Annotated in this window: 63 protein-coding genes and 1 tRNA gene (1 of these 64 only partly in view); 32 read left to right on the top strand and 32 right to left on the bottom strand. The window is 61.0% G+C overall.

The window, feature by feature from the left end; translation table 11 throughout:
- Together glpK and AC1DZP_RS15825 are read left to right on the top strand one after the other, a co-directional pair.
- Positions 1–182, top strand: partial view of a glycerol kinase GlpK gene (gene glpK, locus AC1DZP_RS15830; RefSeq protein ID WP_477303646.1) — the final stretch only. 1,312 nt of this gene lie to the left of the window's left edge; 182 of the gene's 1,494 nt are visible here — the last part of the coding sequence; its start codon lies beyond the left edge, outside the window; its stop codon occupies positions 180–182.
- Positions 183–211: 29 nt separating this feature from the next.
- On the top strand, positions 212–688 hold the full coding sequence (locus AC1DZP_RS15825) for a DUF6882 domain-containing protein (protein WP_457154335.1): 477 nt from the start codon (positions 212–214) through the stop codon (positions 686–688).
- Between the two features lie 89 nt (positions 689–777).
- Here AC1DZP_RS15825 and AC1DZP_RS15820 read toward each other — a convergent pair whose 3' ends face one another.
- Entirely contained in the window at positions 778–1,281 is a 504-nt protein-coding gene (locus AC1DZP_RS15820) for a BA14K family protein (protein ID WP_457154336.1), read from the bottom strand.
- Positions 1,282–1,584: 303 nt separating this feature from the next.
- Here AC1DZP_RS15820 and AC1DZP_RS15815 point away from each other — a divergent pair.
- Together AC1DZP_RS15815 and AC1DZP_RS15810 are read left to right on the top strand one after the other, a co-directional pair.
- Positions 1,585–1,660, top strand: a tRNA-Lys gene (locus tag AC1DZP_RS15815).
- A 233-nt stretch (positions 1,661–1,893) separates the two neighbouring features.
- Entirely contained in the window at positions 1,894–3,543 is a 1,650-nt protein-coding gene (locus AC1DZP_RS15810; protein ID WP_477303643.1) for an N-6 DNA methylase, read from the top strand.
- Here the strand turns inward: AC1DZP_RS15810 and AC1DZP_RS15805 are convergent.
- Positions 3,540–4,757 (bottom strand): phospholipase D family protein, encoded by a 1,218-nt coding sequence (locus AC1DZP_RS15805; RefSeq protein ID WP_477303641.1) that lies wholly within the window; start codon positions 4,755–4,757, stop codon positions 3,540–3,542. The two genes, AC1DZP_RS15810 and AC1DZP_RS15805, sit on opposite strands and share 4 nt — an antisense overlap.
- 245 nt (positions 4,758–5,002) lie before the next feature.
- On the opposite strand from AC1DZP_RS15805, the gene AC1DZP_RS15800 reads away from it, so the two are divergent.
- From AC1DZP_RS15800 to AC1DZP_RS15790, 3 genes are all read left to right on the top strand, one after another.
- Positions 5,003–5,299 carry a hypothetical protein gene (locus AC1DZP_RS15800; protein ID WP_477303639.1) on the top strand — a complete coding sequence of 99 codons (297 nt, stop codon included), beginning with the start codon at positions 5,003–5,005 and terminating at the stop codon, positions 5,297–5,299.
- Between the two features lie 16 nt (positions 5,300–5,315).
- Entirely contained in the window at positions 5,316–5,516 is a 201-nt protein-coding gene (locus tag AC1DZP_RS15795) for a hypothetical protein (protein WP_477303637.1), read from the top strand.
- Between the two features lie 167 nt (positions 5,517–5,683).
- Positions 5,684–5,926 (top strand): hypothetical protein, encoded by a 243-nt coding sequence (locus AC1DZP_RS15790; RefSeq protein ID WP_477303635.1) that lies wholly within the window; start codon positions 5,684–5,686, stop codon positions 5,924–5,926.
- Positions 5,927–5,968: 42 nt separating this feature from the next.
- On the opposite strand, the gene AC1DZP_RS15785 is transcribed toward AC1DZP_RS15790, so the two are convergent.
- From AC1DZP_RS15785 to AC1DZP_RS15770, 4 genes are read right to left on the bottom strand one after another with little or no spacing between them, the layout of a single operon-like run.
- Positions 5,969–6,472 (bottom strand): hypothetical protein, encoded by a 504-nt coding sequence (locus AC1DZP_RS15785; protein WP_477303633.1) that lies wholly within the window; start codon positions 6,470–6,472, stop codon positions 5,969–5,971.
- Positions 6,469–6,810: a hypothetical protein gene (locus AC1DZP_RS15780; protein ID WP_477303631.1), complete on the bottom strand. Its 342-nt coding sequence runs from the start codon at positions 6,808–6,810 to the stop codon at positions 6,469–6,471. The genes AC1DZP_RS15785 and AC1DZP_RS15780 overlap by 4 nt, the downstream gene beginning before the upstream one ends.
- A 12-nt stretch (positions 6,811–6,822) precedes the next feature.
- Positions 6,823–7,083, bottom strand: coding sequence for a hypothetical protein (locus AC1DZP_RS15775; protein ID WP_477303629.1), 261 nt, complete (start codon positions 7,081–7,083; stop codon positions 6,823–6,825).
- Positions 7,084–7,086: 3 nt separating this feature from the next.
- Positions 7,087–7,710: a hypothetical protein gene (locus AC1DZP_RS15770; RefSeq protein ID WP_477303627.1), complete on the bottom strand. Its 624-nt coding sequence runs from the start codon at positions 7,708–7,710 to the stop codon at positions 7,087–7,089.
- Between the two features lie 525 nt (positions 7,711–8,235).
- On the opposite strand from AC1DZP_RS15770, the gene AC1DZP_RS15765 reads away from it, so the two are divergent.
- From AC1DZP_RS15765 to AC1DZP_RS15755, 3 genes are all read left to right on the top strand, one after another.
- Entirely contained in the window at positions 8,236–8,382 is a 147-nt protein-coding gene (locus AC1DZP_RS15765) for a hypothetical protein (RefSeq protein WP_477303625.1), read from the top strand.
- 241 nt (positions 8,383–8,623) lie between these two features.
- On the top strand, positions 8,624–9,505 hold the full coding sequence (locus AC1DZP_RS15760) for an ArdC family protein (protein WP_477303623.1): 882 nt from the start codon (positions 8,624–8,626) through the stop codon (positions 9,503–9,505).
- 80 nt (positions 9,506–9,585) lie between these two features.
- The gene (locus AC1DZP_RS15755; RefSeq protein ID WP_477303621.1) at positions 9,586–10,269 is read left to right on the top strand and encodes a recombinase family protein; all 684 of its coding nucleotides are present in this window, start codon (positions 9,586–9,588) and stop codon (positions 10,267–10,269) included.
- A 413-nt stretch (positions 10,270–10,682) separates the two neighbouring features.
- On the opposite strand, the gene AC1DZP_RS15750 is transcribed toward AC1DZP_RS15755, so the two are convergent.
- From AC1DZP_RS15750 to AC1DZP_RS15735, 4 genes are all read right to left on the bottom strand, one after another.
- Entirely contained in the window at positions 10,683–12,920 is a 2,238-nt protein-coding gene (locus AC1DZP_RS15750) for an AAA family ATPase (RefSeq protein WP_477303619.1), read from the bottom strand.
- Between the two features lie 5 nt (positions 12,921–12,925).
- A complete protein-coding gene (locus AC1DZP_RS15745) occupies positions 12,926–13,399 on the bottom strand; it encodes a hypothetical protein (protein ID WP_477303617.1) in 474 nt (157 codons plus the stop codon).
- Complete coding sequence (locus AC1DZP_RS15740) at positions 13,396–13,755, bottom strand: hypothetical protein (RefSeq protein WP_477303615.1); 360 nt, start codon at positions 13,753–13,755, stop codon at positions 13,396–13,398. Before AC1DZP_RS15740 ends, AC1DZP_RS15745 begins: the two co-directional genes overlap by 4 nt.
- 565 nt (positions 13,756–14,320) lie before the next feature.
- The gene (locus AC1DZP_RS15735; RefSeq protein ID WP_477303613.1) at positions 14,321–15,655 is read right to left on the bottom strand and encodes a tyrosine-type recombinase/integrase; all 1,335 of its coding nucleotides are present in this window, start codon (positions 15,653–15,655) and stop codon (positions 14,321–14,323) included.
- A gap of 388 nt (positions 15,656–16,043) precedes the next feature.
- Here AC1DZP_RS15735 and AC1DZP_RS15730 point away from each other — a divergent pair, with 388 nt between their 5' ends.
- Both AC1DZP_RS15730 and AC1DZP_RS15725 read left to right on the top strand, forming a co-directional pair.
- A complete protein-coding gene (locus AC1DZP_RS15730) occupies positions 16,044–16,619 on the top strand; it encodes a hypothetical protein (protein ID WP_477303611.1) in 576 nt (191 codons plus the stop codon).
- A 104-nt stretch (positions 16,620–16,723) separates the two neighbouring features.
- Positions 16,724–17,278, top strand: coding sequence for a hypothetical protein (locus tag AC1DZP_RS15725; RefSeq protein WP_477303609.1), 555 nt, complete (start codon positions 16,724–16,726; stop codon positions 17,276–17,278).
- A gap of 42 nt (positions 17,279–17,320) precedes the next feature.
- Here AC1DZP_RS15725 and AC1DZP_RS15720 read toward each other — a convergent pair whose 3' ends face one another.
- Together AC1DZP_RS15720 and AC1DZP_RS15715 are read right to left on the bottom strand one after the other, a co-directional pair.
- Positions 17,321–17,641 carry a hypothetical protein gene (locus AC1DZP_RS15720; RefSeq protein ID WP_477303607.1) on the bottom strand — a complete coding sequence of 107 codons (321 nt, stop codon included), beginning with the start codon at positions 17,639–17,641 and terminating at the stop codon, positions 17,321–17,323.
- Entirely contained in the window at positions 17,638–18,354 is a 717-nt protein-coding gene (locus tag AC1DZP_RS15715) for a hypothetical protein (protein ID WP_477303605.1), read from the bottom strand. Before AC1DZP_RS15715 ends, AC1DZP_RS15720 begins: the two co-directional genes overlap by 4 nt.
- Positions 18,355–18,447: 93 nt before the next feature.
- On the opposite strand from AC1DZP_RS15715, the gene AC1DZP_RS15710 reads away from it, so the two are divergent.
- Together AC1DZP_RS15710 and AC1DZP_RS15705 are read left to right on the top strand one after the other, a co-directional pair.
- Positions 18,448–18,684, top strand: coding sequence for a helix-turn-helix domain-containing protein (locus AC1DZP_RS15710; RefSeq protein WP_477303603.1), 237 nt, complete (start codon positions 18,448–18,450; stop codon positions 18,682–18,684).
- A 16-nt stretch (positions 18,685–18,700) separates the two neighbouring features.
- On the top strand, positions 18,701–19,075 hold the full coding sequence (locus tag AC1DZP_RS15705) for a hypothetical protein (RefSeq protein WP_477303601.1): 375 nt from the start codon (positions 18,701–18,703) through the stop codon (positions 19,073–19,075).
- A gap of 1,530 nt (positions 19,076–20,605) precedes the next feature.
- On the opposite strand, the gene AC1DZP_RS15700 is transcribed toward AC1DZP_RS15705, so the two are convergent.
- From AC1DZP_RS15700 to AC1DZP_RS15640, 13 genes are all read right to left on the bottom strand, one after another.
- On the bottom strand, positions 20,606–21,091 hold the full coding sequence (locus AC1DZP_RS15700; RefSeq protein ID WP_477303599.1) for a hypothetical protein: 486 nt from the start codon (positions 21,089–21,091) through the stop codon (positions 20,606–20,608).
- Positions 21,091–21,438: a phage upper tail fiber protein gene (locus AC1DZP_RS15695; protein WP_477303598.1), complete on the bottom strand. Its 348-nt coding sequence runs from the start codon at positions 21,436–21,438 to the stop codon at positions 21,091–21,093. The genes AC1DZP_RS15700 and AC1DZP_RS15695 overlap by 1 nt, the downstream gene beginning before the upstream one ends.
- Before the next feature lie 21 nt (positions 21,439–21,459).
- Positions 21,460–24,012 carry a hypothetical protein gene (locus AC1DZP_RS15690; RefSeq protein ID WP_477303596.1) on the bottom strand — a complete coding sequence of 851 codons (2,553 nt, stop codon included), beginning with the start codon at positions 24,010–24,012 and terminating at the stop codon, positions 21,460–21,462.
- A gap of 102 nt (positions 24,013–24,114) precedes the next feature.
- Positions 24,115–24,978, bottom strand: coding sequence for a hypothetical protein (locus AC1DZP_RS15685; RefSeq protein WP_477303594.1), 864 nt, complete (start codon positions 24,976–24,978; stop codon positions 24,115–24,117).
- A gap of 11 nt (positions 24,979–24,989) precedes the next feature.
- A complete protein-coding gene (locus AC1DZP_RS15680) occupies positions 24,990–25,283 on the bottom strand; it encodes a hypothetical protein (RefSeq protein ID WP_477303592.1) in 294 nt (97 codons plus the stop codon).
- 34 nt (positions 25,284–25,317) lie between these two features.
- Positions 25,318–26,724, bottom strand: a complete 1,407-nt coding sequence (locus tag AC1DZP_RS15675; RefSeq protein ID WP_477303590.1) for a hypothetical protein — start codon at positions 26,722–26,724, stop codon at positions 25,318–25,320.
- Positions 26,721–27,116 carry a hypothetical protein gene (locus tag AC1DZP_RS15670; protein WP_477303588.1) on the bottom strand — a complete coding sequence of 132 codons (396 nt, stop codon included), beginning with the start codon at positions 27,114–27,116 and terminating at the stop codon, positions 26,721–26,723. The genes AC1DZP_RS15675 and AC1DZP_RS15670 overlap by 4 nt, the downstream gene beginning before the upstream one ends.
- A 337-nt stretch (positions 27,117–27,453) precedes the next feature.
- Positions 27,454–28,512, bottom strand: coding sequence for an AAA family ATPase (locus AC1DZP_RS15665; protein ID WP_477303586.1), 1,059 nt, complete (start codon positions 28,510–28,512; stop codon positions 27,454–27,456).
- Complete coding sequence (locus AC1DZP_RS15660; RefSeq protein WP_477303584.1) at positions 28,512–28,763, bottom strand: hypothetical protein; 252 nt, start codon at positions 28,761–28,763, stop codon at positions 28,512–28,514. Before AC1DZP_RS15660 ends, AC1DZP_RS15665 begins: the two co-directional genes overlap by 1 nt.
- A gap of 192 nt (positions 28,764–28,955) precedes the next feature.
- On the bottom strand, positions 28,956–29,153 hold the full coding sequence (locus AC1DZP_RS15655) for a hypothetical protein (RefSeq protein ID WP_477303582.1): 198 nt from the start codon (positions 29,151–29,153) through the stop codon (positions 28,956–28,958).
- A 309-nt stretch (positions 29,154–29,462) separates the two neighbouring features.
- Positions 29,463–30,188, bottom strand: a complete 726-nt coding sequence (locus AC1DZP_RS15650; RefSeq protein ID WP_477303580.1) for a hypothetical protein — start codon at positions 30,186–30,188, stop codon at positions 29,463–29,465.
- On the bottom strand, positions 30,189–31,415 hold the full coding sequence (locus tag AC1DZP_RS15645) for a tyrosine-type recombinase/integrase (RefSeq protein ID WP_477303578.1): 1,227 nt from the start codon (positions 31,413–31,415) through the stop codon (positions 30,189–30,191). It abuts the gene before it with no gap.
- Positions 31,416–31,671: 256 nt separating this feature from the next.
- Positions 31,672–32,517, bottom strand: coding sequence for a hypothetical protein (locus AC1DZP_RS15640; RefSeq protein ID WP_457154337.1), 846 nt, complete (start codon positions 32,515–32,517; stop codon positions 31,672–31,674).
- Between the two features lie 141 nt (positions 32,518–32,658).
- Here AC1DZP_RS15640 and AC1DZP_RS15635 point away from each other — a divergent pair, with 141 nt between their 5' ends.
- Together AC1DZP_RS15635 and AC1DZP_RS15630 are read left to right on the top strand one after the other, a co-directional pair.
- Positions 32,659–34,164 (top strand): glycosyltransferase, encoded by a 1,506-nt coding sequence (locus AC1DZP_RS15635; protein WP_477303576.1) that lies wholly within the window; start codon positions 32,659–32,661, stop codon positions 34,162–34,164.
- A 2-nt stretch (positions 34,165–34,166) separates the two neighbouring features.
- Complete coding sequence (locus tag AC1DZP_RS15630; RefSeq protein ID WP_477303574.1) at positions 34,167–34,865, top strand: Stf0 family sulfotransferase; 699 nt, start codon at positions 34,167–34,169, stop codon at positions 34,863–34,865.
- Positions 34,866–34,921: 56 nt separating this feature from the next.
- On the opposite strand, the gene dprA is transcribed toward AC1DZP_RS15630, so the two are convergent.
- From dprA to AC1DZP_RS15610, 4 genes are read right to left on the bottom strand one after another with little or no spacing between them, the layout of a single operon-like run.
- The gene (gene dprA / locus AC1DZP_RS15625; RefSeq protein WP_477303573.1) at positions 34,922–36,055 is read right to left on the bottom strand and encodes a DNA-processing protein DprA; all 1,134 of its coding nucleotides are present in this window, start codon (positions 36,053–36,055) and stop codon (positions 34,922–34,924) included.
- On the bottom strand, positions 36,052–36,639 hold the full coding sequence (plsY, locus tag AC1DZP_RS15620; RefSeq protein WP_477303571.1) for a glycerol-3-phosphate 1-O-acyltransferase PlsY: 588 nt from the start codon (positions 36,637–36,639) through the stop codon (positions 36,052–36,054). The genes dprA and plsY overlap by 4 nt, the downstream gene beginning before the upstream one ends.
- A 58-nt stretch (positions 36,640–36,697) precedes the next feature.
- On the bottom strand, positions 36,698–37,984 hold the full coding sequence (locus AC1DZP_RS15615) for a dihydroorotase (protein ID WP_477303569.1): 1,287 nt from the start codon (positions 37,982–37,984) through the stop codon (positions 36,698–36,700).
- Positions 37,981–38,961, bottom strand: coding sequence for an aspartate carbamoyltransferase catalytic subunit (locus tag AC1DZP_RS15610; protein ID WP_095091837.1), 981 nt, complete (start codon positions 38,959–38,961; stop codon positions 37,981–37,983). Before AC1DZP_RS15610 ends, AC1DZP_RS15615 begins: the two co-directional genes overlap by 4 nt.
- 178 nt (positions 38,962–39,139) lie before the next feature.
- Between AC1DZP_RS15610 and AC1DZP_RS15605 the strand changes: the two genes are divergently transcribed.
- The 3 genes from AC1DZP_RS15605 to AC1DZP_RS15595 all read left to right on the top strand — a co-directional run bounded on the left by AC1DZP_RS15605 (position 39,140) and on the right by AC1DZP_RS15595 (position 41,860).
- Complete coding sequence (locus AC1DZP_RS15605) at positions 39,140–40,768, top strand: DNA alkylation response protein (protein ID WP_477303567.1); 1,629 nt, start codon at positions 39,140–39,142, stop codon at positions 40,766–40,768.
- A 196-nt stretch (positions 40,769–40,964) separates the two neighbouring features.
- Positions 40,965–41,519 carry a hypothetical protein gene (locus tag AC1DZP_RS15600; RefSeq protein WP_477303565.1) on the top strand — a complete coding sequence of 185 codons (555 nt, stop codon included), beginning with the start codon at positions 40,965–40,967 and terminating at the stop codon, positions 41,517–41,519.
- A complete protein-coding gene (locus AC1DZP_RS15595) occupies positions 41,519–41,860 on the top strand; it encodes a DUF6105 family protein (protein ID WP_095091836.1) in 342 nt (113 codons plus the stop codon). The genes AC1DZP_RS15600 and AC1DZP_RS15595 overlap by 1 nt, the downstream gene beginning before the upstream one ends.
- On the opposite strand, the gene ruvX is transcribed toward AC1DZP_RS15595, so the two are convergent.
- Positions 41,778–42,284: a Holliday junction resolvase RuvX gene (ruvX, locus tag AC1DZP_RS15590; protein ID WP_477304175.1), complete on the bottom strand. Its 507-nt coding sequence runs from the start codon at positions 42,282–42,284 to the stop codon at positions 41,778–41,780. The two genes, AC1DZP_RS15595 and ruvX, sit on opposite strands and share 83 nt — an antisense overlap.
- 123 nt (positions 42,285–42,407) lie before the next feature.
- Between ruvX and AC1DZP_RS15585 the strand changes: the two genes are divergently transcribed.
- The 6 genes from AC1DZP_RS15585 to AC1DZP_RS15560 all read left to right on the top strand — a co-directional run bounded on the left by AC1DZP_RS15585 (position 42,408) and on the right by AC1DZP_RS15560 (position 46,824).
- Complete coding sequence (locus AC1DZP_RS15585) at positions 42,408–43,115, top strand: metal-dependent hydrolase (protein ID WP_095091835.1); 708 nt, start codon at positions 42,408–42,410, stop codon at positions 43,113–43,115.
- A 24-nt stretch (positions 43,116–43,139) separates the two neighbouring features.
- On the top strand, positions 43,140–43,556 hold the full coding sequence (locus tag AC1DZP_RS15580) for a hypothetical protein (protein ID WP_477303563.1): 417 nt from the start codon (positions 43,140–43,142) through the stop codon (positions 43,554–43,556).
- Between the two features lie 125 nt (positions 43,557–43,681).
- The gene (gene gatC / locus AC1DZP_RS15575) at positions 43,682–43,969 is read left to right on the top strand and encodes an Asp-tRNA(Asn)/Glu-tRNA(Gln) amidotransferase subunit GatC (protein ID WP_477303562.1); all 288 of its coding nucleotides are present in this window, start codon (positions 43,682–43,684) and stop codon (positions 43,967–43,969) included.
- 7 nt (positions 43,970–43,976) lie between these two features.
- Entirely contained in the window at positions 43,977–44,432 is a 456-nt protein-coding gene (locus tag AC1DZP_RS15570) for a GNAT family N-acetyltransferase (RefSeq protein WP_477303560.1), read from the top strand.
- Entirely contained in the window at positions 44,432–45,997 is a 1,566-nt protein-coding gene (locus AC1DZP_RS15565; protein WP_477303558.1) for an amidase, read from the top strand. The genes AC1DZP_RS15570 and AC1DZP_RS15565 overlap by 1 nt, the downstream gene beginning before the upstream one ends.
- A 29-nt stretch (positions 45,998–46,026) precedes the next feature.
- Positions 46,027–46,824: a YdcF family protein gene (locus AC1DZP_RS15560; protein ID WP_457150872.1), complete on the top strand. Its 798-nt coding sequence runs from the start codon at positions 46,027–46,029 to the stop codon at positions 46,822–46,824.
- On the opposite strand, the gene AC1DZP_RS15555 is transcribed toward AC1DZP_RS15560, so the two are convergent.
- Positions 46,797–47,516, bottom strand: a complete 720-nt coding sequence (locus AC1DZP_RS15555) for a DUF599 domain-containing protein (RefSeq protein WP_457150873.1) — start codon at positions 47,514–47,516, stop codon at positions 46,797–46,799. The two genes, AC1DZP_RS15560 and AC1DZP_RS15555, sit on opposite strands and share 28 nt — an antisense overlap.
- A 179-nt stretch (positions 47,517–47,695) precedes the next feature.
- On the opposite strand from AC1DZP_RS15555, the gene AC1DZP_RS15550 reads away from it, so the two are divergent.
- From AC1DZP_RS15550 to AC1DZP_RS15535, 4 genes are all read left to right on the top strand, one after another.
- Positions 47,696–49,099 (top strand): L-serine ammonia-lyase, encoded by a 1,404-nt coding sequence (locus AC1DZP_RS15550; RefSeq protein WP_095091828.1) that lies wholly within the window; start codon positions 47,696–47,698, stop codon positions 49,097–49,099.
- Positions 49,100–49,333: 234 nt separating this feature from the next.
- Positions 49,334–49,771 carry a DUF1489 family protein gene (locus tag AC1DZP_RS15545; protein WP_477303556.1) on the top strand — a complete coding sequence of 146 codons (438 nt, stop codon included), beginning with the start codon at positions 49,334–49,336 and terminating at the stop codon, positions 49,769–49,771.
- 111 nt (positions 49,772–49,882) lie between these two features.
- Entirely contained in the window at positions 49,883–50,614 is a 732-nt protein-coding gene (locus AC1DZP_RS15540) for a vWA domain-containing protein (RefSeq protein WP_477303554.1), read from the top strand.
- The gene (locus AC1DZP_RS15535; RefSeq protein ID WP_095091825.1) at positions 50,614–51,312 is read left to right on the top strand and encodes a DnaJ domain-containing protein; all 699 of its coding nucleotides are present in this window, start codon (positions 50,614–50,616) and stop codon (positions 51,310–51,312) included. Before AC1DZP_RS15540 ends, AC1DZP_RS15535 begins: the two co-directional genes overlap by 1 nt.
- A 47-nt stretch (positions 51,313–51,359) precedes the next feature.
- Here AC1DZP_RS15535 and AC1DZP_RS15530 read toward each other — a convergent pair whose 3' ends face one another.
- On the bottom strand, positions 51,360–52,820 hold the full coding sequence (locus AC1DZP_RS15530; protein WP_477303552.1) for an SPOR domain-containing protein: 1,461 nt from the start codon (positions 52,818–52,820) through the stop codon (positions 51,360–51,362).
- Positions 52,821–53,105: 285 nt separating this feature from the next.
- On the opposite strand from AC1DZP_RS15530, the gene AC1DZP_RS15525 reads away from it, so the two are divergent.
- The 3 genes from AC1DZP_RS15525 to AC1DZP_RS15515 form a co-directional block, all read left to right on the top strand.
- Positions 53,106–53,435 carry a phasin family protein gene (locus AC1DZP_RS15525; protein ID WP_184874143.1) on the top strand — a complete coding sequence of 110 codons (330 nt, stop codon included), beginning with the start codon at positions 53,106–53,108 and terminating at the stop codon, positions 53,433–53,435.
- A 277-nt stretch (positions 53,436–53,712) separates the two neighbouring features.
- Positions 53,713–54,042, top strand: coding sequence for an ATP-dependent Clp protease adapter ClpS (clpS, locus tag AC1DZP_RS15520; RefSeq protein WP_010909565.1), 330 nt, complete (start codon positions 53,713–53,715; stop codon positions 54,040–54,042).
- Between the two features lie 6 nt (positions 54,043–54,048).
- Positions 54,049–54,234 (top strand): Clp protease N-terminal domain-containing protein (locus tag AC1DZP_RS15515; RefSeq protein ID WP_133372816.1); only part of this gene is annotated, 186 nt, incomplete at its 3' end.

The following is a 54,234-nucleotide window of genomic DNA, read 5'->3' as shown; positions in this document are numbered from 1 at the left end:
CGACGGCACTCGGTGCCGCCTGGCTGGCCGGCTCGAGGGCCGGCGTCTGGCCGGATGCCAGGAAGTTTGCGAAAAGCTGGGCACTCGAACGGCGCTTCCAGCCGGACATGGACCCGCCGACGCGCTCCACCAAGCTGGCCGGTTGGCGCGATGCTGTGCACAGGACACTGAGTGTGCCATAAGCAAATCATCAGGGTCTTGGGGCGAGAGAATGAAGCCTGACTGGTATCCAGCTTGGCGCGACGAAGCCATCGAACAGCTGAAGGTCAAGAATGACCGTTTGGAGAAAGACTTCCGCATCGGCCACTGGTCTCGCTACGACTATGACATAGCAACCAGAAGGCTTCTGTTTTCCAAAGACGGGGACGTTAGAGTGACTGCGGAGGTCCAGATTGCCGGTCACACGACCGCTAAGTCACAGAGTTGGCTCTGGGCTTGGGCAGTTTCAAATTGGCCCGACGATGTCATGATCGACGCAAAGCTGGTTCGAACGTTCGGCGAGACGAACAGCATCGACGAACTGACCCAGCTTTACGTCACGGATGCGGATGGTGACCTGGAAGTGCTTGGGTGGGAACTTAGCGCTGTGGCGGTTCGAATTTGCGACGCCCTCGGAGCATATCGCTCACCGCATGGGGAACCAGATGCGCGTTATTACATAATCAAGAGCATCAGCTGGGCAGGCTGATGCTACTTCGATAGATCGAATTAAAAAGGCCCGCGCCATAGCACGGACCTTTCTACGCGACACTACCAGTTACTGGTAGTCACCTGTGATCAATAGGGCGAACTGCACTCCCGGCGAGGACCGTAGTTTGGCTGGAAGGTGTTGTCCGAAGCGCGGTAGCTGCGATAGTGGTCATAGCACCACTGCACATGCGAGTTGCCTTCATAGACGCGGTTGTTCTCGCTGTTGATGATCGCGCCGGTGATCAGGGCGCCGGTGGCGAAGGCAGCCAGCGGGAACCAGTTGTCGCCATGGCGACGATAGCCGCGATGGTATTCGCGGTAGCCGCGATGACCATTCCAATAGACGCCGCCGTCGTTGTTTCGGGCAAAGTTGCGACGGTTGCCGAAATCGCGGTTGCTGAAGTTGCGGTTGAAATGTCGGTTATGACGCCACTGCGAAGGGCCGTAGCGGGACTCTCCGACATTCAGAATATTCGACGACGAGTCCGATGCCTGTGGCACGAACATCTGAGCCGCATTAGCCGGCATGGCAGCCGCGGCAAACGAAACTGACAAAGTGGTCGCCAGTATACCCGATACGATCTTGTTCACTGTTCTTCTCCTTCGAAAGGGTGATTGACGTCCCTTGTGCTGGGAGAACGGGCGAGCCCGGCAATAGTTCCGCGTTAAAATATCAAGCTGCTGATTTATAATGTTTCTCTGGCTTGACGATGGCCTGGAGCCCATTCGTTCGGCTGCTCCGGACGGCCCTTGATGCCCTGCTCGAAGCGGCCAGGCAGACAACATCGCAGTGCCGGGAAAGCTTGGCTTGCCCATGCTCTTTTTCCGGTTGACCGGTCGAGGCACTCTCCCTATGTTCCGCGCAATTTCGAGGGCAGCGTTTCGAGCCCGCGGGAGCGCGTAGCTCAGCCGGTAGAGCAACTGACTTTTAATCAGTAGGTCATGGGTTCGAATCCCATCGCGCTCACCACAAATCTCGCAATAAAACCAATATCTTGCTGGAGGTGGAGCCTTCATGCGCTTTGCTCATGAATTTGGCGCGGGTAACAGGGCGGGTAACAAAATCCTCGACGGCGCCGCTGGACCTAACACTCGACTGGAGACTCATGCTACGGCTAAACTCCGGTTAGCAGACAGCCTCGGACAAGCCTTCGCCGCTATTCGATGGGCGATGCCTTAACGAACGCCGATTCGAGAGTGAGAATGAACTTTATCGAGAATGAGAGCGCGCAGAAGCTTCGTGGTGGCTACTATACGCCGGCCGACCTGGCTGCATTCATCGCTCGGTGGGTGAAGGAAATTAGCCCCAGGCGGGTGCTCGAACCCAGCTGCGGCGACGGCGCGTTTTTCGGTGCGATGGCTGCGGTTGAAGGCTTTGGTAAGGCCAAGGTAGTGGGTTTCGAGCTAGATGCTGATGAAGCTAGCAAGGCGCAGTCCCGCGCAAATGAACTTGGCCTCCAGGCGGAGGTCCGCGCCGAAGATTTCCTCGGCTGGGCGATAGAGCATGCCGACAAGCCGCGCTCCAAATTTGATGCGGTCGTTGGAAACCCGCCGTTTGTTCGCTACCAGTACCTTCCCCAGCCGTTTCAGGTTCGCTCGGAACAGATATTCGACGCGCTGGACCTTCCCTTCACCAAGCATACCAACGCATGGGTGCCGTTCGTCCTCGCCTCGATGACGCTGTTGCGGCCAGGGGGGCGCCTTGCGATGGTCGTCCCGGCCGAAATCATCCATGTCACCCATGCACAGTCGCTTCGGTCGTATCTCGGCCGTGAATGCAGGCGGCTTGTCATCGTCGACCCGGAAGAATTGTGGTTTGACGGCACACTGCAAGGCGCCGTCATTCTCATGGCTGAAAAGCGCAAGGACGAAGCCGAGAAGGCCGAAGGTTTGGGCATGTACCCGGTCAAGGGCCGCGAATTTCTCGACATGCGGCCATCCGACCTGTTCGAAGCACCAAAGGCCATCAATGGCAAGACCGTTCAAGGCAAGTGGACCCGAGCGCTGCTGCCGCTCGAAACCCGCGCGTTGTTCGATCAACTGGCCGAGCACGACGACGTGCACAGGCTCAAGGACATCGCCAAGGTCGATGTCGGCATCGTCACTGGCGCCAACAAGTTCTTCCTCGTTTCTGATGAAACCGTGCAGAGCTACAAGTTGGCCAAATGGGCTCACCCCATGTTCGGCCGCAGTGAGCATTGCCCCGGCGTCATCTACGACGAAAAGCAGCACCGCGCGAATTCGGCAAAGGGCAACCCAACTAACTTCCTCTGGTTTAACGACCGCAAGGAAGCCATGCACGCGACAGCACAGAAATACATCGCCAGCGGTGAAGCCCAAAAGCTCCACACTCGGTACAAGTGCCGCATTCGCTCGCCGTGGTTTAAGGTGCCCTCGGTGTATGCGACCGAGATAGGTATGTTGAAGCGGTCACACGACACACCCCGGCTGATCCTAAATACGATCGGCGCCTACACGACCGATACCGCCTACCGGCTTCGTGCCAGCAAGGTGGTCGCCGAGAAGCTGGTAGGCGCGTTCATCAATCCACTGACAGCCCTAAGCGCAGAGCTGGAAGGCCGCCACTATGGTGGCGGCGTGCTCGAACTCGTCCCGTCTGAAATCGAAAAGCTAATTATTCCAGTTTCGGAAGATGTCGAAATCGACCTTCAAGAACTGGATAGGGGCATCCGGTCAATGCCTACTGATATGGTCCTCGACAAGCAGGGTAGAACAATCCTCGGCGCGCTGGGCCTTACCCGTGCTGAACAACGCCGGGTTCTGGAAGGTTGGCGCGGCCTGCGCGACCGGCGCCACCGCACCTCCAGCGATTCCCTCGCCGATGACGCCTAGTCGATTTCGACCATAAATCGTGTGGGGTCGGCCAAGTCGCGGAACAGCGCAAGATTGCGGCCTATCAAGCTGGTATTGGCGATATAGGGCCTCATCGGTCCCCAGCTAAGGCGTGTCATCGCATTATTCTGTAGGTAGCTCGCGCTGGTCGTGCTCGTAGTGTGACCAATGCGTAGGTCATACTCGCCGCAAAACACCCCCTTTATGACCAGCCGGAATTTCGCATAGGTTTCATCGACGGTCGCAGAAGCTGCTGTCCAAGCCAATGCCGGGAATACGTTGGCCCGGAAATAAGAGCGGTGGTCCACAGTGTCCGGCAACAGACCTCTGTCCAGGTTGATCGAACCTGATGGATTGGTGTTCTTTCCAGCTATCGGAATCGTGAGGTCGCGCCGAGTAAGGGCTTTGCTCTCCCACACCAGTTCGTAGCTCACACCTGTCGATGCTGGTGGCAAAGCCGCCACGGCAGCTGCTGGGGCTGCTGGTGCAGCAGCTGCTGGTGCAGGTGCTGCGGCTGCTGGTGCTGGCTTAGCGGCGGCTTTGGCCTTGTTCAGCGCCCGCCTGATCTGTTTGACCATCAGCTTGATTCGTGGAACGAGATCCTTTGTGCTGGCGCCGGCACCTGCCGACGTAGATGGTTTCGGAGTCCTGGCTACAGCTTCGTCTGTCAGCCTTCCCTCGATCAGCATCTGTTCCAACGCGGCCTTGTCCGTGATGTGCAGGATGTTTTCGGGGTAGGCTTTCGGCAGCGCCAGCAACTCGGCTTCAACCGTATCAATCACCTTCTTGTCGGCGGCATTTGCGAGGTCGAAATGCAGGACAAGTCCCGCCTCGATGTTATTGTTGAGCCCTCCCAGCGTCAGGTTGGCACTGCCAATCATCATCCGGGCGTGCGTGTCGCCCCTCACCATGAAAAGCTTCGGATGGAAGAGAACGCCGCGCGCGCCGGTGTCCACGGCATAGAGGGTGGCTTTCAAGCCGAGCAACCGAAGCATGGCCTGGTGGGAGGTGATGTCGTTGCGGATGCCAGCGAAAACGGTCAGGACTTTAGCGACAGGCTTAAGCTTGTCCTCGATATGCTCGACGCCGCTCTCACTGACGAAGGCAACGCTGATGAGTACAGTTTTGATTTCGGCTACATCGAACAGCTCGCGCAGAGCATCTTTGTGGGTGCGCGTCGAGAAGCCCTGTAGGATGAATTCCTTTTGCGCCACGACAGTCCCCCCGAATCGTCAGATGCGAAAGGCTATCGACTCATCCGCCCCCAAGTCGAATCTTGTCTGGACCCGTCAACCGATTCTTCGAGAATTCGACGAATGTTCGCCCGCTTATTGTGAAGCATTGGGCGCGAGGTGATTTTTTACCCCTAGACAAAAACTTCATTGCCACCCGCACAATCCCGGCTAGCTGGTAGGGTGTCCGGCTGATACATTTGCTCTCTCTAATGGGAGGGTTTTAGATGAAGATGGTCGCAGAGGCGCTTAGCAAGAACACCAAGATCAAACACCGGTTGAAAGACGAGGAGTTGCCGGCGACGCATGTCTCTGTCCCCAAGGATGGTAAGTCCCTAAGGATTGATACGACTATATCTGCCGAAAATGGGCTAACGGGACAATATCTCTTGACCATCACGCTTTCGAAAGCTGAGGTCCAAATGCTGACAGAGAGCCTGATTAAAGGCCCCCTGCGCGCCGAGATTCAGGAATTGAAATCAAAGCTGGCGAAAGAGAAGCTGCTGAAATCCACGCCGCTATAGGCGCAGGGCAAAGTCCATGGCTAAGAAATCGGGGTTCACCGAACAGGAAGTCAGGCAGGAACTGGAGCTCAGGGCGCAGGCGGAACGTGATATCGAGGCCGCCCGGCAGCGACCAGTCCCGGTCAGGGGCGGCCTCGAATGCATCCACTGTGGCCGGCCATATCCTCGACACGAAGGCGGTGGTGGCCTGTGCGACTACTGCCTGCATAGGGACTAGCAATCCGACCCCAAACAACCGGGTGAGCGCTGCCCTCCCTACCAAAGGCGGGCCGTTCGCGTTTCGCCCCATTTGGCTTATTCGCGCCAACCTTGCGTCGGCTGCGGCTGCACATATATGCGGCTTACCGGGATGCCGCCCGGCTTATCCCCGGAAAGGAATATCGAATGGCAGATACCAAGAGTTACACCTTCTACAGGACCAAGGCTGGCGAGCGACTGGCTGTCGAAACTGGAAAGATTCCCGACAAGTTCAAGGCGGATGAATTGAAGAAGCTCAGGGAGATGAACGAAAAGGAGACGCCAAAGGCCACGCGGGACGCAGTCGCCCAGAACGGGTTCGAACTCACCAAGCCGGATAAGCCCACCTTCACCTATACCGAAGGAACGCAGCCGCCGGTAAAGCGCTGAACGTCGGACGGAGCGCCGGCCACGCTCGACCATTTCGCTTGATCATGTGCGGCCTCCTATGCCGGCCTCTTTCGCTGCCCAATAGCGCGCTCTGGCCACCTCACGCATCTTTTCGATGTTGGCGGCATAGCGAGCCCGAGCCTGCGCTTTCCGCTTCTCATGGTCCCGCTCGCTCCGGGCGCGATCCCATGCGCGGACTTTCTCGCGATTGGCTTCCGCGTAGGCCCGATGCCGCTCGCGGGAGGCAGCCGGATCGGCGTCGTGGCGAGCTTTCTTTTGGGCGAGAATTTCGTCCCGCTTGATCTTGTACCGCGCGCGCTCGCGTTCGCGGTTCTTAGCGGCTGTCGTGGGATTTGTGGTCATAGCGGTTATCATCACGCGGGACGGTGAGGGGACGGCTGCGATTTGGCCGAGGTCGTGGCGGTAGGCTTGGGCGGCCTCGGCGAGCATCGCTGCCCGCCGCTTCGCCTGGTACTGCCGGAACCTCGCCTCAAAGCGTGTGAGGTTTTCCCGGCGTACGGCCTTGGTGGCTGCCTGCCGGCTCATGACCGGCGGAACTCGCGGAAGATGCCGAGCCGTTCGGCCAAGCCGGCGCGCTCCGCAGCCTCGGCGGCGGCATTCTGCCGTTGGCGCTCGGCCTCGGCCCTTGCCACCTGCTCGCCACGGTCGCGCGAGGCGATCAGCTCCAGGCCCTTCCGCTCGGCTACGCGGGCGGCGTGCTGTGGATGCCGTGGATCAAGCAGCACATCGCCAACGGAAGCGTCGGCGTTCAGGGCCGCCAGGCGGGCGCGTGCTTCGGCTGGTGTGCCAGGCAACAGGGGACTGCCGTCATTGGCCATAACGAGGGCGCTCCCCTGGAATTGCGAAGCTGCGATGTCGGTCATACGAATATCTCCTCAGTCGAAATGGGCGGAAACGCTATGCCGCACCGGGGCGGCGTTGGTGTTCGGGGTGATGTCGGCGGCGGCTTTGGCCTTGGCGACTTCGGCCGCCGCCTTGAGAGCCGCGCTGGCAGCCTCCGCTGCTGCCCGTTCGGCTGCTTCCCGTTTCAGGATTTCTTCCCGCACGGCCCAAGCGGACTGTTCGGCCGGCGGCGCCCAATCCGCATGACGCGGGCGCGGCAGGTGGCCAATGCCGTATTTCTGCTTGTAGGCCATTGGTTAGTCCTCCGGCAGCATCGAGAGGAGGCCAGCGTCGGCCCGCTTGATGCGTTCCTCGATATTGCTGACAAGGTTGCCTTGGGCGTCGTATTTCGGCATCGGTTTTTCCGGGAACAGCCAAGACATGCCGGCGAAGAACAGGCTGCCCTCAACCCCGTAGCGGATGGCCTCGTAGTCCACGGCATTTCTCGGCAGGCCAACGGTCGGCAGAGCAATCCTGATATCGGTTGTGAGCGCGGTAAGGTCCCGGACGGCCTGGCCAAGCTGGCTGGCCGCCGCTTCGGCCTTTTCGGCAGTCGCATCGCGCTTTGCCACAAGGGCTTTAAACGCATCGATTTTCGCCCGCTTCTCGGCTGCGGCTTCCTTTGCGGCCTTATCGGCGGCGAGTTGGGCGCGGCGCTCATGCAGCGCGGCCAGGTGCTCCTCACTGAAAGCCTGATCGGCGCTCAGCTCCGCCAACTGACTGCGAAGCTCGCGAGCCTGCTTGTCAGTGCCGCTGGCAAGCAGCCGGTCGCGGATGCGAACGCGAAGTTCTTTGACCTTGGAGGCCAGGGCAATGGCGCCAGCGCGGGCCTTCTCGATATTCGCGTCAAGCCCTTCGAGGGTCATGAACTGTTCGGACATCGGGGTTTACTCCTTTCGAGAAAGATTATTTGTGACCATTATATCACAGGAATATTGGCGACATGAAGACGATGTGAGGGTAAAACAGTGGAATTACAGTATATGTATGGATCGATATTGATCGATTTAAGTAGATAACGTTCGATTTCATACGGCAAATTCTTGCCCGCGCGGGGCGGCCGGGCGGGTTGAAGGGCGGCGAAGGGGCTTAGCCGCACGCGTAGCGGCCCGCGCGAGGCCGGGCGCCTGGGGACGGGTGAGGGGCAGCGACGGCCCGCGCGCGAGAGCCGCCGGTATCTATTGGGGTATGCGGGTTTATCCAAGCCGATCCAAACTTTGGCCCCACCCGCCACCAGACCCCGCCCTCCGCCAAAAAGCATTCCTTGTCTGTCGACAGGACGAGGCGATACGAAAACTGTATCGCGGTACGATTGTGTATTATTTACAATTACTTAGAGCGATCCTACATTCTGCCAATCGAGAGCAGCAATCCCGCTCGCCTCGCTAGAGATTGGGAGTGACATCATGTTGAAGATCGGTCGGTTTGAAGCGTCGTTCGCCATCGAGCCGCGCGCTAATGCGTACCTGTATTCCAAGCGTTTCAGCTTCGCCCGCAGCGCTGGCGAGCTGATTTGTCAGATCGGCACGGCATCGTTGCTAATCACCTGGTAGCGGTCGATCGCCGCAACGGCATCAAGGCCCGGCTTCGGCCGGGCTTTTTGTTTGCGCCGAGTACATCGAGCGCAGTTTTAACGAAGCCATTTCAATAGCTTATTACAGTTCCACGCTGCTACGGCATTTTACCGTTGACAGAAATGTAACAGACGCATTATCGTTGTTACATCGCTGACAACGTTCGTCGACAAGAACGTTACAGATGCAACCGGAGATCGAAAAGGAAAGGAGAACGTCCATGACCGACCTATATGCAACCGTTACCGAAACCATCCTCTTGCAATTGCAAGCTGGCGCGGCGCCCTGGATTAAGCCGTGGTCCGGCCGTGCCTACGGCTCCAGCATGCCGCGCAATGCCGCCACAGGCCGCGCTTATTCCGGTGTGAATGTTCCGTTGCTGTGGATTGCCCAGGATGCCGGAGGCTATACCTCGCCGCGTTGGATCACGTTCAAGCAGGCGATCGATGCCGGCGGCAATGTGCGCAAGGGCGAGAAGGGAACGGCCATTGTGTTCGTGTCGGCCATCGAAGTTGAACAGGATGGCGAGACGGAAGCCAAGCGCATTCCGTTTCTCAAACGCTATACGGTTTTCAACGTCGCCCAATGCGATGGTCTGCCTACTTCAATCGTGGTCGGCGAGGCGATCGCGCCGCGCAACCATGCGGAACGTATCGAGCTGGCCGATGAGTTCTTGACTGCCACAGGCGCGGAAATCTCGGAGGGCTTCGGCGAGGCGTACTACATGCCTGGTATCGACCGCATCAGCCTGCCGGCATTCGCAAGCTTCACTTCGGCCGACAATTTCTACAGCACCGCGTTTCATGAGCTAGGCCATTGGACTGGCGCAAAGCAGCGACTTGACCGCGATCTGCGTGGCCGCTTCGGCGATCAATCCTATGCGGCGGAAGAACTGGTAGCAGAACTGTGCGCGGCCTTTCTGTGTGCCGAATTTGGCCTGGACGGCGACTTGCGCCACGCCGGCTACATCAACAGTTGGATCAAGCTTCTGAAATCGGACAATCGCGCTTTCTTCACGGCTGCCGCCAAGGCGCAAAAGGCCGCCGACTATTTGCGCGATCTGGCGCTGATGGCTGCCGCGCCGCTCACCATAGCGGCCTGAATTCCAGCTACTCGGCCGCAGCGCCCATTGCCGGCGCTGCGGCATTCCGATTTAACGCCAAACAGGAAGGACACGCCACAATGGCAAGCGGAAATTTCATCGCCTATTACAGGGTTAGTACGTCAAAGCAGGGCGCATCCGGCCTCGGCCTGGAGGCCCAGCGCAAGGCCGTCGACGACTACCTCAACGGCGGCAACTGGAAAGTGATCGCCGAATTTACGGAAGTCGAGAGCGGCCGGAAGGCGGCGCGGCCGGAGCTGGAAAAGGCGCTGGCGGCAGCGAGGCTGCACAAGGCGCCGATCATCGTGGCCAAGCTCGACCGGCTGACACGCTCCGTCGCCTTCCTCTCGCGCCTTCTGGAGGCCGGCGTCGAGGTGCGGTTCTGCGATCTGCCGACCGTCGAGGGGCCAATGGGCAAGCACCTGCTGACCAATATGGCATCCGTCGCCGAGCTGGAGGCCGGCTTGATCAGCCAGCGCACCAAGGCGGCCCTGGCAGCCGCAAAGGCGCGTGGCAAGGTGCTGGGCGGCGATCGGGGCCAGAAGCCATCGGACGAGGCCAGGGAGGCCGGCAGGGCGGCAACGGCGGGGCGCGTGGCGTCTTGGCTGGCCGATCTGCGGCCGATCCTCGACGAGGTGCGCGCGGCCGGCGCCGTGACACTCCGCGACATCGCGGCGAGGCTGAATGAACGCGGCATTCCCACGGCCAGGGGCGGGGCCTGGACGGCAGTGCAGGTGAAGCGGGTGCTCGATCGGGAGAACTAAGACGCAAGTGCCGGCAATTCGGGCCAGGATGACGCGAGGAATAGCTTAGGGTGGAATAGGACTTTCTTCCTGCGCGCGTGCGTCAGTCGTCGTTACCAATCAAGGTGAGCATTCCTCGCGTTTTTGCCGTTTGACCTCCTCGGCCTTCCGCCGCTTCGCCTCTTGGCCGTCTTGCCTGTTTGCTGCCGCGCTTATTCCGCTTGTCGCGGTCCTGTCGACCCCTTCCGCCGATGCGGCGATAAGGCCAGGGCGGGAAGGGGCATTTTGCCGTACCTGAAAAAGCGCCGCACTTTCTGCCGTGCCACCCCCCGCACCCCTATATAGGTGGGGTGCGGCAGGGGTTATGCCGTACCTTGCCGTACCTGTGCCGTACCTGAGTGCGGCAAGTGCGGCACGTTCGATTTTCATCGATTTTACACAGCGTCGTCCGAAGCCGCGTAGCAGTCCTTAGTCTCCCGCTTGGCGTTTTTGCGCTGTTGGATTTTGATACCGCCGGGCGTCTTCAACCACATAGAGAGAATAGCTCTCACCTTGGCCCTGGCGGCATTCTGTTCCGCTGTCCGCTCTTTGGCAGGCAAGCCGATGCCGATCTCGACGCCGATCACCGATGCGACCGCGCGGCCACCCCATTCAGGCGACTGCTCATTCACCAGGTAGTTGCCTTCGGTGAAGAGCGCCTGGACGCGTGCCAGGTGCTCCGGCGTCACGTCGTCGAGCTGATTAGGCTTCTCCCACCGAGCCACCGAGCCGACATCATCGCCATTCGGCAGCGGCACCGACACAAGCTGAAACCAATCCCTCTTGCTGGTTGGCGGGGGCGCCATGTTCGGCTTATCGTCCATCATCGAGAAAAAGAAACGCGGTTCGGAAATGCCGAGCTTGCCGGCTTCCTCGATCGACATCCGGTTGATGACGCGGACGCCACGGCAAGCGTCCACAAAGGCGCTGCCGCCGCGTGCGCTCTCCGCCGATGCTTCCTCGCCGCCGAGCTTGCGAGAGTGATGCACCAATTCAACCGCGCAATTGCCAAGGTGAGCGACGCGCGCCCACGCCTTCACGGCGGCATCCATCGCCGCGTTGTCGTTCTCCGGCAGGCTGTGGCTGGAAACGAAGGGGTCGACGATAAGCACGTCTATCCCCTTTGCGCGGATTTCGGCCACCAGGGCGTCAACGACTGGTTCAAGCACCTTGATCGTGTCCTTGACCTTGCGGGCGATGACAAGCGGCGTGTCGCGCCCTGAATTGACGAACAGCTTGCCGTCGAGCGTGGCGGGAACGATGTGGTGGTGCTGGACAGCGGCGGCGATGCGCCGCCTGATTTCCACCTCGGGGTCTTCAAGGTTCCACAGCCAGACCTTAAGCCCTACGGGGTTCGGGTCGCCGCCGATAAGGTCGCGCCCTGTGCCCATCGAAAGCGCCTCGACAATCGTCATGGCCGTCTTGCCTGTGCCGCCGGGTGCTACAGTGCCGGTCGCATAGCCGCGAATGTAGTGCTTGCCGAACAGCCACTGGCGCTTCGGGATCGTCGCCGGATCGATCCAGACAAACGGCGTCGCGCTGATGCGCCCGCTGCTGCCGGCCGGCTCTCCGTTGTCCCTTGCCTTCGCGTTCGCTGCGGCGGCGCGGATCATCGCCGGCACGGCCAGGCCAAGCTCCTGACACAATTCCAGCTCGGCGTCGCGCTCCGCGTCCAGGTCATCGAAATCGCGAGCCGCCGCCGCATAGCTATCGCTGCCGAATGCGTTCTCGCGCCCGTTGCCCCAATCGTTCATCTTTTTCACCAATTCATCTATTTCCCACTCACGGCCGCGCGGCAGGCGAGGATTGATCTCGTCGTCGAAAAGCTGCGCTGCGGTATCCGGCAGGATGCCGAAATCGCCAAGGCGCCGGCCGATGGCCATCGCATTGGTGTAGCCGTCGATCTCGTCGTCGTTGCGGCTTTGCAGATAGTCGCGGCCAAGCTCGATGTCGCTCGGATCATCGCCAGGCACGTCGACGCCAGGTGCCAGCTTGCGCCGCTCGGCATCGCCGCCGCCCTTGGCCGCATATTCCCTGGCAACGATGTCGATGATCGCTTGCGGCAACGACAGCCGAGCGCCCCTGTTGGCGATGACGCGATAAACACCCTTGTCGCTGATGGTGCCTTCACCGACGACATAGCCGCCACGCGACTTCACGTCGACGCCGGGCGCCAGGACGCCGGCCGTGCTTTTTACAGGCTCGCCAGTGAACCGATAATGCTTCGATCCTGTCGGCGTCAGCACGGTTTCCGTCTCGTCGAGATAGTGGGCGTGGTCGCCAAGCAGGGCGCGCAGATGCGCGTCGCCGTCGACGCCGGGCTTCTGATCGGTGTCGAATACAACCCAGCCGGATGGCTCTGTCGCGATGCCGATGCCAAGCCCAAGCCGGGCGAACCTGCGCTTGATCTGCTCGGGGTCGACCGTAGCTTTCTCCGGCCAGCCTTTGAGCGCCGGCACCTTGCTGATTTTGCCGGTTTCGGGATCCTTTATGAAGCGCATCGGGAAGACGCTGCCACCCTGCTCGGCGATGGCCAGGGCGCACGTCCTCGTGAGCTTCGCCAGCCCTTCTGGGGTGAAGCGCTGGAAATCCGGTTGCTTTTTGCTACTGGTTTCGGTATTATTAAAGGGCATTAGATTTACCTTCCGTTTGGAGACCGGCCGGCGCTGCGGGGCGCTTTGGCCGGTTTTCTTTTGGGTGGGCTGTGGCTGTATATGAGGCGCGTGAGGGCATCGGCGGGTCCAGGGACATATCCTGTCCGAGCCCACTCCTGGAGCCTCAAATACGTTTCATCCGGCAGTGCCCAAATGACCTTTGCGCCACCATTGACGATCGTCTTGACGCCAAGCTCGGCGATCGCATCGCCAACGTCACTCGGGTGGATGCCTGCGGCCATCGCCTCGCGGATGACATCCTCGGCGGGAAGCTCACGACAGAAAAGATAGCTATGGATGAAGGCTTCATCGTATGCCTTTACCGCGTCGTATCCGCGACCGCCGGCACGCTGGAAAGCGCCTTCGGCTTCTACCCAGGCCCTGTGGAAGTGGCGCCTGCGCGACTGCTCAGCGCCCGCCAGGGCGTCTGCCATGATCTGGTTGACGGCGGCGCTCATGCGGCTGCCCTCAACTTTGCGCGCTGATAGGCTGCCCGCCGCGCTGCATTTGCAGCATCGCGTGCCTTGGCCGCCGGGCGGAGCAGCATGTGCTCGGCATCCGACGCGCTTGCACAGGCGAGGAAGCCGGCCGGCCGCGACCACATCCAGGCGCCATCGGCATCGCGGTTAGCCACGACGCCCGTCAGCCGCCTCGCGAGAAGGACTGCGCGCCAGCGGATGCCGCACGCCTCCGCCTCGGCCAGGGCGTCGTCGAGAGCCACGGGCTTGCCGGAATGGAGCAGGTAATTGAGAAGATTTTTGGCGTCTTCGATTTCATCATCGAAGACATCGGCGTTGATCGGTATATTGGTCACGACACGGGCCTTTCGCAAACGGTTAAGAGGCCAGGGGTGCTTTCGCAGACCCCTGGCCGCTCGCCTTTGAGCTTGTGCCTCTGGTGTGACCCGTGCGGCCGGATTGGCCACATTTCCCTCAATACAGGATACCCAGGTATGGGTGGTCCAGTCGAGGAAATCTCGCAAACGCCTGTCGCGCTATCAGGCGAGGGTGCGCGGTAAGTACCGGACTATGCTTGTCACAATTATTGATCGTCGGACGCTGGTCGCAGACTGGTCGGTGGGCTTTATTTATGTCTAGCAAGCAATTCCGTTGAAAGATCAAGGATAAGATTCGCGCCACGCTGATATCGCTCTCCATCGACGGAATACATCGTCGTTGAGTCCTGCATAAAAAGGAAGCTGACGTTTGAGTACCCAAGCACTGTGGCCAGGTTTGTCAAGGTCAACTCGATTTTCAATCGGGGTGACAATTCACGATTACGTCGCGTTGAATGCACCGTCCCGTTTGGACCGGCCTTTCCTTGTATGAGTTTAGCTGTCACGATTGCCTCCGTTCCTTGTGAGCGCCTGCTTCACGCTATCAGGGACGCCGCATCGGTTCCAAGGCCGCGACGTGATCCGCCCAGGCGTTCAAAGCTGCCCGGCGCTCGGGCAAATAGAGAGCCCGGTTATAAACGCCGGCCACGCCGCCCCGAGCCGCGCCGCTGACATGGTTCACGACCGCCTCGACGACATGCGGGGCCACACCAAGCTCATTCATACCCGTGACCATCGTCCGGCGCAGATCATGGCCGGTCCAATGGGCGGGGGCGGGGCGGCCAAGGGCGGTGCAGATCGCCGACACGCGAGCATCCAGAGCGACCTTGGCGCGGTTGGTGTTGTGCAGGGTGCCGGCGAATACGGTGTTGTCGAGCTTCGTCAGCGCAGCACCGCCGTCGAGCTTCGCCAGGGCCTCCGCTTTCCGCCTCTCGGCGTCGGCCAGCACCTTGCGCCGTTGCAGGATCGCGACAACGGCAGGCGCGAGCGGAACGATATGGGGCAGGCCGTTCTTGGTCCGGCCGCCAGGCAGCTCCCATCGCGGGTCTTTGCCGTCGAGGTTATGTAGCTCATCCCAGGTCATGCCGGCGACTTCGGCGCGGCGCTGGCCGGTAAGCATCAGGGTCAGGAAGTAGTCGCGCAGCGTGTCGGATAAAGGCGGCACGTCGTTGAGGCCGTACATGATGCTAAGCGTTGCGTCGTCATCCCGAAGGGCGGCAGCCACGATGGCCAACTCCTCGTCGGTCAAGGCACGGTCGCGCTTGGTGTTGTCATGGCGCACCCGCATGCGGTCAGTCGGCGCGCGGTCGATCGCTTCGGCGTCCAGGGCGTCGTTAAAGAAACGCCGCAGATAGGAAAGCGCGTGATTGCCGGCGGATGGCTTGCCGCGCTTGTCGATCTTGTCCAGTACCGCCGCCACGTCTGACCGGGTGATGGAGGAGAGTTGCCGGCCGTTCCATTCGGCCACGTCCGGCCCGGTGAGGCATAGCCTGTATTCCCGATAGGTCGACGCGGCCAGCTTCGATTGCTGGCGGGCTAGGAAGCGCTCAACGGCCTTGCCGAACGTGCCGGCCTCTGCGGCGGCTGCTTCGTGCTTCGCCTCAACCACTGGATTAGCGCCGCGCTCTGCGCTGGCCTTGAATGCTCTCGCCTTCTCGCGCGCCTCAGCCAAGCCGAGCAACGGGTGCTGGCCATACCTGCCAAGGGTCATACGCTTGAGCTTGCCGCCGACACGATCGAACACGAAAAAGGTCTTCTGCCCCTTTGCCGTCACGCGGACGCCGAACGACGGCAACAGCTTATCGAAATAGTCGACGCGGCCGACGGATGGCGCTTTGATCCCGCGAAGGGTAGGGTCAGTGAATTTGATTTTCGGCATGGCTGTTTACCTCTTGGGTTACAATGGGTAACAAATCAAGCCAATTCGATCAAGTTTGAAAGTTATCGATATAGATAGGCGGCTCCGGTATTTTTGGAGCGATTTCAGGTGCTTATTGTGCAATTTAACGATTAGAATCGATGCGTGTCGATGTGCCGGAAACAGCCTTTTAATCAGTAGGTCATGGGTTCGAATCCCATCGCGCTCACCAAAAATCAAACAAAATCAGTTAGATGCAGCTGGTCAGGCGGCTAATTTCCGTGTCCGCAAATCTGTGTCCGCACAGTGTCCGGAAAACATAGGGTAGGGGCATGCGTTGATTTCGCCTAGGTTCCTGCGACTATCGGCGAGTCCGTGCGACATGGACGCGACATGGGAGGGGCGAGCGATGACGCTGCCAACGTGGTTTCCTGCGCTGAAAGACGTTGTGCTGTTTGCTCTGGCGCTTTGGGGCGCCGTCCTTTCGACCGTCAACTGGTGGAAGGCCAGCAAGCGTGATCAGCGCCAATTGAAGGTCGATGCGTCCACAGCCATGCTTGCCAACGACAGCCTCGGCGCGCCCTACGCGCAGATCAAAGCGACCAACATTGGCCATCGGACGGTCACGGTTACTTCACTCTGGTTTGAATTGCCGGGCGGCGCGAAGCTCGTGTCGAGAGCCTATTCGAATCTACCTGGGATGACTGACACGCCGCTGCCCGCATCGTTAAGTGATGGGCAATCTGCCAGCCTATGGTTGTCGTACCATGACATTGGCGGCACCCTCATCGTTCAAGGCCTTGCGACGGCGCGATTGACTCCGGCCTGCGAGGACAGTGCCGGTCAAATCCATCGTGGCGCCGCTTGGAACGTGAATGCTAGGGAGTTTGTGGAAATGGGGGATGGCCAAACCGCCTTGAAGCGGCCGGCGGTCTTGCGCGACATTAATACGGGAATTTCGTTTAATCGGGGCCCGCCACCGTGAGGCAGCGGGCCATTCTTCGGTGAACGGCAATCGTTGCAGACCTGAACTGGGTTGCCGTATCCTACCGGTTGGGCAATTGTTATCCCTCTGCTTGGGAGGGGAAATTGTCTGACGACGAAAAGAAGAAGCCCCATATCCGACTGGCCGTCGAGAACGACAAGAAGACGGTCGACAAATCGTTGGCAAAGCATGAGATCGAATGGCCGCTCCGCGAGCTTGCCGCGAATATCATGCGTGTGTCCCGAGGCGCCGGAGAACCATACAGCATCATCATGCAGTGCATAGCGGTCGTAAAAGGTGCCCAGTCGTACAGTGAAAAGTGCGGCGAGTGGCCGGACAACATGGATGTCAAAGAGGCACTCGATTTTCACGATCCGCAGCTACGTGATTACACCAGGACATACGACGAGCGACGTTCTTCGATGGAAGACATTGTGGAAGGCGCCCTTCGGCTGGCGGCCGGCAGGATCGTCGGACAGAAACTACAGGAAGACCATGGCGAGAAGGACTTGCTCGCAGCCATTCGACGGCTGGAGGAATATCGAGCCGAGCAGAAAGCCAAGTGGGCAGCAGAGGCGAGAGCTGCCCGAGCAGTGCCGGCCGCAAAAAACCCGAGCAAAGCTGATCCGCAAGCCAAAACTATAAGCCCGCCACCGTGAGGCAGCGGGCTTTAAACGTCGCGGAAGATTATTCCCGTCAGGCTATACCAGCATTTCCTGCGACTTGAGGTCGTCGGGCCACATGATCGTTTCGCCGTAGATATCCGGGCACGGTTCGGCGTCACCGCCTTCCTCGTCGTCGCAGTTGTCCTGCTCAAGATCATCGAGGCAGCCAAGGGACGGCTCGTCGTCGGCTGTGTCTTCCAGATCGCAATCAACCTCCATAAGATCCAGTGCCGTAATGAGCGACATGGCGCGGTCTAGGAGGTCATTCAGGCGCTTCTCGACGGACTGGCGCCAGACACGGGGATCGATCCCCCTTGGCATCCCTAGCGGCTTCAGGACGGGTGTATGGGCGTTCATGACACTCCTCCCGCCATAGCCTTGATGTCGGCCGTCAGGGTATCCAGGATTTCATATTCGTCGAACGTCCAACACTGGTGCACGCGAAGCTTGACCAGCATCCCGGCCAGCGTTTGTGCGCGCTTGTCGAGAAGCGACTCGGCGATGTCCCCGGCGGTGCTCATCAGCCTGTCTCGCTCTTCCTCGGCTTCCCGCAAGCCGCTTTTGCGAATGATCTCCTCGCATTCGGCCTGCCATGCCTCCAAGCGCTGGCGGGACTCCCTATCGTTCTCCCTCCAGGCGACGGCGGCGGGATGGGCCAACCACGAATCATCGGTACCGTTGGGGTCGATACCTCTTGCCATCTCCCAAAACGTGGCCTTGATCTCATGAGTTCCCGGAAGCTTCGCGGGCTTCGGCGGCTTGAGGCGGAATACCCGTTCCTCGATTTCTCCAACTTTGTCGGCGACATCCTCATAGATCGCGTATGCAGAGTTGAACTTGGTTTCGATCTGGAACAGTTCGGCGTCGGGTTGCTCGACGGCTGCGGCCGGCATCTCATTTTCAAGTTGCAAAGTTTGCGACTTGCTCCTCGACGAGGCTGTCGCCACCGCCAGGGCCGGGACAGATGCGATAACGCCAAGCAGGGCGCGGCGTGAAAATCTGCCCAGGATGGGCATTACCTCGGTGGCGGGCATAGCATTGCCGGCCGCCGGAACAGAGGTGTTCGGCATGGTGTTGCTCCTAGAGCGTGGTTGATGTAAACATCATGCAAAATACATGACATAACACCCAAGTCAATACATTCTGCATGAAGTTGGAGCCACATGACGATAACGGCAAGTCAGTTGAGGGCGGCGCGCGGCTTGATTGGATGGTCGCAACAGGATCTTTCGGAGAAAGCCGAAGTCGGAAGAGCAACGATCGCGGACTTTGAATCGGGGAAACGTGCGCCATACGCCACGACACTTGTAAGGCTTCAAGAAACGCTGATCGTGGCCGGCGTCGAGTTCATTCCAGAGAACGGCGGTGGAGCCGGGGTGAGACTGCGGAAAGGCGTCTAAGAGAAGGACTGACCGAATGAGCAGACATATCTTTGCCGTCCTAACCAATCCTGTCGAGGGACGGGAGGCCGAGTTCAATGCCTGGTACAATGATCGCCACGTGCATGACATATTAAGGCTACCAGGACTGGTTTCGGCCCAGCGCTTTGGGCTGAGCCACGAACAAAGCGCGGCGACGCCCTATCGATATCTGGTGCTCTACGAGATCGAGACAAACGATCTGGCGCAGACCATTCGCGAACTGAAGGCCAAGGACGGCACCGACGAGATTCCGGCCACTACGGCGCTTGGCCAGTGGCGTGCTGGCGAGCTTCTTCGAACCTATCGGACCGTTGGTTGGGCGCGCCGCGAAAGGGTAGGAAAGGCCTCTACCCCTTCACCTTCGGGGTGATCTCCTCGACCCGCACCCTTGTCGCCGATCTGCTTGATTACAGGCGGGGTCTTCTTACGGGCGCGCGGGGCCGGCGAACTTTTTGTTTTGCCGGGAAGCGACTTGGTTTGGCGGCAGCTAAAGCTTTTCTCTCTTGCCCTCTCTCTTTCCAACAAGGTGATGTACTCCGTATCAAAGGCCTCACTGTTCTTCCGCTCCTGGCTTCGGAAATAGAAATACGGCGGCGCAAATGCCAAAATCATACTTATGCCGATCGCACCCGCCATGTGACTGCCGCCGCCAAGCCAACAAAAAACAGCAACCACGCTGCCGGCTATCGCCGCCTCCGCCGCACTTACCCAGAAAGGATCAAATCTGGGCGGCGGCGCAACCGAGTCTGCCCGTTGCCTGGCCTCGAAGCTAATGCGTGCAGCATCCAATCTGACAATTCCCGATATCGACGCTGAAATGACCGGTACAGGGGATGCTTGGGTGAAGCGAGCCGCACCAAGCCAAACGTAATATTAGATCGGGAAGGCGCGCTTTGTCGTTAAGCGATTGCCCTGTCGTCGACGGCTGTGGACTACCTGTGGATAACTCACTACGTGGGATGACGTCGATCAGCAGCCCGCAAGAATGGTCGACTAAGCGAGAACGGCGTACAGTTCGCCAGCCGGCACCCTCTCCTTTGCCGGTTAGGCCCAGTGGTCAAACCCCACCCCCCGCCCTTGGCCGCTGGGCCGCTAGTACGCCATCCTAGCTAAAACCCGCGCCGCTTGCGGGCAAGCGCGGGCCGATCGGGGGGCCGATCTTCGGCAGGGGTGTGGGTGAGACATCGACTGCCGCAGCACAAACTTTAGATGTCGCTAATGTGCCGTCAAGCCCGTGGCCCATAAAAGGGAGCTTCCTATCCCGCGCGTTATGTCGACCTAAAGTCCCTTGGCGTTGTGTCCGGCGAGTAGATCAGGCCGACTTTCCTGCCGCCACACCTGCCACATTTCAGTTTTCGAACGAGGTCGTCCGCCATGGCGGGCGCATCAGGTCCGAAGCGATCGCGAAACTTCACAAGGTCGAGCTTTTGGCTATGATTGCAGGGCGCATAATGGCAGTGCGCCGTCACCGTCATCTTGCCGTCGATCAGAGATTGGAACGTCCAGCCCTTTGCCATGACGCCTAGCGCATTGGTTCAGCCAAGGATCATTCGAGCTAGTACCATCGTGAGAAGCATTGATGCCGGAACGGCCAGGAGACAACACATCTCAATGATCTTGGTGTTTTGTCGGTTGTCCATCTTCGCCGCCTCGCGATTCGATTCTCATATTGACGTTAACGGGCAGCCGTTGGAAGCGGTTCCAGCCACGGCGGTCGGAGATGCCGTCGGTGCTGCATATTAGCAACACCTTGTCGAACCATCGGGTTGCCGAGCATAAATGGTCCCGAAAAGGAAAAAACCCGCAGGCGCGAGCCAGCGGGATGGGGATAATTCAGGCGTCGGATTCATTGCGGCCACCACGCCAGCGCCAGCGGCGAGCGTGAAGGCGAGCCAGTTGTTCACGCCGCCCGCTTCTCGCCTTCGCTAATCTTCACCTTCCGCATCTTGCCCTTGCCGGCAGGCTTGAACACGATCGGCGCCGACCTGAGTTGGCGAGCATAGAGGTAGATCATCCCGGCAAGCGCGTGGCGCTGGTGAACCACTCCACGGAGCTCGTTGACGGTGGCCATGATCGGCCCCAGGGGAAGCGCATCGAACATTTCGAGCAGAGCCGTCGTCTTTCCCTCGACCAGATCGGGACATGCCCGCAACAGGTCGCTGATGGCCCACAGCGACGTTTCATCTATCAGGGCGTTGTTGCCCCGGCCTTCGGCCAGGATGCACAGCACAAGCCGCGCGTGCTCGACGCCATGCCGATCGATGATCCGCCGAATCGTACCCACGGCGCGGGTTTCGCCGGGCTGGGGATACAGGTGCGCGCCGACGATCCGCACGTCGAATTCCTGGCAGAGCGCCTGCACTCGCGGATCTGAGACGGCATCCATCAGCCGACTATCAAATAGAGGGTTGCAGGATCGGCCGGTGACAGCGCGTCGTACTGAGCTTGCGTCAGTTTGCTGATCCGCTCGACGTCCGAAGTGACAGCCGGGAAGTCAGCCGGGGCGATGTCGTAACTAACGTGGCTGGACGGAACACACCGCAGCATGTGCCTGGTCCAGACCGGGAACGGGCCTACTGTAGCATCGGTGGTGAACGTCGTTATTGTCCCCGATGATGGATCGCCAGGGTTGTTGCCAAGCCGCTCGATAGAGCCGGCGCCGCTCGTGATCGAAATCACGTTGTAAGCGGGCAGAGAAATGACCTCATTGCCGCCGATGGGGAGCGTTTTCATCACTTACCCTCTTTCGTTGCATTATCGCCCATTGACGGACCTCAAAGCGGCGCGCGTGGACTGCTCCACCTGACGGCCAAGTGCGGCCAAGCTATCCTTGGACACTGTGCCGCCGCCGGGAACCGTGATGTATTGCTGGACCGTGATAGGGCGATCACTGCCGCCGGCTGAACCTGCGCTGGACGTTCCCGGCCGTACATCGGCGAACTGGTCGGGCCGGGCGATAATCACCTTCTCGCCGGGGCTCTTGAAGAACTCGACGTGTTCGGTATCGCTGCCGGCAATGCCGCCAGTTGCGAAGCCATAGACGGCCCGATGAGCAACCTGTTCCGGCGTGGCAGCAAGACCGTCAAGACCGTAGCCAATGATGCCCTTGCCGACGATGCCAGCAGCGTGGAAGTTGGACTTGGCCGTCTTGAGCGCTGCCAGATATTGAGCCCGCAGTTGGTCGGCGTCAGTGCTCCCGCCCGAGGAAGAACCGCCACCAAACGACGAGCCACCACCAAACCCGGAACTGGCGCTTTTGATCTTTATGTCATCGAGAAGTTGCGCGGTTTTCTTGGTGTTGGCCTCGATGCCCGTCTGGACGGCCCACATACGATCGGTGTCGCGCGTGGCGTCCTTCACTGCGGCCATTGCATCCATCTGGCCCGGCGTGAAGATGCCGACTGTCTCAGCAGGGTTCTTGAAGAAAGACACCTGCTGCGAATCGCCGGGATGGATCATGCCGCCTGTGGCAAAGCCGTACTGGGCCTTCACCTGCGCCAGCACTGACGGATCTTGGTAGGTCGTGGGCTGGACGTAGCCCCACGAGTTAGTCGACGTGTTGAAGATCGGCGTCTGCGAAACCGGCGAGCCGGTGCTGCTGAAGCGCGTGACGTTGACCCCGGTCGTGCCAATAGCGCCGCCAGAGCCGCCCGTAGCCGGGACGGAATAGCCCTGTTGCGTCATGTTGCTATCGCCGCCGTAGCGGGTGACGCCAACCGGGCCGCCGGGAACATCGTAGATCGACTGCTTGCCGGTGCCGACTTGGCGGGTGATGACCGTGATGTTGACGGTCTTGTCCTTAATTGCCTGGATGGCAGCGTTCATCTGATGCGTCGCGCCGGTATCGGCGACAAGTTCCTGATTGACCTGCCGCAGCCTTTGAAGGAACAGGTCGACCTTTTCGACGGGGAAACCGTCATTGATGAGGCCTTGGCGCACCATCTCCAGGCCCTGGAATACGGCGTTGACGCTGGTATTGCCGGTGCTCATGGCGTCGAACAGTTTGTTGACCGTCGACGTGGCGTTGGCGATCTCGGCATTGGCGTTCTTGATGTTCGACACGTCGCCGAAGAAATCGCGGATGTTGTCTTTGCTCCCGGCCGTGGCGAGCGCCTGCTTCAGGCTGTCAGCCTCGGTGGTCGTCGCGCGCAACTGCGCTTCGAGCTGGACCATTCCGGAGAGTTGGTTCTGGCGGGAGCTCTGAACGGCTTGGTCGATCGTTTCGAACATGCCAAGGGTCGACTGAAGCTGTGTCCCGAGCGAGCGCGTGACGCCGAAGCCGCTGCTGCCGCCCGCGTTCATCGTGCCAAACAGCTTGGAAATGATGGCGTCAGCACCGCCAGCCTTGGAGCCAACATCCTTGAATCCAGCGGAGAGATCGAAAAGGGTCTGTTGGGCTTTCTGGCTGTCCGCAGCGATGCTTTTAAGGCCGCTGCTCTCATTGATGTTATTCTGAAATTCCGCAAGCTTGGCGGCGCCGGCAGTGAGCGTTTCGGCAAAGGCGCGGGCCTTAATCGTTTCGTTGGGATCGAGGCGGATCTTGGCGAGTGCAATCTGGTATTGCGTGGCGTCGATCTGGCCGTTCTTTAATTCCTGGCCAAGCTCCGCAAACTCGCGCGCGGCTTGCAGGCCGATGCCGTCGAAGTTGCTGCGCCCGCCGGCCAGGATAGGTGATGCCAAAGTCTGCTCAACCTCCTTCAGAACTTCGTTCATAGCCGTCACATTGCCAATGATGTCTTTGGACAGATTCGCGGCGGCGACATCCTTCGGAATGTCCTTCGCCACATCGGCAAATTTCTTGGCGGCAGCGGCGGCTCCAGGGTATGCCGCAGCAATCTCGTTGATGAGTTGCCGGTGGTTCTCCAGAACGGTGTTCACCTCCGACACGCCACCACCGAGCGAGCTGAATGCGTTCACGGCAACCTCGGCCGCCGACGACAAAGCAAGGACTCCTAGAGCCCATGGATTGAATAAGCCGGCGCCAGTCGTGGCGAGTGCCCTCATTCCCGTACCTAGTGTCAGCACCCCGGCACCGGTCGCGGCGAGCCGTCCGCCGCTGGCGCCAAGGACAGTGAGCGCGGCATTGGCTGCTCGCGATGCGGGCGCAACTGTCGAAAGGGCCGCAGCGGTTGCCGTGGTCGTAGTCGCAATCTTTGCCAAGACTGCACTGGCGGCAGTTCCGGTTGTGGTCATCTTGGCCAACATGGCGTTGGTCTGCTCGACGCCAGCGCCGATCTTGCCCAGGAGGTCGGAACTACCTGTGCCGCTGAGTTTCTTCGATATCTCGGCATCGAAGGCGTTGGCCATCTGCCGGGCTTTGGCCAAAGCCGCCTCGAATGGTGCCAGGTTGCCGCCGATATCGACGACGACTGAACCGGCTGCTTCATTGGCCATGGTGATTGTCTCCTCTTAGGCCGCAGCGACCGGTCGAACGCCGGGGTGATCGGAAAGATACTCGTGATAGTTGCTGTAGTACTTGCCCCTGGCGATCTCGTCGGCAGTGGCCTCCCGCGTAAAGGTTTCTCCGGGAGTAATGACGAAGACGGTTTTGCGCCTGTCAGGACCATCGATGCTGCCGACAAAATCGCCATTCGGCTGTCGCGTGCCGCTCTGGGTCGAGTTCCTCAGCCACGGGATGTCGTTGCCCATCTTGCGCATCGCCTCGAATTGGCGATCCGTAACGCCGGTGATCTGCTTGATCTCGTTGCCGGCGACGAGCATTGCGGCCTGTGCGGCTTCTGYGGCTTCCTCGGCAGCGCGAATTTCGGCCACTCTGTCGCCGAACCGACGATCGACGGCCAAGTCACGCACTTGCGTGAACTGATCATCTGAAAGGCCGCTGAGAGCCGAAGGCGCCGAAAGGACAGCGTCGGCAATCCTCTCGTCCTTGCTGCCAGTCAGGAACGCCATGCGGTCATTCGGTTTCATACCCTTCACCATCTGCCGGATCTCCTGCCGCTCAAGCGCAGCCGCGATATTGCTCGGATCGGGCGCGGGGATCGAAATCGCCGACCGCGCCCTCTTTGCAGCGGCCAACGCATCAGCGATCGGGCGGAATGCGGCCTGGAGCGCGGGAAGGTAGCTTTTCGACGCCTCATCTTTCAGGACGTTGCTGCGGCCGACCGGCGTAAAGCCAATATCGGATTTCACCGCCGTTTCGCGAGCACGGAAGCGATCAGCCACATCGAGGCAGGCAAGAGCAGCCTGTCGCAGCGCAGCGCTCGACGGATGATCAGGAATGCGGGAAAGGAGTTGCTGGGTGCGGATGTTCATTGGATTACCTTTCAGGCCGCTGCGGCCGTTACAGCGGCGATAAGCTCATTGCCGCGAGCGCGGCTGGCGTCCTGCCAGTTCAACTCGGCAGCGGGCGCAAACACCTGATGGCGGAGCGGCCACGGGGTCGAATCGGGGACGGCGTAGAACGACCGGACGTGTGTTGGGCCAACGGGCACGTTGCGGTTTTCCAGCGCCATATCATGGGCGCAAAGGTCGACCCAGGCCGCCTCCAATTCGAGGAGCGCTTTTGCGTAACGTGCCCCGGCTGCTGCGTGGCTGTCGAGTAGTTCTGAGGGAGTCATTTTCGTTTCCTTATCGTGAGGGTTGCGCGTGTGGTTACATTCGGCGATAGGGCACGGTGTAGGCCACAGGCGGCTGATGGCTGGGGTTAAGCATCTCAACGACGCCAGCGACGCTGTTCGCGATGTCGTCATGAGCGTTTGGACCGTGGTCGATCGATTCCCGGCCACCGCGCGCCACGCGGCGCTCAAGGCCGACGATCTGATTGACCAGCTTGTCGTCATCGAGGAGGTCGACGGTGCGGCTGTTCAGGAGTGGCAGAAGATCCCGGTACAAATCCGAACGCGGCTTGTCGGCAACGCGATATTGAATCCCGTGCTTCCTGAACTGTTCGCGCGGCCACTCGCCAGCGTACCGATCGCCAGTCACTGACGAGATCCCATAGCTCTTCAGCAAGGCTGCGAAGTCCGACACGACGGCTTCAGGCGAGAATGGCGGCTTACGCTCCCGAGTGGCATCCAGAACCGCCTTACGGTCTGCCTTATGCCCGATGGCCAAAGTCATCGAGTCGTTGCTCCCCCCGGACGGATCGACAAAGGCACTGTAGGCAAAGCCGTTGACCCGTTCCCGCTCCGTCACGTTCAAACTGACGCAAGCCTCGACCACTTCGCGAGTGACGAAGGCCTCAATGTCAGCGCGCCATTCGGCAAGCCATTCCGCCGATGCCGCTGCATGATCCCGTTCCAGGGCGGCATCCACCACGGATTGCCGAACTGTGGGGTTCATCTCCCGCGTGGTGGCCTTCCAGACGAGCGGTGCGCTATCCTTGCCCCAATACCGCCTGTAGGCGTCCCACAAGGCACCCTTGCGCGCATACGGCGACGAGGCACAGAGCAGCATCGCGTTGGGGATCGTGGCCATGCCGGGCCGTATGGCGTCCAGGATGGCATAGTCAGGTTCGGCTGCGTCATCAGTGCGCCAGAATGCGATCTCGTCGGCCAGGACCGCTGCATAGGTGTAACCACGCGTCGAGCGGAAGGATGCCGTTCCCACTTCGATGGTGACTGAATTGGTCAGGTCGAACGAGTCCGCAGTTTCCCGATCGATCAGTAGCGCCAGGCTGGGAATGCCGGTCAACATCGCCTTGATGTACCGGATGATGACGCGGGCTTGTCTACGGTCGGCAGCGATGACCAGCACGGTAGCGCGCTCGCCTGGTGCGAGGTAGCCACGGTAGTCGAAGAAGCAGGCCAGGAAGACCGCCACAAGGGCCATCACGAACGACTTGCCACCGCGACGCCCGACGATCAGCCAGGCCTCGCTATTGGCCTCTGTAGGCGCCTCTGTGCGTCCTGTGTGGTGCTGAAAGGCCGCCAGCTGGTCATCGGTCATCGGTAGGCCAAAGAACGCGGCCAGGAATGCGAACCACGATGCGTAGTTGTCCCGGTTCTTAAACCAGGGCGCAAAGAGCAACGGGCTTTCACAGGCCTGGAGGATGTTCACGCGGCGTGCCCCGCAATGATGTCGCGAAGCGTGGGCGTTACGTCACGAGCGCGGCGCTCCAGGCCGATGTCGGCAAGCAGGCGGCGTTGCGCGTTCGTAAGGGCCATGAACTCGCCGAGGTCGACGGGATCACCCGACAGATAGGTTGCGCCTGCATCCTTGATCATGGCGCCGAGCAGTGCCGCACCGTCCACGATCTCACGTTGCATTGCCGACAGACGATCGATGCCGCCCAAGTCTTTGGCGATCTGGTCCCGAAGCTCGAATGTGGCCTGTGCTGCCCTGGTCCGGCGGTCGAGATCGTCCAGCGTCCGCAAGCGAGCCTTGCCGGCACCCTTCGAAGGGGTAACGGCCTGGCTTTCCGCTTCCATCTGGTCGGTATCTGCAAGCACTTTTCAGGACTCCGTTGCGGACGCAGTGCGGACACGATCAGTGATCCGTCGACTAAATGCAAGTAAAATCAATAGCTTGTCATTAATTGTCGACTGATAAGTTATCAGTGTCAGACGATGTCATGCCGTATCGGTCGATCTCTGTTCGGTCTTGGGAGATAGGAAAAATCCAACGTGTCCGCGCGATCGGCGGTGTGGAATCTCAGTCTGTTCTAGACATCATCAATCATCGGGACATTGCGGGACATTGCGGGACATTGTCCCGGTAAGTCACGGCTGGAAGGCGGGACAGGACGGGACATATACCTTTAGGTATGTCCCGGCTGTCCCGTCCCGGCTACCCGAAGCACCGCCACACATGATCGTCATAGAACTGCACCAGCTTGCGCTCTCTGAGTGCGTCCCTTGCCCGTTGGAAGGCCTTCCGCTTTGCCTCGGCTGTGTCGTCGGCTGAGTGGCGATAGAAGTGTTCCCGCCAGCGCTCAATCAAGACGACGTTGCAAGGCGGCCAGTCCTGCCCGACTTTGTGCAGCCCATGCTCGACAATGGCGTCATCCAAGGCGTTGAGGGCAGCGCGGTTCTTCACGGACAAAGAGGAAGACTTTTCCACTTTGACGGCGGCGTCGAGCATCGGAACAAGGCTGTTGCCCGCTTGAGCCATCCTGAAGCCCCATGAGCCGGTGCTGTCGGCATCCTTGTGGCGTTCCACAGTCAATGTCCCGGTGAGCGCATCCTTATCGCCCTCCATGCGCAGGCGGCTGTCGAAGCTGCCCCAGAAGTGCGTGTGCATCCTGGCCCGCGTGTCGTCCTGCCAGCCTGTGTGCGCCACGGTGAGGATGGAAGCGCCGGTTTCCCGGAGAATGCGCTGGATACCGTGCACCCATGCTCTCGCTGTCTTGTCCTCAATCTCCGAACCCTTCATGGAGCCGCCGAAGATGTCGAGCACCACAAGGGCGAAAGATCCTCGAATGTTCATGGCAGCAATGAGCGCTGTCACGTCGTCGGCGGCATCGAGGCAGATTTCCTGCGGGTAGAGAAAGGCCCTACGGTCTTCCTCGGAAACGGCGTGATGCTCATACCATGCCGGAATGCGAAGCCGGCCGACACCGTTGGCGCCTTCAGTGGCGACGAACAGGACGCCACCACCATTCACTGCATTGCCGTGCCAGTCGCGGCCGGCATCTACCGATAGCCCGATGTCGATCGCCAGGAAAGACTTGAACGAGTTCGACTTGCCGAACATCAACGCCGTGCTGCGCTTCTGGATCACGCCCTCAACCAGCCATTCCGGCTCTGGCATCGCTTCCATTTCGGCATAGCTGAGAAGATGCAGGCGCGACTTCGGCGGCAGCTTGTCATAGTCGACGCCACGATACGGATCGTCCGAGCGGTCCATCAATAGCTCCTCCTCGCCGCTCGGCGATACTGTTGCGCAGCTTCGGCGAAGTAGAGAGGCACGGCGGGCGCCAGGTTCGGCCTATCCCTGCCTGCCCATTCGGCGAGCAGGGTTGCGGCGCCGTCCTGCAAGCCGTCGAGCAGCCGACAGTGGTAGCCGTGGTCATCGAGACGAAACTGCGCGTCGATCAGGCAGGTGCGAGCCACGCGAACAGCCGCGACCACTGGACCCGGAACGGGTTCGTTCATCATGCGGCACCGCCTTGCCCGAAAGCATGTTCGGCGACGCAGCGAGCGAGAGGCCACGACAAATCAAATCGGTGATGTAGAAGGACGGCTTGAAGATGACGGACGTTGCATGTATCTTCCAAGTAGTCGATTTTGCCGGGAAGCAGCTCGATGTTTTGGAAGCCGGTCGCCTTGTCTGCGGCCGGTTTTCGCTTTTCAGGCGGCCACATCGGCGCCTCCTGTCCTGATCATGTTGGCGAGGCGAATCGCCGCGCAAGCGCCGACAGCATCAAGCGGAAAGCGCTCCCGCAGTTCGATAACGGTCGGGCGTGGACGCTGCGCCTTTGGCGTTTCGACGATCCAGCGAGCGGCTTCCTGGATGACGAAGTCGGGTTGAAGGTCGATCTGTTCCATTAAGCGGCCCTCCGACGAGGGTTGGGCTTGCGCTCAAGCGTCTCAATCCATGCCTTCACGGAAGGCACACGATAGAGAATGCGGCCTCCGAGTTCGACGTAGGGCAGGCCATCCGGCAAATGCTGCCAGCGGATCAGCGTTCGTTCGCTAACCTTAAGTTCGGCTGCCAGGGAAGGGCGATCTAGGTATTCGTCAAGTAGGGACATCTGCTGTCATTCCTCGTTGTTGAGTGACAGCAGGAACCTAGGGATTGACGAAGACCCGATATATGACCCGAGATCGGCCCTGGAATTCGTGGCGCGTTTTTATTCAGGGCGTCCGATAGATACCGCGAAGGTTGTTCTCAATGGTTTTTGGCGTAGCTGGCGCGGCATGGGGATGAGTGTCCTTTAGCCATTGTGCGAGGTAGATCGCCTCGCTTTTGAGGCTTCCCAACTGTAGACCGGATTGCTTCCGTCGAATGAACTCAGCTTCAAACAGGTGCTTGCTCGTTGGCTGGCCTGGCAGACCCGTCTTGTAGATTGGCACAGCATCTCGCGCCTTGTCGGCGTCCTGCCTTCTATCGACGATGAACACGACGCCCTTGCCATGGCTGTACATCGGCACAGACCCGCTTTCCAGAAAATGCAGGGCATTGGAGCGGCGCCACATAGCGGGGTCAATGCTCTTCATGGCGCCCGTTTCAGGGTCCAGGGCACTAGAAATTGTTGAGGTCGCCTCAAGGCGCTTTCGAAGCTCGACACGAGCTGCAACCCACCGCTCTCTAGCTTCTAACTCGGCCTTATATTCATCCGAATGGGGATCTCCGTAGGGATACCGCTTCAATGGGTCGGCCTCAATCTGCCAAGCTCGCCGGGGACCACCAGCGCCGCTGCCACTCATGACGGGCTGCGCCTTTTCCATCTCATATCGTTCTACGGTGATCAGCCCGGAACGCGCGGACGATTCACGCCCGGTCCATTTCTCTTCGAACACGTCGCGGCCAACGATGTTTATGGCATCCTCGACAGTGATAAAGCCTGAAGGTGCAAACATTCACGCACCGCCCTTCATGTTTACGACTTCGGCGCCTTTTCCCTTGGGCATGACGATGGCGCCAGCGCGCTCCGTGGCCGCTCGCAGCGGATCGTCCATCAAATGGCTGTAGCGGGCCGTCGTGGCCGGCTGTGAGTGCCCGAGCAGCGCGCCGATGATCGGCAGGGAAAGGCCTGCACTGGCCAGCACAGAGGCGTAGGTGTGGCGCAGGTCATGGATACGCGCAGACGGCTTCACCAGAACCTTGTCCTTGACGATCTCGGTTTCCACGATGCCGGCGGCAATGCAGACTTCCCGCCACTCGGCCTTGATCTCGACGCGGTGATCGGTGCCACGGCCAGGGAACACGTAGACAGCATCCGGCTTGGCCTTTTCTTTCAGACCCGTCAGAAGCAGACGAGCAGGGGCCGACAGTGGAACGCGATGCATGGTCTTCTGCTTCGTGGTCGATCCCGGTTTGGTCCAGACGCCAGCAGTGAGGTCGAACTGGTCCCACATTGCCGTCTGCACCTCACCACGGCGCGCGCCAGTGAGAAGCAGAAGGCGGAAGATGTTTGCCGCCTGTTGGTCCTCCAGGGCAGTCAGAGCCTCTGTAAGCTTCGCCAGTTCGGCCGGCGACAGGTAGCGGTGACGCTTTTGCTCATCGTTGCGCTCGATCCCCTTGGCCGGGTTGTCGGTGCGCCACCTCCATTTGATGGCAAGGCCGAACATCTTTGAGAGCACAGCCACCGTCCTGTTGGCGAGATAGGGCGCGGTCTTCGAAATCTTTCGGTGCAGCCCGTCGATGTCGGTGAACTCGACTTCTACCACCTTCTTGTTTTTAAGCGCCGGTAGGATGTGGTTCTTGATTAGGGCCTTGTAATCCCGAGATGTCGACTCCCGCTTCTTGGTGAGGTGCTCCTTCTCGAAACGATCGCACAGGTCGGCCACCGTCTTAGCCTCGCGCGATGCGGCTACCGCTCCCATGGGGTCAGCCCCGACGTCGATCTGCTTCTTTAGGTTCTTCGCTTCCTCGCGCGCAGGACCGGTTTTCCAGTCTGGACGGGAGCCGATCGTATAGCGGCGCTCCAGGCCGCTGCGGGTTCGGTAGTTGAGGATGAACGAGCGGGCGCCGGCCGCAGTGACGCGGACGCCAAAGCCCTTCACGTCGTCGTCGTAGGAGATCTTGTTGCCAGTCGTCGGGAGCGGCAGTTTGTCGACAATGGTGTCAGTCAGCTTCAGAGCCATGGTTTCCGTGTCCGCACTATGTCCGTCAAATCAACGGACATTTCTATGCGGCGATTGTCGCACAGTGTCCTGATTTGTCAAAACATGTTCGTTTGGAATCAACATCTTATGTGCGGACACGGCAGAAAAACGAATGAATGCAAAGCCTTGGCAAAATGGCGCGGAATGAACTTTTAATCAGTAGGTCATGGGTTCGAATCCCATCGCGCTCACCATTGTTTTCAGATCAGCGCAGATAGTGGTCGAGGTCCAGCGCCTAGGCGCCGGAAGGCAGAAGCTCGACTTCCCGCGACGCGTGCTCTCGGGTGCTTTCCGACATCAGTTGCTGCGCAACCGGCTGCACATTTTCCTTAAAGGTGATGCACCTGTCGTAGATCTTCTTGGCCACGCGGTCTTTGCCAATGCGCTCCCATTCGGGCGTCCAGGGCGCATCCCAGTCAAACTGCTGCGAGATGAGAAGTTCTCGGTCAAAGCATTGCGGATCCCGTTCCAAAATCTGGCGGGCTTCATCGGCCAATGGCGTATAGGCTTGGACCGCAGCCATCTTTCTGGCGCGAGCAGCCGAATCCAGTTGGATTTCCACTTCGACAGCTCCCGGCACGTTGGGAACCGCGGCGGAGCAAAGCTGCTTGCGGCCCGGCTTCGTGCCTTGCAGACGCCTTTTGAGGGCATTGCCGAATGCAAAGGCCAGATCATGCATCGGATTGTAGCCATCGACCGCGTCCGAGACGATTTGCACCTCATGCATGTGAGACAGATCGGCGCTGATTCTCGTCAGCACATCGGCAAAGACGCCACTATCCCTGGCCAACAGCGCTTTATACCAGATGGCGTCGGGAATATCGCCGAACACCGCGCCTGCGGTCGCGCCGGCAGCTTCTACCAAGTCGCGTGAATATTGGGTTCGGGAAGAATGGCGTCCGCCTGAACCGTCCGTCAAAAGGTAGATTCGCGGTTTCTTGAGCTCAAGCCAGTGATGGATCCTGAGCTCATGCCCCGGATGGGCAAGGATCAGCACATGTTGCAACTTTTCAGGCAAAAAACGGCTCCAATCCAGGTTTCGGCATACATCCGCCTTAGACCGCATCAAGGCGGCAGGCATCGAAGGGTTTCCCACATCGAGTTGGCCCCGGCCATCTTTGTGCAACTTGTTTGGCCGATGCCTTCAAACTAAGAACGCTGCCTAGCATCTGTTATCCTCGCCGCCAATGCGGAGGTTGTGAAACAGCTAAGGAGGCGGCATTTGCGGGTTCTCATCACCAATCTGTTCGTGTCGTACAATAGCGGTACCGAAGCCGTTGTTGAATTGCTGGCCGACGGGCTTCGCCGCGGCGGTCATCAAACCATGTTGCTGGCTCCAACGCTTGGCGAGATGGCCGATCGAATGCGCCTGCGCGGACACCATGTGGTGGACCGAATTGCCGAGATCGTCGAAAAGCCCGACATAATTCACGCACAGCATTTGACGCCTTGCCTGACCGCGCTGGCGCGTTTTCCCGATGTACCAGCGGTGTTTTCCTGCCACAGCGCTTTCTTCGAGGTCGAAGCCCCGATGCTTCATCCGCAGATACGCCGCTGGATCGCGGTCGACGAAGCGTGCAAGGCCAAATGCCTGTCGCGCGGTGTGCCGGCGGACAGATTGGACGTCATCTACAATGCAATTGACCTTGAACGCTTCAAACAGCGTCCGCCCCTGCCATCGAGGCCTCTGAAGGGGCTTCTGCTGACCAAGAATTTCGAACATCAGCAAGCGGTGCGCGAAGCCTGCGCCAGGAGCAATATGCAACTGGATGAGTTGGGACCCGCCACGGGCCGGTTCTCACATCAACTCGAAAAGGATCTGCTGCAATACGATATCGTGTTCGCAACCGCCCGGATGGCCATTGAAGCCGCTGCAGTGGGATGCTCGGTCGTGGTCTGCGACGCGCGTGGTTTCGCCGGTTTGCTCGACACGGCAAATATGGAGGCATGGCGGCGAATGAACCTCGGCGTCGGCCTTCTGACCAGGCCGACCACTGTCGAAAACCTGATGGAGGCGTTGTCAAAATTCGACGCTGACGACGCCGCGGAGGTCTGTGCATACTTTCGAAAGGTGGCGGGTGCCGAGCATTTCATCAACGAGCATCTTCGCACCTACAGTCAGGCCATTGAGACGAATGTCCAAACGACGGACGATGAGCGATCGCTCGCCACCGCATCCTGGATCGAGGAGATAGGCGTTTCGCGCGAACGCCGCAGATGGTTCAGTGTGGCCAACGAAATTGGCGGTGCCTGGCGTGATTCCTCAGAACAGGCGACGCTTCTCGATCTGCTCAGGTCGAACACGAAGACCTTGGAGAGTGGTGCCGCAGCACTGACGGACCTTGGCGAACGGGTCAAATCCTTTGGCTCCGATGCGCTCCTCAACGTGGCCCATGATAGCCAGGCCCGACTATATCGGCTTGAAGGGCAGCTTTCCGGCCTTTCAAGCGCTGTCGTTGATAGCGCCGCTTCGCTCCACAACGTGGCCCATGATAGCCAAGCCAGATTGCATCGCCTTGAAGGGCAGCTATCCAGCCTTTCAAGCTCTGTCGCTGATGGTTCTGCTTCCCTCAACAGCGCGACCCAGGACAGTCGGGCTGCATTGCATCGAATTGACGGAGAGCTGTCGCGCCTTTCAAATTTCGTCAATGAGAGCAAACGGCTCTACAACGGCATGATACCGCTTTTTATAAGAAAAATGTTTCGTCGGGCTCGAGGGCGAGGTTGAAGGTGTCTGGCGGCATTCGTGGCTATTCAATTTGCACATCGCCAAGGTCCGGCAGCAATTACCTGTGCCAGCATCTCAGCAGCACCGGAATGCTCGGGCATCCGCTCGAGTATTTCAATTGGAGGGGACGCCGCTTTTTCGACGATCCAAATTTTCCCGAAGATGTGGCAGGGCAGGTCGAAAAAATTCTCACCATGGGCGCAACCGCCAATCGTATCTATGGTCTGAAAATCTTTGCCCACCAGCATGATTGGATCTCAAGCGAAATAGGCTGGTTCGACGCGCTTCCGAATCTTCGGTTTATCTTTCTATCAAGGCGGGACCTTCTCGGTCAGGCAATATCCTGGGCGAGGGCCCTCCAAACCGGTCAATACCGCTCCACTCAACCGGTGAGCCAGGAAACGGCTTTCGATGCCGAGCTGATCCAGAGGCAACTCGATGCGCTGGTTCGGGAGAGGGCGCGTTGGGAGATGTTCTTTGCCCGGACCGGGATTGATCCTCTCAGGCTTGAATACGAGTCGATAGTCGCGGATCCCCTGGATGCCATCCGTCAAGTCGCGGACATGATGAGTGTGACGCTCCAACGCAGCCCGGATTCGACCAGCATCGTGATCCAGCAACAGCGAGACTCGATCAGCTTCGATTGGGCCGACCGTTTCAGGCGTGAGCGGGGCAATCCAAATACGCTGGACTTTGTATAGGGCTACCTTTGCATGCGGTGACGAACGTCGAACGGGTCGGGGATCGACGTTGCGCTTCAATGACCTTCGAACACCAGCGAAACATGTCCGCCGGCATGCCGCTCGAGCCGGCCGGCGAGGTCGAGTTCCAGGAGCACCATGAAGACCTGGGCCGGATGCAGGCCGGTGTGGCGGATGATCTCGTCGACCGACACCGGCGTCGGGCCAAGCGCCTCGATGACGCGGGCGCGGTCGCTTTCGCCCGGCGGCGGCGTGACCGAGAAGTCGGGCGGGTCTTGAAACGGTGGCACATCCGGCGCCCGCAAACCGGTCAGTGGTGCGATCGCCCTGGAAATGTCCGAGGCCTCGGTGACCAGGGTGGCGCCATCCTTGAGCAGGCCGTTGGCGCCGGCGGCGCGCGGATCCAGCGGCGAGCCCGGCACGGCGAAGACCAGCCGGCCCATTTCGCCGGCAAGCCTGGCGCTGATCAGTGATCCAGAGCGCTGCGCCGCCTCGACCACCACCAGCCCAAGGGCAGCGCCTGCGACAAGGCGGTTGCGGCGCGGAAAATCCTGGGCGCGCGGCTGCCAGCCGAACGGCATTTCCGAAATGACGGCGCCGCGCTCGGCAATTTCCTCGCACAAGCCGGCGTTTTCAGGCGGGTAGGGCAGGTCGAGCCCTCCGGCCAGCACACCGATCGTGCCGGTCGACAGGCTGCCCTGATGTGCCGCCGTGTCGATGCCGCGGGCCAGTCCCGAGACGATGCCGTAGCCGTCGCGGCCGAGCTCGGCAGCCAGCATGCGCGCCATCTTGATGCCGGCCAGCGATGCGTTGCGAGCACCGACGATGGCGACCCCCGGCAGCCGGAACACGGCGGCATTGCCCTTGACGGCCAACAGTGGCGGCGGATGGTCCATGTTGCGCAACAGCGGTGGATAGTCGGGCTCTCCGATGCCAACAAAGCGCGCGCCGGCCTTTCGGGCTGTCTCCAATTCGGCCTCGGCTTCGGCGATCGACGGGATGCGGGCGATGCGGTTGGCGCCGCCCGAAATCATCAATTCCGGAAGTATTTCCAGTGCCACCTCGGCCGAACCGAAGCGGTTGATCAGGTCGCGAAAGGAGGCCGTACCGACATTCTGGGTGCGGATCAGCCGCAGCCAACTCACCCGCTGCCGGTCGCTGAGGCGCGGCCCGGCGGCGGGTTCGCTCACGTCTTGGCTCCGATCTTGCCCTCGGTGCCGGCAAGCAGGCGCGAAATGTTTTCCCTGTGTTTGATAAAGACGATGATGCTCATCACCACGAACAGGGCGGCGATCTGCGGCGTGCTCAGGAAATAGAGGGCGATCGGCACGACAATGGCCGCCGTCAGCGCTGCCAGTGAGGAGTATCGGAACAGGAAGGCCATCACCAGCCAGACGACGGCGAAGATCAGCGCCACCTGCCAGGCAAGGCCGATGAGCACGCCGAGATAGGTCGCGACGCCCTTGCCGCCCCTGAAGCCCAGCCATGCCGGGAAGAGATGGCCGAGAAAGGCGCCGAGACCGGCCCAGAGCGCCAATTCAGGGGCGAAATGGCCTGTTATCAACACGGCGGCGGTGCCCTTCAGCGCGTCGAGCAGCAGCGTCGCGGCGGCAAGCCCCTTGTTGCCGGTGCGCAGCACATTGGTTGCGCCAATGTTGCCCGAGCCGATCTTGCGCACATCGCCAAGGCCGGCCGCGCGGGTGAGCAGAAGTCCGAAGGGAATCGAGCCCAAGAGGTAGCCGAACACCAGCGCCGGGATGAGGCTGTAAGTCATTGTTTCCCCCGCATTTCCCCCAGAATGGCCGGATCAGGCGCGGTGTGCGGTGGCCGGCTCAGATTGAGAACACTGTGCGGCCCGCCACCAGCGTTTGCAAGACCTTGCCCTGCAACCGCGCGCCTTCGAAACAGGTGTTTTTCGAACGCGAGCGAATGCCGCTCTCGGCGACGATCCAGGGTTCGTCCAGATCGACCAGCGCAAGATCGGCAATCGCCCCCGGCTTCAGCGTGCCGCCAGGCAGGCCGAACAATCTCGCCGGCGCAGTCGATAGCGTCTCGATCAGCCTTAGCAGTGGCACATCGCCATTGTGGTAGAGCCGCAATGCCGCGCCCAGCAGGGTTTCGAGCCCGATGGCCCCTGCCGCCGCGTCGGCAAAGGGCAGGCGCTTGGTGTCGACATCCTGCGGATCGTGCGAGGAGACGATGATGTCGATGGTGCCGTCCCTGACTGCCTCGATCATGGCCAGCCGGTCTTCCTCGGCGCGCAACGGCGGCGTCAAGCGGAAGAAGGTGCGGTATTCGCCGACATCGTTTTCATTGAGCGACAGATTGTGGATCGCCACGCCTGATGTCACGGTCGCGCCGTCGACTTTCGCCCGCGTCACGGCGTTTGCCGCCATCGCGGTCGAGATCTTCGCCGCATGGTACGAACCGCGCGTCAGCCGTGCCAGGGCAAGGTCGCGCTCGAGAGGGATGGATTCGGCTTCACGCGGGATGCCGGAAAGGCCGAGCCAGCTAGCGTATAGGCCCTCGTTCATGACGCCGGACGACCCGAGGTCCGCGTCCTGCGTCTCATGCACGATGGTGGCGCCGAAGTCGCGTGCATAGGTCAGCGCGCGGCGCATCACCAGGGCGCTCGATATGGTGTGGCGGCCGTCGGTGAAGGCGACGGCGCCGGCTTCGCGCAAGAGGCCGAACTCGGTCATCTCGCGGCCGTCGAGGCCTTTGGTAATCGCCGCCGCCGGAAAGACGTTGACGCTTGCGGTGTCCTTGGCGGTGCGCAGTACGAATTCGACCAGCGCCACATTGTCGATCACCGGGTCGGTGTCGGGCATCATGACGATGGAGGTGACGCCGCCGGCCGCCGCGGCGACACTGGCCGAAGCGATGGTTTCGCGATGCTCGCCGCCCGGCTCGCCGATGAAGACGCGGCCGTCGATCAGGCCTGGAATGATCGCCTTGCCGGCGCAGTCGATAATGGTCGCACCCCCCGGGGCGCCCTGGTTCAGCGCTGCCTTGCCGGCGGCGACGATCTTGCGGCCATCGACGATGACGGAGCCGACTTCGTCGACACCGCGCGATGGGTCGACAATGCGAGCGCGCTCAAAGACCGTTATGCTCATGCGCCGCGGCCCTCTTGATTGCGGCCCTCTTGATTGCGACGCGGGTCGAGCAGCGCTTCCATCACCGCCATGCGCACGGCAACGCCCATCTCGACCTGTTCCTGGATGACGCTTTGCGGGCCGTCGGCGATTTCCGAGGCGATCTCGACGCCGCGGTTCATCGGGCCGGGATGCATCACCAGCGCGTCGTCCTTGGCGGCCTTCAGTTTTTCGGCATCGAGTCCGAAATAGCGGAAATATTCGCGGACCGAAGGCACGAAGGCACCTTCCATGCGCTCGCGCTGCAGGCGCAGCATCATCACCACGTCGGCGCCCTTGAGGCCTTCGGCCATCGAGCGGGTGACTATGACGCCCATTTTCTCAATGCCACTGGGCAACAGGGTCGACGGTGCGACGACCCGCACCTGCGCGCCGAGCGCGTTGAGCAGCATGATGTTGGAGCGCGCCACGCGCGAGTGCAGGATGTCGCCGCAGATCGCCACGATCAGCTTCGACAGCGGACCCTTGGCGCGGCGGATGGTCAGCGCATCGAGCAGAGCCTGTGTCGGGTGTTCATGCGCGCCGTCGCCGGCATTGACCACCGAGCAGCCGACCTTCTGGGCAAGAAGGGCGGCAGCGCCCGCCGACTGGTGGCGGATGATCAAGATATCGGGCCGCATGGCATTCAGCGTCATCGCCGTGTCGATGAGCGTCTCGCCCTTCTTCACCGATGAGCTCGCCACCGACATGTTCATGACATCGGCGCCGAGCCGCTTTCCGGCGAGCTCGAACGACGATTGCGTGCGCGTTGAAGCTTCATAGAAGAGGTTGATCTGGGTGCGGCCGCGCAGCGTCGAGGTTTTCTTCTCGGACTGCCGTGAAATCGCGACGGCGCGATCCGCCCGGTCGAGCAGAAGCTCGATGTCGGCGGGGGAAAGATCACGGATGCCCAGAAGATGGCGGTGAGGGTAGAGTGGCAGGGACGAAGCGTCGGTCATCTCAAGGCGCTGCTATAGGGTGGAGATTTTGCGGCTGCAAGCGGCAGCTTTGGATTGGAGCCGTTCTCCCCGGTATTTTCATCGCGCGCGTTGCAAGGCTTGGGCTATATCTAGCCGATGGCCTCGGATTCGTGGTTTTCTGACGATAGGGACCTTTCTCCCGATAAAAGGATTGGGCGTGACCGACGACGTGACGAACCAGCCGCCGCCGCTGACGGGCGGCAACGCCTGGCGGGGCGATCCGTTGCTGATCCAGCTTGCGGAGCGCTTTTCCGATCCGGTGCGCAAGGACCTCGACGGGCTCGGCCGTTTCGTGCTGACGCAGGAGGCGCAGGAATTGGCCCGTCTCGCCAATGTCGAGACGCCGAAGCTCAGGACGCATGACCGCCAGGGACGGCGCATCGATGTGGTCGAGTTCCATCCCGCCTATCATGCCCTGATGCGCCGCTCGGTGGCCAATGGGCTGCATTCCTCGGTTTGGGAAAACGGCGACGCCGAGATTGGCCGCCGCCACCAGGTCCGCGCTGCCCGTTTCTATCTGACGGCGGAGCTCGAGACCGGGCATCTGTGCCCAATCACCATGACCAATGCTTCCCTGGCGGCGTTGATGGCCAGCCCAAAACTGTTTCGCGAATGGGCGCCGCGGGTGACGACGCGCAAATACGACCAGGGCCAGAAGCCACCGGTCGAAAAGACCGGGCTGACGCTCGGTATGGGCATGACCGAAAAGCAGGGCGGCACGGATGTGCGCGCCAATGTGACAAGGGCGGAACGCGTCGGTAGCGGGTTCTATCGCCTGACGGGGCACAAATGGTTCATGTCGGCGCCGATGTCGGATGCGTTCCTGGTGCTTGCACAGGCGCCGGAGGGGCTCTCCTGCTTCCTCGTGCCGCGCGTTCTCGGCGACGGCTCGGGCAACGGTTTCCGTTTCCAGCGGCTGAAGGACAAGCTCGGCAACCGCTCGAACGCCTCTTCCGAGGTGGAATTCGTCAACGCCATCGGCGAGATGGTCGGCGAACCGGGTGCGGGCGTGAAGACGATCATGGACATGGTGACCTTGACCCGGCTCGACTGTGCGGTCGCATCTTCGGCGATCATGCGTGCAGGTCTTGCCGAAGCCGTTCATCATGCCCGCCATCGACAGGTGTTCGGCGCCAATCTGATCGAGCAGCCGCTGATGCAGCGCGTGCTGGCCGACATGGCGCTCGATGTCGCCGCCGCCACCGCGCTGTCGTTCCGGCTGGCGCGGTCCTTCGACGAGGCGGCGAGCGATCGCGGCGAAGCGGCATTCGCCCGCGCCATGACGCCGGTCGTCAAATACTGGGTGTGCAAGATCGCGCCGCCTTTGCTCTACGAGGCGATGGAGTGCCTCGGCGGCAACGGCTATGTTGAGGAGGCGCCGCTCGCCCGCTACTATCGCGAGGCCCCGGTCAATGCGATCTGGGAAGGATCCGGCAATGTCATGGCACTCGACGTGCTGCGCGTGCTCGGCCGCGCGCCCGGCCTGTTCGAGGATGTGCTGGCCGGTATCGACCGTGACCTCGGCGCCGGCGGGCGCGGCACGATCGGCGTGCTGAAGGCGGCGATGCAGGTTGCAGCAACGGACGACGGCTCGGCCCGGCTGCTTACCGAACAGCTGGCGCTATCGGCGGCGGCGGCGGAATTGCGCCGGCTGGGGGCAGGGCGAATCGCCGACGCGTTCGTCGAAACGCGGCTCGCCGGCCAGTGGCGCAACACTTATGGCATGCTCGATTCGCGTCATGACGCGCGCATGATCATCGACACGCTCTATCCGCCTGTGAATTGAGTTTGCAAGATCGCAAAAAACCGGCGCCATCGATCATTTTGAGGCGCCGGCGAGCCTCCACACGCGCGTCATTAATCGTCGTTAACCTTAACAAATGGTTTCCGTTGCGGTGACGAGCGGCAAAGCCCACTGTCGCGGCGAGAGCAAGGAATGGTTCAAATTGGCCAAATCCCTGCTGTGCGAAGCGGGAATGCCGATGCGACATGTATTGACCTCTTTTCTGACCTTGCACTGGGCGATCGTTTTCGCCCTGCTTGCGTTCATCTGCATCGACGGAAACCGTGGTGTGGCTGCGGCGCTGGGTGTGTTGGGTGCCACCATCGAGGGCACTCGCTTCATCGACCTCGACAACGCCATCGTCGTGGCCCCGCTCGCCACCGCCTTGCTGGTCGTCGCTGTGCTGTTCTTCTGGGCCTTTGTCGAAACCCTGATCAATGACGCGACCAGCCAGGCTGTCGACAGCGTCGCCCGCATCGCCTTCATCTCCGCATCTGGCGTATTGTCGCTGATCGTCGGCGGCGGCGCCGCGCAAGGCATCAACGGGCTGTTCATGGTTGTGGCGGTGCAGCTGGCGGCACTTCTAGCATCCTATGTTGCCATTCTTGCCGAGCGACGGTCTGTTGCAGCGGTTGCTCCGGGCAATATCGAAATCCGCGTCGCCGCGCACGGCATGGCCGAGGCCGCGGCCCACAATTCGCTGCTTTCGCTCATATCGGGCCGGACAGGCCCGAATCCCAGGGGAGGCCGCTGATGCGTTACATCTTCGCATTGTGGGCGGGCCCGATGGCGCTGTTCTGGGGCTGGTTCTACCTGTCGCTCAACGACATGAACTTCGGTTATGTCATGCTGAGCCGGCGGCTGCACGACTTCGTCTTCCAGCTCTATGGCCAGATGCTCGGTATCGATCCGGCGACAATCCCCGGCATGGTAGCAAAGGCCTGTGTGTTCGACGGGTTTCTGCTGATGGCGCTCTGGGCGTTTCGCCGCCGCCGCGAGATCGCCAGCTGGATCAAGCGGCGCTGGGCGGGTCCGGTTCCGTTCGAGCGGATGCGTGAAGCGACTGAAGCCGGTCCAAAACTCCCTGCAGAATAAACGCGGCTGCAGCCGAATCGATCTTGCCGGCGCGTTTGCGGCGCGAGAAATCCATCTCGATCAGCGTCCTTTCGGCCGCGACCGTCGATAGCCTTTCGTCCCAGAGCACGAAGGGCAGGTCGCTCACCTGCGCCATGTTGCGGACGAAGGCGCGCGATTTCTGCGCGCGCGGCCCTTCCGAACCGTCCATGTTGATCGGCAGTCCGATCACCACCGCGCCGGCATTCTCCTTCTGCAGCAAGGCTAGCAGCACGACTGCGTCGAGCGAGAATTTCCTTCGCATGATAACCGGGCGCGGATGGGCGAAGGAGAACCTCTGGTCCGAGACGGCGACGCCGATCGTCTTGTCGCCGAGGTCAAGCCCTGCCAGCGTCTTGCCGCCGGCAAGCCGCGCCGGCAATTCCTCGATCATGATAATGCCCAATGGCCGTCCTTCGTCCTTCACCGCCATGTGTTCTCTCAGACACACAACGGACACAGTAACCCTTTGATCTCAGGGCTATCGGCGTTCTATCCTTTGGCAAGGCAAAAATCGAGGAAAGCATTCATGAAATTGACCTGGTACGGCCATTCGGCGTTTCGCATCGAAACCGCTGACGCCAAGATCCTCATCGACCCCTATCTGATCGGCAATCCGTCCTGGACGGGCGGCTGGGAAGGGCCGGCCGAGGGCATCACGCATGTGCTGCTGACGCACGGTCACAGCGACCACATCAGCGGTGCGCTGGAAGTGCTGGGCAAAAGCGGCGCCCAGTTGGTCGCCAATTTCGAAATCTGCATGTACCTGGTGGGCAAGGGCGCCAGCGACAAGAAGATCAACCCGGGCAATATCGGCGGCACCGTCGATTGCGGCGGCTTCACCACCACCTTTGTCCAGGCGCTGCACTCCTCCTCGTTCCCGGGCGATGGCGGCCAGAACACTTATCTCGGCAATCCGGGCGGCCTCGTCCTGCACTTCCCGGAAGACCGGACGCTCTATCACATGGGCGACACCGACATCTTTTCCGACATGGCGCTGATCAACGAGTTGCATGAACCGAAGATCGGCATCGTGCCGATCGGCGACCGCTTCACCATGGGCGGTGCGGTGGCCGCGCTCGCCTGCCGCCGCTTCTTCAAATTCGAAACCGTGGTTCCCTGTCACTTCGGCACGTTTCCGATGATCGATCCGACCGCCGATAAGTTCGAGGCGGGCCTGGAAGGATCCGGCGTCAAGGTGGCATTGCCGAAGATCGGTGAGACGATTACGATTTAGACGCAGCCAAAGCGGAATGAAACCATGGCCTTGAGGCAGTCTCTTTGCGTGTCCATGTTGGTCGCGACGTCGCCCGCGCTCGCCGCTGACGATTTCATCGAAGGCGTCTACCTCCAGTCCGAGGAGCTTTGCACACAGGCCAGGAAGGCCACGCTGCAGACGCTGATCGACGCCGGCAACATCGTGCTTTCGGCGCATGGCCTGCAAGGTGTCGAATACAATTGCGAGTTCGTACAGATCAGCAAGGCGACAGCCTCGCCAAGCTGGGCGGTGACGGCCATCTGCCAGGAACCGGTTTATGTGTTTCCCGACGTCCTTTCAGTGACCCAGATGAGCTCGACGCAGATCGATCTCGTCTCGGTCCGGCCGGCCGATGACGAAAGCGAGGCGAACGGCAACAGCGGCAGCTACTATCTGTGCGAGGGCGTTGCCCTGCCATAGACAGCATCTAGACGGTGGACCGATGACAGAAGAGCCGGGCCGACGCCTGGTGCTCTCGCACGATGCATGTTGCGCCGCGCGCGCGGCGCCGCTATAGCCCGAACTGGTTTTCCCCGAGGCAAAACATGTCCGTTGACGTCAAGACAGTGAAGCGCGTCGCGCGTCTCGCCCGCATTGCGGTGAGCGAAGAAGATGCCGAACGCATGACCGGCGAGCTGAACGCCATCCTCGGCTTCGTCGAGCAGTTGAACGAGGTCGACGTTTCCGGGGTCGAGCCAATGACCTCGGTGACGCCTATGGACATGAAGAAGCGCCAAGACGTCGTCACCGATGGCAACACGGCCGCCGATATCGTAGCCAACGCACCGGCGACCGAAGAGAATTTCTTCCTCGTGCCGAAGGTCGTGGAGTAGCGCGCCGATGGCTATCGAGATCGCCGTTGAAACGCCGCTGCAGGACGACGTGCGCGGTCTGGTCAATGAGCTCAACCAAACGCTGCTCGAACTGACGCCGCCGGAGCACTGCTACCACCTGACGGTTGAGCAGATGGCCGGTGAGGATACGACCGTTTTCATCGCCCGCGACAACGGCCTGGCCATCGGTTGCGGCGCGCTGAAGCGTCATGACGGCGCCATCGGCGAGGTCAAGCGCATGTACACGCGGCCTTCGCATCGCGGACGCAAGATCGGCGCAGGGATCGTCGAGCGGGTCGAGGCGCTGGCGCGCAAGGAGGGGCTGAAACGCCTGGTGCTGGAGACGGGCGATCGTCATCCAGCCGCGTGGACCGTCTACGAACGCGCCGGGTTTTCGCGCTGCGGCCCGGTGCTGGATTATCCCGATTCCGAGTGGTCGGTGTTTTACGAAAAGAGCCTTTGATGAGCGACCTAACCCAGCTGACGATTTCACAGGCCCGTGCCAAGCTGCGCGGCAAGGAAATCACCGCGACCGAAATCACCGAGGCCTATCTCGCCGCCATCGATCGCGCCAATCCGGTGCTCAATGCCTATGTGGCGGTGACCGGCGACAAGGCGCGCGACATGGCCAAGGCGTCCGACGCCAAACTGGCGAAGGGCGAGGGCGGTGCGCTGGAAGGCATCCCGCTCGGCATCAAGGACCTGTTCGGCACCGAAGGCGTCCATACCCAGGCCTGCAGCCATGTGCTTGACGGGTTCAAGCCGCGCTACGAATCGACCGTTACCACCAATTTATGGACCGACGGCGCGGTCATGCTGGGCAAGCTCAACATGGACGAGTTCGCCATGGGCTCGTCCAACGAGACGTCCTACTACGGCCCGGTCATCAACCCGTGGCGGCGTTCGCGCCTCGACACGGTGGTGATGCCGACCACGCATCAGGGCGACGGCGGCTTCGTATCGGCTGGCGGCACCAGGACCGCGCGCAGCCTGGACAATGCGCAACTGGTGCCGGGTGGTTCCTCCGGCGGTTCGGCAACCGCGGTCTCGGCCTTCCTGTGCGCCGGCGCGACGGCGACGGATACGGGCGGCTCGATCCGCCAGCCGGCGGCCTTCACCGGTACTGTCGGCATCAAGCCGACCTATGGACGCTGCTCGCGCTGGGGCATTGTCGCCTTCGCTTCGTCGCTCGACCAGGCCGGACCGATCGCCCGCGATGTGCGCGATGCCGCGATCCTGTTGAGGTCGATGGCCTCCGTCGACCCGAAGGACACAACCTCGGTCGACCGGCCGGTGCCGGACTATGAAGCGGCGATCGGCAAGCCGATCAAGGGCATGAAGGTCGGCATCCCCAAGGAGTACCGCGTCGACGGCATGCCCGAAGAGATCGAGGCGCTGTGGCAGAAGGGCATTGCCTGGCTGAAGGACGCCGGCGCCGAGATCGTCGATATTTCCTTGCCGCACACCAAATACGCGCTGCCGGCCTATTACATCGTGGCGCCCGCCGAGGCGTCGTCCAACCTCGCGCGCTACGACGGCGTCCGCTACGGGTTGCGCGTGCCGGGCAAGGACATCGTCGATATGTATGAGAAGACCCGCGCCGCCGGTTTCGGCCGCGAGGTCAAGCGCCGCATCATGATCGGTACCTATGTGCTGTCGGCGGGCTATTACGACGCCTACTATCTGCAGGCGCAGAAGGTGCGCAATCTGATCAAGCGCGACTTCGAGAAGGTCTTCGCCACCGGCGTCGATGTCATCCTGACCCCGGCGACACCATCCGCCGCCTTCGGCATCGCCGATGAGGACATGGCGGCCGATCCGGTCAAGATGTATCTGAACGACATCTTCACCGTCACCGTGAACATGGCTGGCCTGCCGGGCATCGCCGTGCCGGCGGGGCTCGACGCCAAGGGCCTGCCGCTCGGCCTGCAGCTGATTGGCCGGCCGTTCGATGAGGAAACCCTGTTCCAGACCGCCGCTGTCATCGAGCAGGCGGCCGGCACATTCCAGCCGGAGAAGTGGTGGTAAGGATGTCGCTCGTCCAACGGGGTTGAGCGATGTTCTTCTATCTTTCCAAAGTCTTCTGGTTTTTCGTCCAGCCGCTCAACCTGACGATCTTCCTTCTGCTGGCGGGATTGGTTGCCGCAATGATCGGCCGCCGGCGGCTTGCCGTCACCGGCAGCGTGCTGGCGTTTCTGATCCTTGGGCTGTCGGCCTGGACGTCGCTTGGTGCGATGATGCTCAACCCGCTGGAGGAGCGTTTCGCGCGCCCGCCACTGCCGGAAAAGGTCGACGGCATCGTCGTGCTCGGCGGCGGCTTCGAAGGTGCCATCAACCTGGTGCGCGGCGGCTATGAATTGAACAGCGGCGGCGACCGGATGGTCGAGACCGCGATTCTCGCCCGGCGCTTTCCAACCGCGAGGGTGGTCGTCTCCGGCGGCACTGGCGAACTGTTCCTCGAAGGCGAGGGCGACGCAGCCACGGCACCCCGATTGCTCACTGCGCTTGGTGTGACGGCCGATCGCCTGATCCTCGAGAACAAGTCCCGCAACACCTATGAGAATGCCGTCTTCACCAAGGAGCTGGTAACACCGAAGCCCGGCGAGACCTGGCTGCTGGTGACCTCGGCCTTCCATATGCCGCGCGCCAAGGCGCTGTTCGACAAGGCCGGTTTTGCAACCATTCCCTGGCCGGTCGACTACCGCACCACGGGGCGGGAAGGCATCGGCCTGTTCCGCGACAATCCGGCCGATTCGCTGCAGGTCACCACAATGGCCATCCGGGAATGGATCGGGCTCTTCGCCTACTGGATATCGGGCCGAATCGATCAGCCTTTTCCCGCGCCCGGCGGCTGACCGATCACCGCATGTCTGGCCGCCGAGAAGAACTGGCGCCGCACCAGCACGGCCAGGAGCAACAGCGTCGACAAAACGAACACCGTGGGATCGACGAACCAGCCGAGATAGCCGATCGAGAAGAACACGCCGCGCAGGCCGGAATTGAAATGCTTTCCGGCCAGCATGTTCATTTGCGTCGCACGCCAGACCGCTGTTTCGGTGACCGGGTTGCGTGACGCTTCGCCATGCTGGATCGGCACGGCGCCGATCAGGATCGTGCAATAGTTGAACAGCCGGTACGCCCAGCCGAATTTGAAGAACGAAAACGCCAGGATCAGGACCAGGCCGAACACCTTTATCTGAAAGGCCGCGCGCGACGGGGCGTCGCCCAGGGGCAGGTCGCTCAGCACCTCAAGTACCCGGTCGGATGCGCCGAGCAAGGCAAAGCAACCGCCGATCGCGATCAATGAGCTGGAGGCGAAGAAGGCGGTTCCCTGTTGCAACCCGCTCATGATGGCGGTGTCGACGATGCGGATCTCGCGTTCGGCCATGGTGCGCATCCAGGCTTGCCGCTGCGTGTTCATCGCCGTTGTCAGCGATACGCGGCTGACCAGCTTGCCGTCGGAGGCAAGCGTGTGCAGCAGCCACGCGACGAGGAAGAAAGCCAGCGCCGCGAGATCGGCTGTCGAAAGATCGAGGGAATCGCCCATAGTCCGAATTTATCACATTCAGTGCGATCGCTTCGATGCTCGCCAGGGAGCGATCGAACCAATGTCGCTGCCGGAGCAAACAAGGTCGGCAGGCGATGCGCCGCGATTTCCAAAAGAGCGGAAACATCCTGGGAATTCCTATATATATTCCTTGACGTGACTCCAGGAGACAGCGCCGCGTGTTCCTTTCGGTTTTCGACCTGTTCAAGATCGGCATAGGACCCTCGAGTTCGCACACGATGGGTCCTATGACCGCCGCAGCGCGGTTTCTCGACGAGGTCGCGGGAACTGACTGGCCGCGTCCGGCGGGCGTCAAGGTCGACCGTCTCGCCGCCAGCCTGCATGGCTCGCTAGCCTACACAGGCATCGGCCACGGCAGTGATCGCGCGGTCGTGCTCGGCCTCGCCGGCCTGACGCCGCAGACTGTCGATCCCGATCAGGCTGATGGCATTGCCAGCCGCATCACCGCGGAGAAGCGCATTTCGCCGCCCGGCCATCCGTCCTATCGTTTCGACCCGGCCACCGATCTGGTGCTGGACCGCAAGACGCCGCTCACCGGCCACGCCAACGGGATGGCGTTCTATGCGTATGATGCGGGCGACCGCTTGCTGCTCAAACGCATCTACTATTCGATCGGCGGCGGCTTCGTGGTTTCGGAAGAAGAGCTGCAGCGGATGAAGGCCAAGGGGTCGGTGACGACCGAAGGCAAGAAGGTGCCGTATCCCTTCAAGAATGCGGTCGAGATGCTGGCGATGGCCGGCAAAAGCGGCCTTTCCATCGCCGACATGAAGCGGATCAACGAAGAGACGCAGATGTCGCGCGAAAAGCTCGACGCCGGCCTCGACGGCATCTGGAGCGCCATGAAGGGCTGCATCGACCGTGGCCTGTCGCAGGACGGCATCATGCCGGGCGGACTGAAGGTGCGCCGGCGTGCGCGCATGCTGCATGACAAGCTGCAGGAGCAGTGGCAGCAGAACAGACCCAATCCCTTGCTCGCCAATGACTGGCTGTCGATTTACGCCATGGCGGTCAACGAGGAGAATGCCGCCGGCGGCCGCGTCGTCACCGCGCCAACCAATGGTGCTGCCGGCACACTGCCGGCGGTGCTGCGCTACTGGCTGCATTTCCATCCCGAGGCCGATCAGCCGAGCATCCGCGACTTCCTGCTGACGGCTGCAGCCGTTGGCGGCATCATCAAGACCAATGCCTCGATCTCCGGCGCAGAGGTTGGCTGCCAGGGCGAGGTCGGGTCGGCATCCGCGATGGCCGCGGCTGGCTTGTGCGCCGTCATGGGCGGCACGCCAGAACAGGTCGAAAATGCCGCCGAGATCGCGCTCGAACATCATCTCGGCATGACCTGCGATCCGGTCGGCGGGTTGGTCCAGGTGCCCTGCATCGAGCGCAATGCGCTGGGCGCGGTCAAGGCGGTGACGGCTGCGTCACTGGCGATCAAGGGCGACGGCATCCATTTCGTGCCGCTCGACGCGGCGATCGAGACGATGCGCCAGACCGGCCTCGACATGAACGAGAAGTACAAGGAAACCAGCCTTGGCGGGCTCGCCGTCAATGTCGTGGAGTGCTGAGAGGCCGTTTGGAAACCCACTCCGACGGCCATCTGGCAGCGTTTTCTGCGCTTGCGGTGCTCACGGACCCAAATGTCCGCTACGCTCCGGTTCTCGAAACCACCACCATATGACTCGCCAGAGCGAATTTCGAAACGGCCTCTGGGCACCACAGGCTTGGGGTCTGGGTGCTGGCACTGTGGAGAAGTCGATCAGGCCATTGACGCATCCGCGCGCCGGACTAAACCTTAAGCGATGTCTCTCAATCTCATAAAACTCTGTGTCGGCTGCGACAGCGTCGAGGATCTCGAAGAGTGGATCGCCTTTCGCCTCGACGAGCGGCGGCGCGCCGGTGAGCCGGTCGAGCAGTATCACACGACGCGAATGGTGCCGACGCGCGGCGCCGAGATCACCGACGGCGGTTCGCTCTACTGGGTGGTCAAGGGCAATGTGCAGTGCCGGCAGTTGATCACCGAGATCCGGCCGTTCATCGACAGCGAAGGCATCGGCCGCTGTCATCTCATTCTCGATCCGCAAGTCGTGCGCACCGACTGGCAGCCGCGCCGGGCCTTCCAGGGCTGGCGCTATCTGAAACCGTCGGACGCGCCGGCCGATCTCGGCAAGGGCAAGGTCGGGCTGATCGAGATGCCGCCGAAGCTCAGGCGCGAGCTTGCCGATCTCGGCCTGCTGTAAGCCATCGCACTCCCAAGGGGTTGTCTGCTTCAATTGCGGCTGGTTTGCTGGCCCTCAAACTTGCGTCGCACTGGACTTGCAAGCGGCGCGACAACGCCACATCTTGTTTTCATGAGCGACAAAAAGCAGCCCGTGCCCACAAGGGCCAATCCTGCGCCGGTCAAACCTCAATCCAACGCCGGCGAGATCGAAGCGTTTCTTCGGCAGGCAAGGACGCTGGCCGCGTCGGCGATGGGATCGGGCAGGCTGATCCTTTCGCTCGACGCGACAATGAGCCGCCAGCCGACCTGGGATCTGGCTTGTGAGTTGCAGGGCCAGATGTTCGATGCCGTCGGCAAGGCCGGAACCCTCAGCGTCCAACTGGTCTATTTTCGCGGCTTGGGCGAGTGCCGTTCGTCTGCATTCGTGGCCGACACCAATGCCTTGAAGCAGTTGATGACGCGAATCGAATGCCGCAGCGGCAACACCCAGATCGGCAAGGTGCTGGCGCATGCGCTGAAACAGACGGCCACGGCCAGGGTCAATGCGCTGGTCTATATCGGCGATGCGATGGAAGAGAACATCGACGATCTGGCTGAAAAGGCCGGCAGCCTCGGCCTGCGTGGCGTTCCTGTCTTCGTCTTCCAGGAAGGTCATGATTCCGGCGCAGAAAAGGCGTTTAAGGAAATCGCGCGTTTGTCCAAAGGGGCTTGGTTCCGATTTGATCGGCGGGCTGCCGCGACCCTGGCAGGACTGCTTTCGGCGGTTGCGGTGTTTGCAACCGGTGGGTTGAAGGCGCTCGAAGCCAGGGGCAGGCCGGAAGACCGGCTTATGATTGAGCATCTGCGGGGCGGCGGGAACTGATGGGCGCAATCATCGCATTGGTGGCACTGCTTTTGGTGCTTCTCGGCGTGGCCACGATCTTCCTTCGCGCCGACCCGGCAAAATTGGCCAGCGGCATGAAGACACTTGGGCCGGTCCTCCTAGGGCTGGTCGGCATCGCTATGGTTGCGGTCGGGCGCGAAGGCATTGGCGGCATAATTCTGTCGGCGGCAATCGCCTGGTATGGTTCCATGCGGATGAAGCAGCCGACGGCAAAGCTCGCACCGGGCAAGCGTTCGACGGTGCGCACCGCGGCACTCGAAATGGAGCTTGATCACGATACCGGTGGCCTCGAAGGACTGGTCCTGGCTGGCCGCCACGAGGGCAAGATGCTTGGCGCGATGGGGCTGGCAGAGCTGCAGCATCTTTACCGCGAACTCTCCGGCGATCCGGAGAGCCGGCAACTGTTAGAGACGTATCTTGACGGCAGATTTCCCGTCTGGCGCAAAAACGCTGAGACGGACGGTGGCGAAGGGCTGGGTGTTGCGCCAGGTTCGGGCGCCATGACTAAGGAGGAGGCCTACAAGGTCCTTGGTCTTGAAGCGGGGGCCGCCGCGGCGGATGTCCGCAAGGCGCACCGCCGCCTGATGCAGCGCCTGCACCCCGATATCGGCGGCACGTCTTTCCTGGCGGCGCGGATCAATGAAGCCAAGGACGTCTTGCTCTCCAATCACAATTAGTTCTCCTTCGACGCAGAATTTTTCCGGGAGATTGTTTCCACACCGTCCTACTGCTGGACGGCGTAGCACTCGATGTTCTTCTTCTTCAAAGCGGTGCAGGCCTTCCAGGCGGCGGTCTTGGAACTAAAGCCGCCGAAGCGGGCGCGATAATAGGTGACGCCGTCCTTGTCGAAGGCGACGGTGAAGCCGGAAGCGTCGGCCAGCGCCTTGGGTGCCTGCTTGGTGGTCTTGTCGAGGAAGGCCTGGGCTTCGGACTGCTTGGGCGACGAGGCAACCTGGATTGCCCAGCCCGAGGGCACCGACGCGGTGTTGACCGGGTCGACAGTGGGCGCCGGCGTCGGCGCCGGTGTTGGTTCGGCATAGGCCGCCACGACCTGAGCCGTGGCTACCTGCGGCGCCGATACGATGACGGTCTTGACCTTTTTCGCCTTGACGACAGGGGCAGCGTCTTCGGCAGCCTCTTCGCTCGGCTCGCTCTGCGCGGTGCTGTCTTCCGCTACAGTGGCGTTCTCGGCAACGGTCGCATCGTCCTGGGTCGCGTCATCTTGCGCCACCACCGGCTTGTCGTCCGGCGTTGGCGCGTCGTGCTTGGGCAGCAGCACCTTGGCAAGGGCAGTGATCGGGTTGCTGCCGCTGGCCTTGGCGACCAGATCGCCGCCACCACGGGTCGATGCGCGCGGCATATAGGTGTTGATCAACGCAGCCATCTGGTTGTCGCGGCTGCCGCCCGACGTGCCACCCATGACGACGCCGACTATGCGGCGATTGCCGTCGGAAACCGACGAGACGAGGTTGAAGCCGGAGGCGCGGGTGTAGCCGGTCTTGATGCCGTCGACGCCCTTGATGCGCCCAAGCAGGCGGTTGTGACCATTGATGCGCTGGCGCCCGTAGAGAAAGGAGCGCTGCGAGAAATAGCCGTAATACTGGGGGAAATGCTCCCGCAGCGCGATGCCGAGCGTCGCCATGTCGCGCGCGGTGGTGAATTGGCCGGGGTTGGGCAGGCCGTTGGCGTTGCGGAACACGGTGCCGTTCATGCCCAGCGCACGCGCCTTGGCGGTCATCATGCGGGCGAAATTGGTTTCATTGCCGCCGAGCATTTCGCCGAGCGCGGTCGCCGAGTCGTTCGCCGATTTGGTGACCATCGACAGGATCGCGGTCTCTACCGTGACCGAGCCGCCCGGCTTCACGCCAAGCTTCGTCGGCGGCTCGGCGGCGGCGTTGGCCGAAAACACGACTTGCGAGTTCCTGCTGATCTTGCCCTTCGCCAGCGCCTCGAAGGTCAGATAGAGCGTCATCATCTTGGTGAGCGAGGCCGGATAGCGCCTGCCATCGGCATCCGCCGAATAAAGCACCTTGCCGGTCTTGGCGTCGATGACGATTGCCGCGGACCTCGCCGCCATCGACGAGGCAATGTCGCCGCAGACGACTGTCATCGCCAAGGCGAAGATCATCATCGTTTTGAAAGGGGAGGTGGATTTGGAAACGATGCCCAACAACGCCTGACGCACTTGTATTTCCCTTGGATTCTTCGTTGCGCTGGAGGCGGCAAAGGGTCCTGCCTCACTTCCAGCCAAAGCTACCGGGGCAGCGTTACCAATCCGTTTATGGTAACCGCCGCGTTCACCATTTTCTTCGGGCTTGAAGCTCTCTTTATTCGATTTTTAGCCATTGACTGCGCAGGCGGTGTCTGGACGCCGGTGAAATGTTGACTTTTGTGCGGCGCACAATATACTAGCGTGCATTGCACAAGAGCGCCCCGAAGAAGGACGCTTCAACCCAAGGGAATGCGTGAAATGACCCAGACCTATGAGGACTTCAGCAAATACGGCAAAGAGTTTGCCGATACCGGATTGAAGAGCTTCGCTTCGCTCTCCAAGGGCGCGCAGGCGATCGCCACCGAAGCTGGCGAATACACCAAGAAGAGCTTCGAAGCAGGCAGCGCCGCCGTCGAGAAGATGTTTTCGGCCAAGTCGCTGGAAAAGGCGATCGAGATCCAGTCCGATTATGCCAAGCAATCGTATGAGGCGTTCGTAGCCGAGGCCACCAAGATTGGCGACCTCTATGCCGAACTCGCCAAGGAAGCCTACAAGCCGTTCGAATCGATCGTTGCCAAGGCAAAGTAATTTCGCCTGACGTGAGCAAGATCCGGCCCTTTGGGTGCGGGACAAAACCCGGTCGCGGAAGCGTGGCCGGGTTTTTTCATGTCAATTTCCGCTCCAAGGGCTCGCGCCCCTTCACGATTGCGAAAATCGGCCAAGTTTGGTCACCTAGCCATATTGTCAGCTAAACAGAAGGGCTTAAAATCGTCCATCGAACACCTACATGTCGAACTCGCATGGGGATTCGAAGAGGCAGGAATACGTGACGATCGATTTGACTGCCACGAGACGAGTGGCGCGGATGCAAAACGGCGGCGGCGACGGCAATGAGGCCGGCCGCGGGACGGCCGTTATCACGCGCACCAAAACCAAGACCAAGAAGCCCAGCCTTTACCGGGTCCTCATCCTCAACGACGACTACACGCCCATGGAGTTCGTGGTTCACGTGCTGGAGCGTTTTTTCCAGAAGGACCGCGAAGCCGCCACACGCATCATGCTTCATGTTCACAATCATGGAGTGGGCGAGTGCGGGGTCTATACATTCGAGGTGGCCGAGACCAAAGTGTCTCAGGTCATGGATTTCGCCCGACAGAATCAGCATCCGCTGCAATGCGTGATGGAGAAGAAGTGAGGTAACATGCCGGCTTTCTCCCAAGGCCTGGAAAAGGCGCTTCACCAGGCGCTGACGCTCGCCAATGAGCGGCACCATGAATATGCAACTCTTGAACATTTGCTGCTCGCGCTCATCGACGACACCGAGGCGGCCGCCGTCATGCGCGCCTGCAATGTCGATCTCGACGAGCTGAAGCACACGGTTCTCACC

Source organism: Mesorhizobium sp. P2_F8 (genome assembly GCF_056403655.1).
This window is presented reverse-complemented; position numbering and strand designations above follow the sequence as displayed.

Excerpts from the sequence above, each read along its gene's own strand:
- AC1DZP_RS15525 (WP_184874143.1), top strand. The coding sequence starts at position 53,106 with ATGACCCAGACCTATGAGGACTTCAGCAAATACGGCAAAGAGTTTGCC.
- AC1DZP_RS15595 (WP_095091836.1), top strand. The coding sequence starts at position 41,519 with ATGCGTTACATCTTCGCATTGTGGGCGGGCCCGATGGCGCTGTTCTGG.
- AC1DZP_RS15785 (WP_477303633.1), bottom strand. The coding sequence starts at position 6,472 with ATGAGCCGGCAGGCAGCCACCAAGGCCGTACGCCGGGAAAACCTCACA.
- AC1DZP_RS15715 (WP_477303605.1), bottom strand. The coding sequence starts at position 18,354 with ATGCCGAACACCTCTGTTCCGGCGGCCGGCAATGCTATGCCCGCCACC.
- AC1DZP_RS15795 (WP_477303637.1), top strand. The coding sequence starts at position 5,316 with ATGGCTAAGAAATCGGGGTTCACCGAACAGGAAGTCAGGCAGGAACTG.
- AC1DZP_RS15660 (WP_477303584.1), bottom strand. The coding sequence starts at position 28,763 with ATGATGAACGAACCCGTTCCGGGTCCAGTGGTCGCGGCTGTTCGCGTG.
- AC1DZP_RS15765 (WP_477303625.1), top strand. The coding sequence starts at position 8,236 with ATGTTGAAGATCGGTCGGTTTGAAGCGTCGTTCGCCATCGAGCCGCGC.
- AC1DZP_RS15545 (WP_477303556.1), top strand. The coding sequence starts at position 49,334 with ATGTCTCTCAATCTCATAAAACTCTGTGTCGGCTGCGACAGCGTCGAG.
- AC1DZP_RS15645 (WP_477303578.1), bottom strand. The coding sequence starts at position 31,415 with ATGGCTCTGAAGCTGACTGACACCATTGTCGACAAACTGCCGCTCCCG.
- clpS (WP_010909565.1), top strand. The coding sequence starts at position 53,713 with ATGCAAAACGGCGGCGGCGACGGCAATGAGGCCGGCCGCGGGACGGCC.
- AC1DZP_RS15825 (WP_457154335.1), top strand. The coding sequence starts at position 212 with ATGAAGCCTGACTGGTATCCAGCTTGGCGCGACGAAGCCATCGAACAG.
- AC1DZP_RS15720 (WP_477303607.1), bottom strand. The coding sequence starts at position 17,641 with ATGAACGCCCATACACCCGTCCTGAAGCCGCTAGGGATGCCAAGGGGG.
- AC1DZP_RS15560 (WP_457150872.1), top strand. The coding sequence starts at position 46,027 with ATGTTCTTCTATCTTTCCAAAGTCTTCTGGTTTTTCGTCCAGCCGCTC.
- AC1DZP_RS15710 (WP_477303603.1), top strand. The coding sequence starts at position 18,448 with ATGACGATAACGGCAAGTCAGTTGAGGGCGGCGCGCGGCTTGATTGGA.
- AC1DZP_RS15695 (WP_477303598.1), bottom strand. The coding sequence starts at position 21,438 with ATGAAAACGCTCCCCATCGGCGGCAATGAGGTCATTTCTCTGCCCGCT.
- AC1DZP_RS15655 (WP_477303582.1), bottom strand. The coding sequence starts at position 29,153 with ATGGAACAGATCGACCTTCAACCCGACTTCGTCATCCAGGAAGCCGCT.
- AC1DZP_RS15780 (WP_477303631.1), bottom strand. The coding sequence starts at position 6,810 with ATGACCGACATCGCAGCTTCGCAATTCCAGGGGAGCGCCCTCGTTATG.
- AC1DZP_RS15580 (WP_477303563.1), top strand. The coding sequence starts at position 43,140 with ATGGCCTTGAGGCAGTCTCTTTGCGTGTCCATGTTGGTCGCGACGTCG.
- AC1DZP_RS15775 (WP_477303629.1), bottom strand. The coding sequence starts at position 7,083 with ATGGCCTACAAGCAGAAATACGGCATTGGCCACCTGCCGCGCCCGCGT.
- AC1DZP_RS15770 (WP_477303627.1), bottom strand. The coding sequence starts at position 7,710 with ATGTCCGAACAGTTCATGACCCTCGAAGGGCTTGACGCGAATATCGAG.
- AC1DZP_RS15585 (WP_095091835.1), top strand. The coding sequence starts at position 42,408 with ATGAAATTGACCTGGTACGGCCATTCGGCGTTTCGCATCGAAACCGCT.
- plsY (WP_477303571.1), bottom strand. The coding sequence starts at position 36,639 with ATGACTTACAGCCTCATCCCGGCGCTGGTGTTCGGCTACCTCTTGGGC.
- AC1DZP_RS15600 (WP_477303565.1), top strand. The coding sequence starts at position 40,965 with ATGCGACATGTATTGACCTCTTTTCTGACCTTGCACTGGGCGATCGTT.
- AC1DZP_RS15565 (WP_477303558.1), top strand. The coding sequence starts at position 44,432 with ATGAGCGACCTAACCCAGCTGACGATTTCACAGGCCCGTGCCAAGCTG.
- AC1DZP_RS15750 (WP_477303619.1), bottom strand. The coding sequence starts at position 12,920 with ATGCCCTTTAATAATACCGAAACCAGTAGCAAAAAGCAACCGGATTTC.
- AC1DZP_RS15735 (WP_477303613.1), bottom strand. The coding sequence starts at position 15,655 with ATGCCGAAAATCAAATTCACTGACCCTACCCTTCGCGGGATCAAAGCG.
- AC1DZP_RS15730 (WP_477303611.1), top strand. The coding sequence starts at position 16,044 with ATGACGCTGCCAACGTGGTTTCCTGCGCTGAAAGACGTTGTGCTGTTT.
- AC1DZP_RS15615 (WP_477303569.1), bottom strand. The coding sequence starts at position 37,984 with ATGAGCATAACGGTCTTTGAGCGCGCTCGCATTGTCGACCCATCGCGC.
- AC1DZP_RS15745 (WP_477303617.1), bottom strand. The coding sequence starts at position 13,399 with ATGAGCGCCGCCGTCAACCAGATCATGGCAGACGCCCTGGCGGGCGCT.
- gatC (WP_477303562.1), top strand. The coding sequence starts at position 43,682 with ATGTCCGTTGACGTCAAGACAGTGAAGCGCGTCGCGCGTCTCGCCCGC.
- AC1DZP_RS15570 (WP_477303560.1), top strand. The coding sequence starts at position 43,977 with ATGGCTATCGAGATCGCCGTTGAAACGCCGCTGCAGGACGACGTGCGC.
- AC1DZP_RS15540 (WP_477303554.1), top strand. The coding sequence starts at position 49,883 with ATGAGCGACAAAAAGCAGCCCGTGCCCACAAGGGCCAATCCTGCGCCG.
- AC1DZP_RS15790 (WP_477303635.1), top strand. The coding sequence starts at position 5,684 with ATGGCAGATACCAAGAGTTACACCTTCTACAGGACCAAGGCTGGCGAG.
- AC1DZP_RS15665 (WP_477303586.1), bottom strand. The coding sequence starts at position 28,512 with ATGGACCGCTCGGACGATCCGTATCGTGGCGTCGACTATGACAAGCTG.
- AC1DZP_RS15535 (WP_095091825.1), top strand. The coding sequence starts at position 50,614 with ATGGGCGCAATCATCGCATTGGTGGCACTGCTTTTGGTGCTTCTCGGC.
- AC1DZP_RS15755 (WP_477303621.1), top strand. The coding sequence starts at position 9,586 with ATGGCAAGCGGAAATTTCATCGCCTATTACAGGGTTAGTACGTCAAAG.
- AC1DZP_RS15705 (WP_477303601.1), top strand. The coding sequence starts at position 18,701 with ATGAGCAGACATATCTTTGCCGTCCTAACCAATCCTGTCGAGGGACGG.
- AC1DZP_RS15810 (WP_477303643.1), top strand. The coding sequence starts at position 1,894 with ATGAACTTTATCGAGAATGAGAGCGCGCAGAAGCTTCGTGGTGGCTAC.
- AC1DZP_RS15640 (WP_457154337.1), bottom strand. The coding sequence starts at position 32,517 with ATGCCTGCCGCCTTGATGCGGTCTAAGGCGGATGTATGCCGAAACCTG.
- AC1DZP_RS15680 (WP_477303592.1), bottom strand. The coding sequence starts at position 25,283 with ATGACTCCCTCAGAACTACTCGACAGCCACGCAGCAGCCGGGGCACGT.
- AC1DZP_RS15610 (WP_095091837.1), bottom strand. The coding sequence starts at position 38,961 with ATGACCGACGCTTCGTCCCTGCCACTCTACCCTCACCGCCATCTTCTG.
- AC1DZP_RS15760 (WP_477303623.1), top strand. The coding sequence starts at position 8,624 with ATGACCGACCTATATGCAACCGTTACCGAAACCATCCTCTTGCAATTG.
- AC1DZP_RS15700 (WP_477303599.1), bottom strand. The coding sequence starts at position 21,091 with ATGGATGCCGTCTCAGATCCGCGAGTGCAGGCGCTCTGCCAGGAATTC.
- AC1DZP_RS15650 (WP_477303580.1), bottom strand. The coding sequence starts at position 30,188 with ATGTTTGCACCTTCAGGCTTTATCACTGTCGAGGATGCCATAAACATC.
- AC1DZP_RS15555 (WP_457150873.1), bottom strand. The coding sequence starts at position 47,516 with ATGGGCGATTCCCTCGATCTTTCGACAGCCGATCTCGCGGCGCTGGCT.
- AC1DZP_RS15690 (WP_477303596.1), bottom strand. The coding sequence starts at position 24,012 with ATGGCCAACGCCTTCGATGCCGAGATATCGAAGAAACTCAGCGGCACA.
- AC1DZP_RS15800 (WP_477303639.1), top strand. The coding sequence starts at position 5,003 with ATGAAGATGGTCGCAGAGGCGCTTAGCAAGAACACCAAGATCAAACAC.